This is a genomic window from Thermoanaerobacterium sp. PSU-2 (assembly GCF_002102475.1).
Taxonomy (GTDB): domain Bacteria; phylum Bacillota; class Thermoanaerobacteria; order Thermoanaerobacterales; family Thermoanaerobacteraceae; genus Thermoanaerobacterium.
Window position 1 is genome coordinate 115,344 of sequence record NZ_MSQD01000006.1, and the last position, 50,141, is coordinate 165,484.

Annotated in this window: 53 protein-coding genes, 1 tRNA gene, 1 pseudogene and 1 riboswitch (1 of these 56 only partly in view); of the genes and pseudogenes, 6 read left to right on the forward strand and 49 right to left on the reverse strand. The window is 36.1% G+C overall.

Annotated elements, in window-relative coordinates; genetic code table 11:
* The 15 genes from BVF91_RS06590 to BVF91_RS06660 form a co-directional block, all read right to left on the reverse strand.
* Positions 1-53, reverse strand: partial view of a rod shape-determining protein gene (locus BVF91_RS06590; RefSeq protein WP_038069099.1) — the start only. Its footprint begins 970 nt before the window's first position; only the first 53 of its 1,023 coding nucleotides appear in the window; it begins with the start codon at positions 51-53; the stop codon falls past the left edge of the window.
* Between the two features lie 19 nt (positions 54-72).
* Positions 73-777, reverse strand: a complete 705-nt coding sequence (radC, locus tag BVF91_RS06595) for a RadC family protein (protein ID WP_085112660.1) — start codon at positions 775-777, stop codon at positions 73-75.
* 11 nt (positions 778-788) lie between these two features.
* Entirely contained in the window at positions 789-1,364 is a 576-nt protein-coding gene (locus tag BVF91_RS06600; RefSeq protein WP_085112661.1) for a Maf family protein, read from the reverse strand.
* 30 nt (positions 1,365-1,394) lie between these two features.
* Positions 1,395-1,646, reverse strand: a complete 252-nt coding sequence (locus BVF91_RS06605) for a DUF4321 domain-containing protein (RefSeq protein ID WP_085112662.1) — start codon at positions 1,644-1,646, stop codon at positions 1,395-1,397.
* 151 nt (positions 1,647-1,797) lie between these two features.
* Positions 1,798-3,543 (reverse strand): NADH-dependent [FeFe] hydrogenase, group A6, encoded by a 1,746-nt coding sequence (locus BVF91_RS06610; protein WP_085112663.1) that lies wholly within the window; start codon positions 3,541-3,543, stop codon positions 1,798-1,800.
* A 20-nt stretch (positions 3,544-3,563) separates the two neighbouring features.
* Entirely contained in the window at positions 3,564-5,354 is a 1,791-nt protein-coding gene (gene nuoF, locus BVF91_RS06615) for an NADH-quinone oxidoreductase subunit NuoF (RefSeq protein WP_085112664.1), read from the reverse strand.
* Between the two features lie 13 nt (positions 5,355-5,367).
* On the reverse strand, positions 5,368-5,733 hold the full coding sequence (locus tag BVF91_RS06620; protein WP_014758971.1) for a (2Fe-2S) ferredoxin domain-containing protein: 366 nt from the start codon (positions 5,731-5,733) through the stop codon (positions 5,368-5,370).
* A gap of 2 nt (positions 5,734-5,735) precedes the next feature.
* Complete coding sequence (locus tag BVF91_RS06625; RefSeq protein WP_085112665.1) at positions 5,736-6,281, reverse strand: ATP-binding protein; 546 nt, start codon at positions 6,279-6,281, stop codon at positions 5,736-5,738.
* A gap of 2 nt (positions 6,282-6,283) precedes the next feature.
* Complete coding sequence (locus BVF91_RS06630) at positions 6,284-6,766, reverse strand: NADH-quinone oxidoreductase subunit NuoE family protein (protein ID WP_014758973.1); 483 nt, start codon at positions 6,764-6,766, stop codon at positions 6,284-6,286.
* Positions 6,767-6,908: 142 nt separating this feature from the next.
* On the reverse strand, positions 6,909-7,604 hold the full coding sequence (locus BVF91_RS06635) for a PHP domain-containing protein (RefSeq protein ID WP_085112666.1): 696 nt from the start codon (positions 7,602-7,604) through the stop codon (positions 6,909-6,911).
* Positions 7,601-7,930: a DRTGG domain-containing protein gene (locus tag BVF91_RS06640; protein ID WP_085112667.1), complete on the reverse strand. Its 330-nt coding sequence runs from the start codon at positions 7,928-7,930 to the stop codon at positions 7,601-7,603. Before BVF91_RS06640 ends, BVF91_RS06635 begins: the two co-directional genes overlap by 4 nt.
* Entirely contained in the window at positions 7,927-9,237 is a 1,311-nt protein-coding gene (locus tag BVF91_RS06645; RefSeq protein WP_085112668.1) for a [Fe-Fe] hydrogenase large subunit C-terminal domain-containing protein, read from the reverse strand. The genes BVF91_RS06640 and BVF91_RS06645 overlap by 4 nt, the downstream gene beginning before the upstream one ends.
* 21 nt (positions 9,238-9,258) lie before the next feature.
* Positions 9,259-9,678 carry an ATP-binding protein gene (locus tag BVF91_RS06650; RefSeq protein WP_085112669.1) on the reverse strand — a complete coding sequence of 140 codons (420 nt, stop codon included), beginning with the start codon at positions 9,676-9,678 and terminating at the stop codon, positions 9,259-9,261.
* A 2-nt stretch (positions 9,679-9,680) separates the two neighbouring features.
* On the reverse strand, positions 9,681-10,034 hold the full coding sequence (locus tag BVF91_RS06655) for a DRTGG domain-containing protein (RefSeq protein ID WP_085112670.1): 354 nt from the start codon (positions 10,032-10,034) through the stop codon (positions 9,681-9,683).
* A gap of 11 nt (positions 10,035-10,045) precedes the next feature.
* Complete coding sequence (locus tag BVF91_RS06660; RefSeq protein ID WP_085112671.1) at positions 10,046-10,837, reverse strand: SPOR domain-containing protein; 792 nt, start codon at positions 10,835-10,837, stop codon at positions 10,046-10,048.
* 150 nt (positions 10,838-10,987) lie between these two features.
* Here BVF91_RS06660 and BVF91_RS06665 point away from each other — a divergent pair, with 150 nt between their 5' ends.
* Positions 10,988-11,575, forward strand: a complete 588-nt coding sequence (locus BVF91_RS06665; protein WP_085112672.1) for a lytic transglycosylase domain-containing protein — start codon at positions 10,988-10,990, stop codon at positions 11,573-11,575.
* A gap of 20 nt (positions 11,576-11,595) precedes the next feature.
* On the opposite strand, the gene typA is transcribed toward BVF91_RS06665, so the two are convergent.
* Positions 11,596-13,419: a translational GTPase TypA gene (gene typA / locus BVF91_RS06670; RefSeq protein WP_085112673.1), complete on the reverse strand. Its 1,824-nt coding sequence runs from the start codon at positions 13,417-13,419 to the stop codon at positions 11,596-11,598.
* Between the two features lie 147 nt (positions 13,420-13,566).
* The gene (locus BVF91_RS06675; RefSeq protein ID WP_085112674.1) at positions 13,567-14,262 is read right to left on the reverse strand and encodes a C40 family peptidase; all 696 of its coding nucleotides are present in this window, start codon (positions 14,260-14,262) and stop codon (positions 13,567-13,569) included.
* 3 nt (positions 14,263-14,265) lie between these two features.
* Positions 14,266-14,396, reverse strand: a riboswitch (cyclic di-AMP (ydaO/yuaA leader).
* A 188-nt stretch (positions 14,397-14,584) separates the two neighbouring features.
* On the opposite strand from BVF91_RS06675, the gene BVF91_RS06680 reads away from it, so the two are divergent.
* Positions 14,585-15,505 carry an AEC family transporter gene (locus BVF91_RS06680; RefSeq protein WP_085112675.1) on the forward strand — a complete coding sequence of 307 codons (921 nt, stop codon included), beginning with the start codon at positions 14,585-14,587 and terminating at the stop codon, positions 15,503-15,505.
* Between the two features lie 48 nt (positions 15,506-15,553).
* Here BVF91_RS06680 and BVF91_RS06685 read toward each other — a convergent pair.
* The 10 genes from BVF91_RS06685 to BVF91_RS06730 form a co-directional block, all read right to left on the reverse strand.
* Positions 15,554-15,638, reverse strand: a tRNA-Leu gene (locus BVF91_RS06685).
* Positions 15,639-15,756: 118 nt separating this feature from the next.
* Positions 15,757-16,791 carry a nicotinate phosphoribosyltransferase gene (locus tag BVF91_RS06690; protein ID WP_085112676.1) on the reverse strand — a complete coding sequence of 345 codons (1,035 nt, stop codon included), beginning with the start codon at positions 16,789-16,791 and terminating at the stop codon, positions 15,757-15,759.
* An 18-nt stretch (positions 16,792-16,809) separates the two neighbouring features.
* Positions 16,810-17,259 (reverse strand): DUF441 domain-containing protein, encoded by a 450-nt coding sequence (locus BVF91_RS06695; protein ID WP_085112677.1) that lies wholly within the window; start codon positions 17,257-17,259, stop codon positions 16,810-16,812.
* Positions 17,260-17,299: 40 nt separating this feature from the next.
* Complete coding sequence (locus BVF91_RS06700) at positions 17,300-17,854, reverse strand: lytic transglycosylase domain-containing protein (protein ID WP_085112678.1); 555 nt, start codon at positions 17,852-17,854, stop codon at positions 17,300-17,302.
* Between the two features lie 19 nt (positions 17,855-17,873).
* On the reverse strand, positions 17,874-18,470 hold the full coding sequence (gene coaE, locus BVF91_RS06705) for a dephospho-CoA kinase (protein WP_085112679.1): 597 nt from the start codon (positions 18,468-18,470) through the stop codon (positions 17,874-17,876).
* Positions 18,471-18,517: 47 nt separating this feature from the next.
* A complete protein-coding gene (polA, locus tag BVF91_RS06710) occupies positions 18,518-21,121 on the reverse strand; it encodes a DNA polymerase I (protein ID WP_085112680.1) in 2,604 nt (867 codons plus the stop codon).
* 70 nt (positions 21,122-21,191) lie between these two features.
* On the reverse strand, positions 21,192-22,364 hold the full coding sequence (locus tag BVF91_RS06715) for a DUF4349 domain-containing protein (RefSeq protein ID WP_085112681.1): 1,173 nt from the start codon (positions 22,362-22,364) through the stop codon (positions 21,192-21,194).
* Positions 22,364-22,921 (reverse strand): RNA polymerase sigma factor, encoded by a 558-nt coding sequence (locus BVF91_RS06720; protein ID WP_085112682.1) that lies wholly within the window; start codon positions 22,919-22,921, stop codon positions 22,364-22,366. The genes BVF91_RS06715 and BVF91_RS06720 overlap by 1 nt, the downstream gene beginning before the upstream one ends.
* Before the next feature lie 106 nt (positions 22,922-23,027).
* Positions 23,028-24,191 (reverse strand): L,D-transpeptidase family protein, encoded by a 1,164-nt coding sequence (locus tag BVF91_RS06725; protein ID WP_085112683.1) that lies wholly within the window; start codon positions 24,189-24,191, stop codon positions 23,028-23,030.
* A 98-nt stretch (positions 24,192-24,289) separates the two neighbouring features.
* Positions 24,290-24,802: a hypothetical protein gene (locus BVF91_RS06730; RefSeq protein ID WP_085112684.1), complete on the reverse strand. Its 513-nt coding sequence runs from the start codon at positions 24,800-24,802 to the stop codon at positions 24,290-24,292.
* A gap of 136 nt (positions 24,803-24,938) precedes the next feature.
* Between BVF91_RS06730 and BVF91_RS06735 the strand changes: the two genes are divergently transcribed.
* Entirely contained in the window at positions 24,939-26,288 is a 1,350-nt protein-coding gene (locus tag BVF91_RS06735) for an amino acid permease (protein ID WP_085112685.1), read from the forward strand.
* A 27-nt stretch (positions 26,289-26,315) separates the two neighbouring features.
* Here BVF91_RS06735 and BVF91_RS06740 read toward each other — a convergent pair whose 3' ends face one another.
* Positions 26,316-26,723: a PspC domain-containing protein gene (locus BVF91_RS06740; RefSeq protein ID WP_085112686.1), complete on the reverse strand. Its 408-nt coding sequence runs from the start codon at positions 26,721-26,723 to the stop codon at positions 26,316-26,318.
* 286 nt (positions 26,724-27,009) lie between these two features.
* Between BVF91_RS06740 and BVF91_RS06745 the strand changes: the two genes are divergently transcribed.
* The gene (locus BVF91_RS06745) at positions 27,010-27,933 is read left to right on the forward strand and encodes a glycosyl hydrolase family 18 protein (protein ID WP_085112687.1); all 924 of its coding nucleotides are present in this window, start codon (positions 27,010-27,012) and stop codon (positions 27,931-27,933) included.
* A gap of 80 nt (positions 27,934-28,013) precedes the next feature.
* Positions 28,014-30,164, forward strand: coding sequence for an S-layer homology domain-containing protein (locus BVF91_RS06750; RefSeq protein WP_085112688.1), 2,151 nt, complete (start codon positions 28,014-28,016; stop codon positions 30,162-30,164).
* A 12-nt stretch (positions 30,165-30,176) separates the two neighbouring features.
* Here the strand turns inward: BVF91_RS06750 and BVF91_RS06755 are convergent, their stop codons facing one another.
* The 4 genes from BVF91_RS06755 to BVF91_RS06770 all read right to left on the reverse strand — a co-directional run bounded on the left by BVF91_RS06755 (position 30,177) and on the right by BVF91_RS06770 (position 33,691).
* A complete protein-coding gene (locus BVF91_RS06755) occupies positions 30,177-32,018 on the reverse strand; it encodes a heavy metal translocating P-type ATPase (RefSeq protein WP_085112689.1) in 1,842 nt (613 codons plus the stop codon).
* 56 nt (positions 32,019-32,074) lie between these two features.
* A complete protein-coding gene (locus BVF91_RS06760) occupies positions 32,075-32,281 on the reverse strand; it encodes a heavy-metal-associated domain-containing protein (RefSeq protein ID WP_085112690.1) in 207 nt (68 codons plus the stop codon).
* A gap of 73 nt (positions 32,282-32,354) precedes the next feature.
* Positions 32,355-33,032: a Crp/Fnr family transcriptional regulator gene (locus tag BVF91_RS06765; RefSeq protein ID WP_085112691.1), complete on the reverse strand. Its 678-nt coding sequence runs from the start codon at positions 33,030-33,032 to the stop codon at positions 32,355-32,357.
* A gap of 107 nt (positions 33,033-33,139) precedes the next feature.
* Positions 33,140-33,691, reverse strand: a complete 552-nt coding sequence (locus BVF91_RS06770; RefSeq protein WP_085112692.1) for a TIGR01440 family protein — start codon at positions 33,689-33,691, stop codon at positions 33,140-33,142.
* A 114-nt stretch (positions 33,692-33,805) separates the two neighbouring features.
* Here BVF91_RS06770 and BVF91_RS06775 point away from each other — a divergent pair, with 114 nt between their 5' ends.
* A complete protein-coding gene (locus BVF91_RS06775; protein ID WP_085112693.1) occupies positions 33,806-34,402 on the forward strand; it encodes a superoxide dismutase in 597 nt (198 codons plus the stop codon).
* A gap of 66 nt (positions 34,403-34,468) precedes the next feature.
* Here the strand turns inward: BVF91_RS06775 and BVF91_RS06780 are convergent, their stop codons facing one another.
* From BVF91_RS06780 to BVF91_RS13470, 17 genes and pseudogenes are all read right to left on the reverse strand, one after another.
* Entirely contained in the window at positions 34,469-35,017 is a 549-nt protein-coding gene (locus BVF91_RS06780; protein ID WP_085112694.1) for a 2-oxoacid:acceptor oxidoreductase family protein, read from the reverse strand.
* A complete protein-coding gene (locus BVF91_RS06785) occupies positions 35,007-35,837 on the reverse strand; it encodes a 2-oxoacid:ferredoxin oxidoreductase subunit beta (RefSeq protein ID WP_085112695.1) in 831 nt (276 codons plus the stop codon). The genes BVF91_RS06780 and BVF91_RS06785 overlap by 11 nt, the downstream gene beginning before the upstream one ends.
* A complete protein-coding gene (locus tag BVF91_RS06790; protein WP_085112696.1) occupies positions 35,837-36,961 on the reverse strand; it encodes a 2-oxoacid:acceptor oxidoreductase subunit alpha in 1,125 nt (374 codons plus the stop codon). The genes BVF91_RS06785 and BVF91_RS06790 overlap by 1 nt, the downstream gene beginning before the upstream one ends.
* The gene (locus tag BVF91_RS06795; protein ID WP_085112697.1) at positions 36,930-37,154 is read right to left on the reverse strand and encodes an ATP-binding protein; all 225 of its coding nucleotides are present in this window, start codon (positions 37,152-37,154) and stop codon (positions 36,930-36,932) included. Before BVF91_RS06795 ends, BVF91_RS06790 begins: the two co-directional genes overlap by 32 nt.
* 76 nt (positions 37,155-37,230) lie before the next feature.
* Positions 37,231-38,355 carry a sodium ion-translocating decarboxylase subunit beta gene (locus BVF91_RS06800; RefSeq protein ID WP_085112698.1) on the reverse strand — a complete coding sequence of 375 codons (1,125 nt, stop codon included), beginning with the start codon at positions 38,353-38,355 and terminating at the stop codon, positions 37,231-37,233.
* Between the two features lie 3 nt (positions 38,356-38,358).
* The gene (locus tag BVF91_RS13270) at positions 38,359-38,505 is read right to left on the reverse strand and encodes a hypothetical protein (protein WP_168170190.1); all 147 of its coding nucleotides are present in this window, start codon (positions 38,503-38,505) and stop codon (positions 38,359-38,361) included.
* A gap of 36 nt (positions 38,506-38,541) precedes the next feature.
* Positions 38,542-38,940: a methylmalonyl-CoA epimerase gene (gene mce / locus BVF91_RS06805; RefSeq protein ID WP_085112699.1), complete on the reverse strand. Its 399-nt coding sequence runs from the start codon at positions 38,938-38,940 to the stop codon at positions 38,542-38,544.
* The gene (gene meaB / locus BVF91_RS06810) at positions 38,937-39,887 is read right to left on the reverse strand and encodes a methylmalonyl Co-A mutase-associated GTPase MeaB (protein WP_085112700.1); all 951 of its coding nucleotides are present in this window, start codon (positions 39,885-39,887) and stop codon (positions 38,937-38,939) included. The genes mce and meaB overlap by 4 nt, the downstream gene beginning before the upstream one ends.
* A gap of 28 nt (positions 39,888-39,915) precedes the next feature.
* A complete protein-coding gene (locus tag BVF91_RS06815) occupies positions 39,916-40,314 on the reverse strand; it encodes a cobalamin B12-binding domain-containing protein (RefSeq protein WP_085112701.1) in 399 nt (132 codons plus the stop codon).
* A gap of 11 nt (positions 40,315-40,325) precedes the next feature.
* Positions 40,326-42,005, reverse strand: a complete 1,680-nt coding sequence (locus tag BVF91_RS06820; RefSeq protein WP_085112702.1) for an acyl-CoA mutase large subunit family protein — start codon at positions 42,003-42,005, stop codon at positions 40,326-40,328.
* A gap of 30 nt (positions 42,006-42,035) precedes the next feature.
* Positions 42,036-43,286: a Glu/Leu/Phe/Val family dehydrogenase gene (locus BVF91_RS06825; RefSeq protein WP_085112703.1), complete on the reverse strand. Its 1,251-nt coding sequence runs from the start codon at positions 43,284-43,286 to the stop codon at positions 42,036-42,038.
* A 159-nt stretch (positions 43,287-43,445) separates the two neighbouring features.
* Complete coding sequence (yjeM, locus tag BVF91_RS06830; RefSeq protein ID WP_085112704.1) at positions 43,446-44,966, reverse strand: glutamate/gamma-aminobutyrate family transporter YjeM; 1,521 nt, start codon at positions 44,964-44,966, stop codon at positions 43,446-43,448.
* A 320-nt stretch (positions 44,967-45,286) separates the two neighbouring features.
* The gene (gene ald, locus BVF91_RS06835; RefSeq protein ID WP_085112705.1) at positions 45,287-46,408 is read right to left on the reverse strand and encodes an alanine dehydrogenase; all 1,122 of its coding nucleotides are present in this window, start codon (positions 46,406-46,408) and stop codon (positions 45,287-45,289) included.
* A 94-nt stretch (positions 46,409-46,502) separates the two neighbouring features.
* The gene (locus tag BVF91_RS06840) at positions 46,503-48,452 is read right to left on the reverse strand and encodes an OPT family oligopeptide transporter (protein ID WP_085112706.1); all 1,950 of its coding nucleotides are present in this window, start codon (positions 48,450-48,452) and stop codon (positions 46,503-46,505) included.
* Between the two features lie 269 nt (positions 48,453-48,721).
* A complete protein-coding gene (locus tag BVF91_RS06845) occupies positions 48,722-49,273 on the reverse strand; it encodes a 2-oxoacid:ferredoxin oxidoreductase subunit gamma family protein (RefSeq protein ID WP_085112707.1) in 552 nt (183 codons plus the stop codon).
* 1 nt (position 49,274) lies between these two features.
* Positions 49,275-49,922: a thiamine pyrophosphate-dependent enzyme gene (locus BVF91_RS06850; protein WP_085112708.1), complete on the reverse strand. Its 648-nt coding sequence runs from the start codon at positions 49,920-49,922 to the stop codon at positions 49,275-49,277.
* A 16-nt stretch (positions 49,923-49,938) separates the two neighbouring features.
* Positions 49,939-50,141, reverse strand: a pseudogene (locus tag BVF91_RS13470) (hypothetical protein); the annotation flags it as partial.

Genomic DNA, 50,141 nt, shown 5'->3' on the forward strand with positions numbered 1-50,141 from the left:
AGTGTTGTTGCAGTTCCAAGATCAATACCTATATCCCTAGAAAATCCTTTCATCCTTTTTATAACTCCTTCCTTATTTATCAAAATCATAATAGCCTTTTTCTTTTAAACTTATACCTATTCCATCACCAATAATAATGTGATCTAATACTTTTATTCCTATTAAATTGCCACCTTTATAAATCCTATCTGATACTTCTACATCTTCTCTACTGGGAGTGGGATCACCGCTTGGATGATTGTGAACCATTATTATAGAAGACGCTGACCTTTCGATAGCAGCTTTAAATACCTCTCGCGGATGAACTATAGAAGTATTTAAACTCCCTATTGAAACAGTGTCAACAGCAATTACCTTATTTTTTACATTAAGCAAAACCACTTTAAAGTGCTCTTTATTTAAGTATCTCATTTCATCCATAAGCAAACTTATCACGTCGTCAGGTTTCTTTATGATATAACCGTCACTGTAACCTGCAAGGGCTATCCTGCGCCCCAGCTCAATAGCAGCCTTAATTTTTGCGGCTTTTGCCAATCCTATGCCTTTTATCTCTGAAAGCCTTTCGACACCTGTGTCTAACAGATATTTAAGCCCGTGGCCTTCGCTTAAAAGCCTTTGTGACAGCATTATAGCACTTTCATCTTTATTTCCCGTCCCTATAATTATAGCCATTAGTTCGGCGTTTGACAATACAGATGGCCCGTACTTTATAAGTCTTTCTCGTGGTCTATCATCTTCTGGCAAATCTTTAATCGTTACGCGAGATTCCTCTCCCATACATTACCCCCCTAAAGCAAATGCACGTTAAATTCTCTCGATAAAATATCATGTAACTTCGATATAGGAAGCCCTACTACATTGTAGTAGTCGCCATTTATCTTATCAACAATAAGCGAGCCATAACCTTGTATGGCATATGAACCTGCTTTATCAATGTACTCACCTTTTTCTATATAACTAAAGATCATTTCATCGCTTAAACTTTTGATGTAAACATCTGTCTTTTCATATTCTGTAACTATTTTATTCTGTTTCAATGATATGACTGTAACACCAGTATAGACTTGATGCCATCGCCCTGACAACACCTTTAGCATATTAAATGCATCACTTTTATCTTTAGGTTTACCAAGGACAATTCCATCAGCAAAAACTACTGTATCAGCTCCTATAATTAAAAAATCACCACTTAATTTTTCTGCGACGAATGATGCTTTTTTTCTGGATAAATCCATGACAATCTTCTCTGGTTCTTTTTCATCTGTCACTTCTTCTACGTCACTTATCATTACAGAAAAATCCACACCAATATTTGATAGTATTTCTTTTCTCCTGGGTGAACCAGATGCAAGTACAATTTCCATATCTGCATACTCCACTTTTGGTTTTATCTGTTATCTTATCTTGTAATACGAAAATATAGCAATTATAAGTCCTATTACAGTTCCCAAGTTGAACCTAAAAGCCAACAGGAACGATACTTTTATAAAATTTAGGTCGATATTTATTGGACTGTTCATTCCTATCATCTGTTGGTACGAAAAAGCATGAACGTACTTAGCAAGAAAGTCTCCAACAAATCCACCAAAAAGAAGACCTACTAAAAGCAAAAAGCACAACGTACCAATTCCCTTGCTTCTCTTCATCTTCCCACTCCTTCTGTTTATTTTCTCCCAAATCACTTATTTTAAAACTTTTCCTTTTAATTATAACATAAATATCTTGTATTTCGACATAATCTAATCTTTTTTTAATATGTTATTTATGGCAAAAAAAAATCTCCCTAAAGGGAGATTTTTAATCATTCATGGGATAAAGATCTTTCTTGCTATAGGTTGTATGAAGCAAATGATGCGATTTTTCCCCCAATGGGCTTATTAAGAATTCTTCGTACAACTTTGTTATCATTGGATTTTTGTGAGACTTTCTAATCGGCAAGTCTTTATCTGCTTCATATATAGCTTTTAATCTACTTTTCCTTACCAAATCTTTTTCATTTGGATTGTGTATAGGCTGTCCACCGCCCATTATGCAGCCGCCAGGACATCCCATGACTTCTATGAAATGATACTCTGCTTCGCCGCTCTTTATCTTATCTAAGAGTTTCTTAGCATTTCCTGTACCATTTGCTACAGCTATTTTTATTTCTTTTCCGCCTATATCAATTTTTGCTTCTTTTATTCCTTCCAATCCTCTTACTTCTTCGTACTCAAAATTCTCAATATCCTTGCCTTCAACTATATCTGCAACAGTTCTTAAAGCCGCTTCCATAACACCGCCTGTAGCGCCAAATATGACACCAGCACCAGATGATTCGCCAAGCGGATTGTCGTATTCGCTGTCAGGCAAATTGACAAAGTCTATACCTGACTGTTTTATCATGCGAGCAAGCTCTCTCGTCGTCAAAACAGCATCCACATCTTTCATGCCGTCTACTATCATTTGAGGTCTGTCTATCTCATACTTCTTGGCAGTGCACGGCATAATTGATACGACGAAGATATCCTTTGGATCTATACCTTCTTTTTCTGCAAAATAACTCTTTATTATTGCACCCATCATCATGTGAGGTGATTTGCAAGTGGAAAGATTGTCTATAAATTCAGGATAATACCTCTCACAATAGTTTATCCATCCAGGGCTACAGGATGTTATCATAGGAAGCTTGCCGCCTTCGTTAAGCCTCTTTAAAAGTTCATTGCCTTCTTCTATTATAGTTAAATCTGCAGCAAAGTCTGTGTCAAATACTTTGTCAAATCCAAGCCTTTTTAAAGCTGACACCATTTTACCTGTGACTATTGAACCATAAGGCATTCCAAACTCTTCGCCAAGTGCAACTCTCACAGCAGGCGCTGTCTGAACCACAACGTATTTCTTCTCATCCAAAAGCGCATCGTAAACCATCTTCGTATGGTCTTTTTCGTATATTGCTCCAACAGGGCATGCCTCTATACACTGTCCACAGCTAATACATGGTGATTCATTTAGACCTCTGCCAAATGACGGTGCAACGATAGTCTTAAATCCTCTGTTGACCATGCCTATGGCGAAAACATTCTGCACATTGTTGCAGGTAGCAACACACCTTCTGCACAATACGCATTTATTAGGATCTCTTACGATGGAAGGAGACGACTCATCTTTTTGATATTTTATATTTTCGCCCATAAACCTTATTTCATCTATGCCAAACTTTCTGCTTAAATCTTGCAACTCACAGTTTCCGCTTCTTACACATGTAAGACAGCTTCTGTCGTGTGCAGACAGTATAAGCTCTAAATTAGATCTCCTTGCCTCTCTTACACGAGGAGTATTCGTGTATATTTCCATTCCGTCGCTTACAGGATAGACACAAGATGCCTGTAAATTTCTAACGCCTTTTATCTCAACAACGCATAGCCTGCAAGCACCTATTTCGTTTATCTCTTCAAGGTAGCATAATGTCGGAATCTCGATGTTTGCGTATTTTGCAGCTTGCAATACTGTATAGTTAGCAGGTACTTCTGCAGGAATTCCATCAATAGTTATTCGAACTTTATCCATGTTTTGCACTCCTTTCATTACTATTTCTTGTATATAGCATCAAACGGACATTTATCCATACATGTTCCACATTTTATGCATTTATCTTGATCTATTACATGAGGCTGCTTTATTTTTCCAGATATAGCGTTTGTAGGACAATTCTTAGCGCATATGCCGCATCCTTTACATTTATCTGGATCAATTCTAAATTTCAGAAGTGCCTGGCAAACACCTGCAGGACATCTTTTCTCCTTTATATGTGCCTCATATTCATCTCTAAAATATCTTATAGTAGAAAGAACAGGGTTAGGAGCTGTTTGGCCTAATCCACACAAAGAAGACGCCTTAATGGAATTAGCAAGAGTTTCAAGTTTCTCAATATCTCCTTCTTCGCCTTTTCCTGATGTTATCTTATTAAGCAGTTCCAACATTCTTCTCGTACCTATGCGGCATGGTGAGCATTTGCCACATGACTCATCAACAGTAAATTCCAAGAAGAATTTTGCGATATCAACCATACAGTTGTCTTCGTCCATTACGATAAGTCCACCTGAACCCATCATGGAACCGATATTAAGAAGTGAATCATAGTCAATAGGTGTATCTAAATGCTCTGCAGGAATACATCCACCAGATGGTCCACCCGTCTGGGCTGCCTTAAATTTCTTGCCATTTGGTATACCGCCACCTATTTCAAATATGATCTCTCTTAGCGTTGTACCCATCGGTATTTCTACCAGACCAGTATTGTTGATCTTTCCACCAAGAGCAAATACCTTTGTGCCTTTAGACTTTTCAGTGCCTATACTTGCAAACCATTCAGCACCATTCAATATTATCGCAGGAATATTTGCATAAGTTTCAACGTTATTTATAATAGTCGGTTTTTCCCACACGCCTTTTACAGCAGGAAATGGAGGCCTTGGCCTTGGCTCACCGCGTTTTCCCATGACAGAATTTAAAAGTGCAGTCTCTTCACCGCAGACAAAAGCACCTGCTCCAAGCCTTATCTCTATATCAAAGTCAAACCCAGTATTGAAAATATTTTTACCTAAAAGTCCGTACTCTCTTGCTTGATCTATAGCAATTTGAAGCCTCTTTACTGCAAGAGGATATTCAGCCCTTACATAAATATAACCATGGTTAGCACCAATTGCATATCCTGCTATAGCCATAGCTTCCAAAACGCTGTGAGGATCTCCCTCTAATACGCTTCTATCCATGAAGGCACCAGGATCACCTTCGTCAGCATTGCAAACGACGTACTTAGGCGTCTCTTTTTGGTTGTAAGCAAATTCCCACTTTATACCTGTAGGGAAGCCACCGCCACCTCTACCTCTTAATCCTGACTTTTTGATTTCCGCTATAACTTGCTCTGGAGTCATCTCAGTCAACACTTTTGCCAATGCTTTATAGACATCAAATGCAATTGCCTCTTTTATATCCTCTGGGTTTATAAGTCCACAGTTTCTTAAAGCAACTCTCTGCTGTTTCTTGAAAAATGCTGTTTCCTCTAAAGGCTTAATTCCTTCCTCTGTGACGCTTTCTCCGTAAAGATACTTTTTAACAACTCTTCCTTTTAAAAGGTGTTCTTCCACGATTTCTGGAACATATTCTTCTTTGACGCGGCTGTAAAACACGCCTTCTGGATACACGACAACAACCGGGCCCAATTCGCACAGTCCAAAGCATCCAGTTCTTACAACCTGAACCTCTTTGTCTAAACCTTTATTTGCAATCTCTTCTTCAAAGCATTTTGCTATTCTATCTGAATTTGACGATGTACATCCAGTACCACCGCACACCATAACATGTGATCTATATAACATCTACAGCCCTCCTTTATTCAACACTACTAATAGTCCATTCTTTAATCGGATGTCCATTAACTACATGTTCCGCAACTATCTGCCTTGCCTTGTTTTCATCAACCTTTATATACGTAACTTTTTCTTGTCCTGGAACATAAACATCCACCATAGGTTCATATTTGCACATGCCAATACAACCAGTCTCAGCAACAACCACATCCGTAATATTTCTTTTGCCAAGCTCATCCAATATAGCCATCATAACAGGCCTTGCACCAGCGGCTATGCCGCATGTAGCCATGCCGACAGTGATCCTTATGCCATTCCGATCTTTACGAAGATTTACCTTTTCCAATGTCTCTTTTCTTATCTTTTCTAATTCCTCTATAGATTTCATATTTACACCTCCATGACACAATTTATGTTTTCTTCAAGATACTCAATTAACCACTGCAATACAGAAGGCTCTGTAATCTTTACGCCGTTTAGCAATTTTTTAATATCCAAAGTATTAAATGAAAATTTTCTACCATCTGATATAATTTCAAACAAAACGTCAACATCACTATCAGAGACTATAAGCGAAATTAAAGTAGAAGGTATATCGCCAATTGGAATCAAATCGATACTTGAAAGTTTAAAAGTCCCTTCCACATAAGTGCCAACGCCCTTTTGAGACTTTATTTTTGCATCTCCGCCGCATTGAAGGGCTAATTCTTTAAAAAATGGCAAACCTAATCCGACTTTTCGCTCTTTCCTCGTTGTTGTAAATGGATCAAAAGCTTTCTCTAAAAGTTCTTCGTCCATTCCACATCCGTCGTCTTCAATACTTAAACGCATAAAATCCTTTTTATGATCAATTTCTAACTTGATCGATATATTTTTTGCACCGGCTTTTATGCTATTTTGAGCAATATCTAAAATGTAAAGCGACAACTCTTTCATATCTAGTCAAATTTCTTCAATATATCTTCAACATCGTCAGGTGTCAATCTGCCAAAAACTTCTCCGTTTATCATCATTACAGGTGCAAGACCGCAAGCGCCTAAACAACGAGTGGCTTCAAGAGAAAACTTGCCATCACCTGTCACATCACCTACGCTTATGCCAAGCTTCTCTTTTAATTTGTCAAGAACCATCGCGGAACCTTTTACGTAACAAGCAGTACCAAGGCAAACACCGATTTTGTACTTCCCGGACGGTTTTAATGTGAAGCGGGAGTAAAAAGTCGCAATGCCAAATATCTCTGTCAACGGTACATTCATTTCTTCTGAAATAAATTGCTGAACCTCTATAGGCAAATAGCCAAATATTTCTTGAGCTTCATTCATGACAGCAATTAAAGAACCGTCTGTATCTTTCAACTGGTCTATAACTTTTTTTAACTTGTTTATATTTTCTTCACTGAATTTTTCGTAGATTGCCTGCATCTAATACCCTCCTTTTAAAAAAATCTTTAAAATTGCAAAATAGGACATAATTATTATACCATATGTTAATTATTTTTTTAACAGGTAAAAATAAAAATTTTTTTATTTTCTGATAAATCCCGACTAATTTGATATGTTTTCTTTACTTGCACATCCAGTCAACTACCATATCCAAGTCATCTAAATCAAAGCAATTTACCCTTTCGCTTATATGTCCTAAATGATGAGCATCAGAAGAAGTGAGCACTTTATACTTTTTTATACATTCATCTACAATGCGATTGTCAATCGATGTCGAAGACACTTCGACAGTTTTAAGATTTGGTATATCTGGTATAAAACCGAGATTTGAAATGATGCTGTAAGAAGTGCGATTTATGTGAGCAGGCACAACAGCACCAATGCCATCCATCATTCTAAAGATTTCATCAACAGAAAAGCTGCTGGAAGATAGAAGCAGCTTTTCTGCTTCATCCACAATATTGTCGTCTTTATCCATAATCAATTGATTTCCAAAAAGATATTTGTTATTTTTTACGCAGTCTAAGCTGTTATAAATCATTTCGCCAAAATTCAAACAGTCAAGAATATCAAAAAAATAACATAACACATGAACTTCTTCCTTTGTCTGAACTTCTATGCCTGGTATAAACTTTATTCCCTTTTGCCGGCATAATTCATGGACGGCTTCTACATTTTTAGTTGAATTGTGATCTGTCAAAGATATTACATCAAGCCCTTTTATTAAAGCCATATTGACGATATTATTAGGCGTCATATCATCGTCGGCACATGGCGATAATGATGAATGAATATGCAAGTCATAGTAAAACTTCATTTAATCATCTCGCTCAATTTAATCGCTGCTTCATATGAACTGCCATTAAACGCTATAACAGGTATGTTCTCATCATCAGCCTTTTCTTTAGCATTTTCATCAAGTTTTTCGCCTTCACAGATGATGATGCAGCTTATCTCTGTCATAACAGCAACCGCAATCACATTCACATGCGTCTGAATCGTCACCCATGCACTTCCACTTTTCACATGTGACATAACAAAGCTTAATAAATCACACACATAGACATTGCTTACTTCCTTTTCTATGCCTCCCTCACCCGCTACCAAGGTAAATTCATGGCTTAATATATCCTTTACTTTCAAGGTTTTACCTCCTTATCACTGCCTATTACAGGCGGAATTTTAATAGAAAGCTTGTTTATTTCTTCTGCCAGTATTTTTATCCTGTCTTTTAGTTTAAAGATACAATCATATTCGCTGGCAAATCCTTTTACTATATCTTCTGCAAGAGCTCTACACCCAGGAGAACCACAAGAACCGCAATCAAGTCCTGGCAAACTTTTGTAGATTTCATCAATTGAGTTCATCATGTCAATAGCTTTGTCTATGTCTTCATCTAAATTTAAGACATCGCTTTTTTTAAGTTTGACATTTAGCATAAACTCATTAAAATCAACTTCTATATATTTTTTTGTAGCTTCATCCTTGTTTAATTTTTCTTTCAATTTCATTATCCTGTTTCTAGCAACAAAATTATTTGCGACAGTCAAAGGTCCTCCTACACATCCACCAACACAAGCAAGACCTTCAAAAAAATCAATGTCGTCTAATTTTCCTAATTCAATATCCTCCAATACACCTATGACATTTTGAATTCCATCTACAAAAAGACAATTTTCCAATGATGTACCGTATGATTCACCGCCAGCATTTGCCCATCCGACGCCTATCATCGATGAAGTATGATCGATTTTCTTCTCAACAAATTTTCTTTTGTCTAATATCATGCTGTAGACATCCCTCATAGAGAAAACACCATTTATATACGACTTTTCAATGCCTATAGGATTTTTTACGCTAGTGACTTTTGCAGCACACGGCGATACGAAAAACACCCCTATTTCTTCATCTTTTAACCCTGTTTTCTTTTTAGCTTCATCTCTGGCAATCTTCCCAGCCACCTCAACAGGCGGCATTATGTCTAAAATGTTATCCATCAGCGAAGGAAATCTCTGTTGAATAAGCCGGACAATAGCAGGACATGCGGATGATATAATAGGTCTTTTGTAATCTTTCGTCTTTACTATATTCCTCGTTATATACGATACGATGTCAGCAGCATAAGCAACCTCAAAAACTTCGTCAAACCCGCATGACTGCAAAGATGTCAGTATGTCACCTATTGTCATGTCTTTAAATTGTCCGTAAAGAGAAGGCGCAGGAAGAGCGATTTTATACTTGTAATTTTCCATCATGCCTATATCATCTGTCACCACGACTTTAGCATGATAAGGACACACCCTTACGCACTCTCCACAGTCAATACATTTCTCTTTTATTATCTTTGCCTTTCCGTCTCTTACACGTATCGCCTCAGTAGGACATCTTTTTATACAATTGGTACAACCTTTGCATCTATCTCTATCAAGAGTCACAGAATGAAAATACATTGAAAACAACCACCTTAGAATTTAAAAATTAATCGTCATTACGATCTTCGTTCCGCTTTCATCGTGATTAACTATTTCCATAGTGTCGGCATTTCGCTTCATGTTTGGAAGACCCATTCCTGCGCCAAATCCCATCTCAATCACCTCTTTTGGCGCTGTGGAATATCCTTCTTTCATAGCCAGCTCTAAATCTTTTATGCCAGGGCCTGTATCCTCAGCAATTATCACAATCTTGTCAGAATATATTTCAAAATGCATCTTGCCTCCGTAAGAATGAATGACTATATTCATCTCGGCTTCATAAGCTGCAATTGATGCCCTTCTAACTATGTCAGATGGTATTGAAAGCATAAGCAGCGTCTTTCGGAACTTGCTTGACGATTCTCCTGCGGATGAAAAATCTCTTGCTTTGACATCAAAATCCATTGTATACGGCTTCACAATTAAAATTCACTCCCACAATTAAGTCCATTTTTATATAAAAGACCACAAGCGATAAAAAGCGGATAATCTGTCTTCATAATTACTATCGATGCGGAATCTGCCATTTTTAAGATCTCAGGTCCAGGCTTTTTACCTCTCACAAAGACGATGCACACTATATCGCCTAAGACCTCCGCTGTCCTAACAACTTGAACATTTGTAAGTCCTGTTAAAAGCAGAGATTTTTCATCTTTTGAAGCCAAAACATCGCTCATCAAGTCTGCACCACATGCCGTGTTTACTTCTTCAGATAATCTATCATGGCCGCAAAGCACTTCCGCATTTAATATTTCTTTCACTTCCTCAAGTTTCATGCTACACTCCCCTATTTTAAAGAACTCATGCTGTCATAATACTGTTTTATGGAATCCATAAGAAGCTTCTGAGTTAACCTGTAAGCATTTCCGTCATTTAATTCAAACGATGTCTTTATATCGCTAAAATTGTTTAAAATTTGACTATTAATCGCCTTTGTATCATCTAAAATCTTTTTTAAATTTTCATCTATATTTATATTATAAGTCATATTGCTATACTTTTTAAAGTACTTTTCTGTATCATCAATATCTTTTTCGCTGACAGTTCCAAAAGCTATTTTATACGAAAGCTGTGATAAATGTGACAAACTGTTTAAAAAAACATTTAACCTATCAATTACTTCCTTTACATTCTTTTCTGAATTTTTTTCATAATATACCTGATAAACAGGTCCATAGTACAAAGCCACAGATGAATTAATGCCACTTTTATTAAGCTTTAAGCTGAAATCATCGGCATCTTTTTTGTCCATAAATTGTCCCAAACACAAAATATAATTTTCACCATCTTTAAGGATTTCTCCGTAGATCCCTTTCATGGTAAGCAAATTCAAATTATATGAAGCATCTTTTTCATCGCTGTACTGGCCTATTTTTACAACGTAATAATTAAACTGTGGCACTTTCACAGAATAAGAATAAACATTTTTTTCAGACAGCTTAGCCAGATATGGCTTTATAGCATACTGAGAAATTGCAAATCCTATTCCGATAGATGCTACTATTGATAAAGCCAATAGCAATATAACCCTTTTAAAACCTAATCTTGCATTTTTCTTGTTTTCTTCATCTGTATACACATAAATCACCTAATTATATATTCTACACCGATCACTAAAATCCTTTTTACAAATCATTCATTATTTGAGACTATATTCTCATTTTTTAAAACGAAAAAGGATTTTTAAATTTTATGTCGAATTATAAAAAATATGAGGAGGTTTTTGAAAATGGACTATGTAGATTCGATCATCGAAAGCAGATTTAGCGATATACAATCGCGATTGCCTGTAAAAATAAACCTCGTGGATAAAAGCAATTCATTTCAGAACATCTTAAATGAATTGATAAGCGAAAGCACCACTTCAACTGAAGATATAAAATCAGAAACAATTGATTTTAATAATAAAACGCCAGATATGACTGGCGTATCAAAAGACAAAATAGAAAGCTATATAGATGAGGCTTCAAAAAAATACGGCGTCAGCAAGGATTTGATAGATGCTGTCATAAAAGCCGAATCAGACTACAATCCTTATGCTGTATCAAGTGCAGGCGCAATGGGCCTAATGCAGTTAATGCCGTCAACAGCTCAGTATTTAGGTGTGACAAATCCTTTTAACCCAGAAGAAAATATCGATGGTGGGACAAAACTGCTGAGCCAATTGCTTAATAAATACAACAATACCGCATTGGCTTTAGCAGCATACAACGCAGGAGAAGAATCCGTAAATAAATACAACGGCATACCACCCTATGAAGAAACCGTAAACTACATAAGCAAAATACTGAATGATACATCCGATGGTTCAAAATAAAAAAGGGGGTCATACCCCTTTTATTGTTTATATTTAGCATTTTTATACCTTTGTTGCGAGCTTAATATCTTTTTTCTAAGTCTTATACTTTTAGGCGTAACTTCCACAAGCTCATCATTAGCGATGAATTCCAAAGCCTCTTCAAGAGACATCTCTCTTATAGGTGAAAGTCTTAATGCCTCATCTGCAGTAGCAGAGCGCAAATTAGTAACATGCTTTTTCTTACATACATTGACATCTATATCGTCACTTCTGGAGTTTTCACCAACTATCATGCCTTCGTACACTTCGACGCCTGGACCTACAAAAAGAGTTCCTCTTTCTTGTGCATTGTAAAGTCCATAAGTCGTTGTAGTGCCAGCTTCAAAAGCCACTAAAGACCCTCTCGATCTTGTAGGTATATCCCCTTTGTACGGTTCATAGTCATAGATTATAGATGTCATTATCCCATTTCCCTTGGTATCAGTAAGAAATTCAGAGCGATATCCTATGAGGCCTCTTGTCGGTATCTTAAATTTCAGCCTTAATGTACCAGGTTTTAAAGTGTGCATATCCATAAGCTCTCCTTTTCTTGAGCCCATCTTTTCCATGACTACACCCATGTAATCTTCTGGTATGTCAATAGTAACAAGCTCAATAGGTTCGTGCTTGACACCATTTATCTCCTTTATAATCACAGATGGCTTAGATACCTGAAGCTCATATCCTTCACGCCTCATAGTCTCTATCAAAATGGATAAATGCAGCTCGCCACGTCCAGACACCTTAAATGCTTCTGTCGTTTCTGTCTCCTCAACCCTTAATGCTACATTCGTTTCAAGCTCTTTAAAAAGCCTTTCTCTTAAATGCCTTGATGTTACGTATTTGCCTTCTCTACCTGCAAACGGACTCGTATTTACGCCAAATGTCATGGAAATGGTTGGCTCTTCTATTTCAACAAAATCTACAGCCTCTGGCTTTTCTGGGTCGGCTATCGTCTCTCCAATCTCAATGTCGCTTATACCTGATACAGCTACTATATCACCTAATTTAGCATCATCAACCTGCACCCTTTTCAAACCTTCATATTGATACAGATTGCTTAATTTAACATTTTGCAAAGACCCATCTCTCTTGCATATTGCCACATTTTCACCTGATACGATTTTACCTCTAACCACTTTTCCAATGGCGATTCTTCCAATGTAATCATCATAGTCAAGTGTGGTAACAATAAGCTGCAGTGGATCATCTATATTACCTTCTGGCGCCGGAATCTCTTTTAAGATAGTATCAAAAAGAGGACGCAAATCTACTGATTCATCCTTTAAACTTAACTTAGCAATGCCTTCTCTGGCAGAAGCATATACTACAGGAAAATCAATCTGATCATCATCAGCACCCAATTCAATAAAAAGATCAAGGACTTCATCGATGACTTCCTCTGGCCTTGCATCAGGTCTATCGATTTTGTTCACAACTACTATAGGTTTTAAATTAAGCTCTAAAGCCTTGCTTAATACAAATCTGGTCTGAGGCATTGGTCCTTCGAAAGCATCTACAAGCAATAATACACCATCAACCATTTTTAGTACCCGTTCTACCTCGCCGCCAAAATCAGCATGTCCAGGCGTATCGACTATGTTTATCTTTACACCATTGTACCTTATGGCAGTATTCTTCGAAAGAATAGTTATTCCTCTTTCTCTTTCCAATTCATTTGAATCCATTACTCTTTCTTCGACTTTCTCATTCTGTCTAAAAATGCCACTTTGCTTAAGCATTCCATCTACTAAAGTTGTTTTCCCATGATCAACATGCGCTATTATAGCTACATTCCTTATATCGTCCCTTACAAACCCCATTTAGGTTAACTCCTTCCATACAAATGCAAATTTTATACAATATATAATGATATATTAATATGCTTAAATAGTCAACAAACTATAAATATCACCTAAAAATGCATCAAAAAAAGACACATGAAAGTGCCTTTTTGTCTTTATGCATATTTACTGTATAACTCTTCTGGCTGTAGCATAATGAGCGCTGTAGTAGTCTTCATACAAAGAGCTTATCATGACTTTTCCAGCACCAGATGAAGCGTGCATAAACTGTCCATTTCCTATGTATATCCCAGCATGGTTTATTATGCTGCTCCCTAATGTCTTAAAAAACACCAAATCTCCAGGCTGCAAATTAGCTCTGTCAACGTACGTACCTACTGTAGCTTGATCATCAGCTACCCTCGGCAAAGTAATTCCGACGCTTTTAAAGACGTATTGAGTAAAACCGGAACAATCAAAACCCGATGGAGATTCACCACCGTAAACATACCTCGTTCCTAAAAACTCTTTTCCAAAGTCAATAAGCCTCGAGGCAATGCTTCTATCAACATCACCCCTTGACACCGTACTTGAAGACCTTAATGAAAGGTACTTGCCGTATATCCAGCCCACAGTTCCATCTGAAAGTTTTATGTTGTACCAGCCATTATCCTGTCCAATCACTGTAACCACATCGCTATAGTTTAACTGTGTAATAACCTTTGACGACAAGCTTCCGCCATTTCTGACATTTACACCGTTTCCAATGACAACGCCACTTCCCAGATCTGCTGCATAAATATGTGTAAGCATCGAAGAACCCACCATCGTCATACCGAAAACGGATACACCAAAAATAAATTTACCTAATTTGCTATTCATAGCTAATCTCCTTCCTTTTGCCTCCGGAGTTAGTTGACGGGTGCGGGATAGAAGGTACCCCTACTGCATATGGCAGATTAACCCCAAACATGAAAAATCCTCCGTACCTAAATAGGATTCGGCAAGATTGCTAATATGTACAAGTTTCTTTTATTTTATCAAAAACGACTAATAAAGTCAATGTTTTCATAATAATTTTTTAAGATTTTTTTAATAAACTCTTAATATATTTTATAAAAAATTTATAAATTTGTTACAATCTCTATAAACAAGCGGCTTATTGTAGTATAATTTTACTTGATGTACGAAAAGGAGGATATAAATGAGCCAAATAGTCATACTTCAAAAAATCGCAATAAGCATCATCATAATATTTTTTGGTTACGCAGTAAAGAAAATGAAATTTTTACCTGCGGAAACAGGAAAAGTCCTGAATAGTTTTATAATCTACATAACATTGCCTGCCAGCATCGCAAAAGTTTTCTTGACTACAAAAGTAAATACAAACTTATTCGTTTTGACATTATCAGGCTTTGCTTTTGGTTTCATCACTTTTATTATAGGCTTTTTAGCCTTTAGAAACGCAAATTTAAAAAGAGAAACAAAAGGTACTTTGATCATATCTCTCTGCGGATACAACATAGGTCTTTTTGCTTTCCCGTTTGTCCAACAAATCTATGGCAACAATGGTCTTTTGCACATCGCAATGTTTGACATGGGAAATTCATTTAATGTCTTTGGAATCGCATATATCGCTGCATACGCATTTTCTCAGAGTGATAAATTAGATCTGAAAAAAGTATTTAAAAAGATCTTGTACTTTGTACCTTTTGACACTTATATAATAGCCTTCCTTTTGAATATCATGGGTGTTAAATTCCCAAGTTTAATCGTCAACCTGGCAGAGCAAATTTCGATGCCGAATACAACATTAGCTTTGTTTGTAATAGGGTATTTTCTTGATTTTAATTTAGAAAAGGATGAAATTTTATCACTAGTTAAAGGACTTGCCATAAAATATGCGCCAGGCATAGCACTGTTTTTTGTCTTGCCTATGTTTTTCAATACTGCATCGATGACAATTAAAGCTATAATGTTAGGGACCATCATGCCGACAGCGCTTGTAGCAGTCATATATTCTGATGAGAGAAATCTAAACACCAAACTGGCATCGATCTTTATAACGACAACGACGATTGTTGCGATTGTATTCATGTCAATTATAATGGTAAAATGGCATTAAAAAAAGCCTTTTGAAAGGCTTTTTTATGTAAAATATTTATTTTCATTTTGGTGCGGAGGGCGGGACTTGAACCCGCACGGAAAACTCCATACGCCCCTCAAACGTACGCGTCTGCCTATTCCGCCACCCCCGCGTCACAATATCGTCAGCACATTAGTCATTATATAATGTTTTTTTGTTTGTGTCAATACCTTTTTGCATAAATTGCGATTCAGTAAATATTATATAGACAAGTATGAATTCATGCCTGTCTATATTATCCTTTTTAATTTTGCATTCTCTATCCTTCCAGGAATTCGGCCTCTTTTTGCAATAGGTTCTCCTTCTACTTCTTTAATATCCATCGTCATGTCTATAGGAGATGCATCTGATATATAGCTGCCAACGCCAAATGCATCTGCACCGCTTAATGCAAGCTCTTTTATCCTTTCTGGTGTAAGCCCACCAGACACAATGATCTTGACATTGTCAAATCCTTTTTGATTAAGCCTCTGCCTAAGCTCATACACAAGGCTTGCCGTTACGCCTCCTCTCTCAGACGGCGTATCCAATCTTATGCCATACAACCTATCTCCTAAAAATTCAGCCACCCTCAATGATTCTTCAATTTCATCTTTAAATGTATCTACTAAAATAGTTATTTTCTCATCTTTAGGCGTTATCTCACTGTAAGCTTTAGCTATAGTAAGAGTGTCGCCAGCTATCAGAAAAGCCGCATGTGGTACTGTCCCCTTTGGCTCGCGTCCTAAAAGCTTCGCGCCTAATATGCAACTGGCATCATCAGCGCCACCTATTAGTGCTGCCCTTTCCATGACAGGAGCCACTGCAGGATGCACATGTCTTGCACCAAAACAAAGTAAAGGCTTGTCTGGAATAACTTCTTTAAGCTCTCTTGCTGCAGTAGCCCATCCGCATGAACTTGCCAACATACCCAATATCACAGTTTCATACGTACCAAACTCGCTGTACGGTCCAATGATTCTCATAACAGTCTCTTTTGGTTCAAAAGTCTCTCCTTCATCTATAGACCACACTTCAATGTTTTTATCTTTTAAGACATTTTTTACTTCAGGCAACCCTGCAAAAACACCACTTTTTCTTGCAAATATCTCTGCCGTAACGACTTTCCCGTCTATTCCTAAATGCTTTAAAATATCTTGCGTCCTTAGAAAATAAACGTCTGTAGTCGCGCCATTTTTTATTTCGTCATGTGTGGCAGAAAAAAATTCCCTATCGCTACTCACCTTAACTTCCCTTAAGTCTTCAAGATGCTTTATAATTTTCATATGTATTCTTCTCCCTCTCTATAATCTAAATATCCTAAGTAAGATTGTCGTAATGCCAAGGGCTATCATTGGTCCAACCGGTGCTCCCTTAAAGAAGCTTACACCAATCACAGTACCCAGCAAAACACCTACAACACCATTTGTATCTACTTTCATGGCATTAAGGCCTATAGATGCCAATACAGCTACAATTATCCCAGCAATAACTGTAATAACCCCTTCCATGCTTTTTGCAGCATTTAAAAAATCATCAACTGATACTTTGCTCATTGCAAGAGGTGACAAGGCTCCCATAGTCAATACTATTATACCAAGATTCATGCCATTTTTCGATACAAATTGATTAATTATTTCCAAGTTCATAAGTTTAATAAAAAGAAGCATTAGAATAGCAGCCGCAACATTGTTGTTTTTTCCTATAATGCTGAAAAACAACATGATGGATAGAATCAAAACCCCAAAATCCATTTATGATCCCTCGCAACATAATGTTGTGCAATGTTTCAAACTATCTGTATAAATTTGTGTAAATCTTATAATACTTAAGCACCTTTTTAATGTACTTATCCGTCTCTGAAAAAGGCACTTTCTTGAGATTGCTGCCATTTTCCGAGTACCTCTTGTCTTTTAACCAATTTGAAACATTGCCACTTCCTCCATTATATGCGGCTACTGCCAAAGTGACATCATTATTAAATTGTTTTAAAAGGTATTTTAGATACCATGTTCCTATATTTATATTGTAATCTGGATTAAAAAGCATATTAACGCTAAAATTTTTAATGCCTATGTAATTAGCAACCCAAGTTCCTGTCTCAGGTATCACTTGCATAAGGCCTATAGCCCCTTTGCTTGAAACGCTGTCAGGATTAAAATTGCTTTCTGCCTTTATCATGGCAAAAATTAAATTAGGATCTACTCCATACTGATTTGAATAGAAGTACACCTGTTGACTGTATTTTTTAGGATATAATTGCTTTAGAAACCACTTTGTCTTAACTCCATATACCGTCAAGACAGTAATCGCTGCTACTATCACCAATATGACTTTTTTAAACTTCAATATAATACCTCCAGATGTTCTATTTTGAAAAGCGCCCCCACAACAGCTCAACTTGTCTTTTTATGGCATTAAAATCCTTGCAGTTATTAATTATAAAATCTGCGTACTTCATTTTGTCCTCTATAGACATCTGGCTTTTAATACGGTTCAGTGCGTCTTTATAGCTTAAATTGTCTCTTTTCATAAGCCTTCTAATCTGTGTCTTTTTATCAACAACCACAAGCCATACTTCATCTACCATATTAAAAAGCTTCATCTCAATTAACAATGCTGCATCAAGCACGATGGCTTTCTCTTTGCCTTTTTTTCTCTCTTCCTCTATTATATCTTTTATCCTTTTTATTATTTCCGGATGCGTAATTTCATTTAATTTATTCAATTTTTCTTTATCAGCAAAAACAAGGTTACCCAGTTTTCTCCGGTCTATCTCGCCATCTTTTCGCAAAATTTCTCTTCCAAACACACTTACTAATATATTATATGTGTCAGTACCCTTTATCATAATCTCTCTTGAAACTACATCCGCATCAATTATTACTGCTCCAAGGCTTTTTAATATGGATGAAACGGTGCTTTTCCCTGACGCTATTCCGCCTGTCAATCCGATTACCTTCACCATCGCACCTCCAATCTATATAATTTAAAAGTGTCCAAAAGACACTTTTATTTTGCATCATACCAATTTTTCCCTTGCCCTATATCTACGACCAAAGGAACTCTTAACTTTATGACATTTTCCATTATCGATTTTAAAAGCTCCTTGACTATTTCAATTTCATCAGGATGTGTGTCAATTATAAGCTCATCGTGCACCTGAAGAATGAGTCGCGATTTCAATCCTCTTTCCTTTAATTCATTGTACACTTTAACCATCGACATCTTTATTATATCCGCAGCACTGCCTTGAATAGGTGTATTCATCGCCATTCTCTCACCAAAAGACCTTTGGTTAAAATTTTTTGAATTGATTTCCGGTATGTATCTTCTCCTATTTAAGATTGTCGTAACATACCCATTTTCCTTTGCAAATTTGACTATTGAGTCGATGTAATTTTTGACGCCCTTGTACCTATCAAAATAATTATCTATGTATTCTTTCGCTTCTTTTCGCGATATCTTTAAGTCTTTAGACAAGCCGTAATCGCTTATACCATATACAATACCAAAATTGACAGCTTTTGCTCGCCTTCTCATTTCATTTGTCACTTCTTCTTTTGAAACCTTAAAAACTTCCGATGCCGTCCTCAAATGTATATCCTCATTGTTCAAAAATGACTCAATAAGTTTTTCGTCCTCAGAAAGGTGTGCAAGAACCCTAAGCTCAATTTGAGAATAATCAGCAGATATTATAAGCCCATCTTCATGGCTCGATACAAATGCCTTTCTTATTCTTCTGCCAAACTCTTCTCTTACAGGTATGTTCTGCAAATTAGGCTCTGTTGAACTAATTCTCCCTGTCGCAGCAACAGTTTGTTTGAACGTAGAATGAACCCTGTTATTTTCATCCATGATAGGAATGAAGCCATCTATGTACGTAGATTTAAGCTTCATAAGCTGTCTATATTCTATTATTTCTCCTACTATTTCGCTATATGGTATAAGCTCTGCAAGAACTTCCATATCAGTTGAATACCCTGTTTTAGTCTTTTTTATTGCTGGCAAATTTAATTTGTCAAACAAAAATTCTGACAACTGCTTTGTAGAATTAATATTAAATTCGTATCCAGCAACATCGTAAATATCTTTTACAATTTTATCTGTCTTTTCATCTATTTCTTTAGAAATACTTCTAAGTACATCCTTATCTAAAGTAAAGCCGTATACCTCCATAGATTTTAACACTTCAATAAGCGGAATTTCAACATTATTTAAAAGATCTTCCATATCCATCTCTCTTATAAACAACATGAGCTTATCTTTCAACTTGGATAAGTTTGCTGCGATTGAACACATATAATCAATTAAAAGCCTTTTATCAATATCGTCATAGTTCTTTTTATTTCTGCCCTTACCCACTATGTCATCTATGCTTTGCAAATCCTCTTTCAAGTATTTTTTCAATACCCGACTTATGTCATAATTTGACTCAGACGGATTTAAAAGATATGTCATTATGGCCGTATCGTAAATCTTGCAATTAATTTCAATGCCGCAGTATGAAATGTTCACCAAAAAATCTTTTAGATCGTGTCCTATCAAAGTAAGTTTCTCGTTATTAAGCAATTTAAAATTGTCATAATCATCAATCTCTACAAAAAATGATTCATCACCACAAGCAAACGATACTGCTTTTATCTTTCCCTCATATATGAACGGATACAGTGACAAAACATCAAACTTTTCCAAAACATTTTTAACGTATGTAAAATCTCTTACAGGCCATTCTCTAATATCCTTTGCATCACGACTATCGTCCTTTAAATCTGCAATGAGACTTGAAAATTCCAACTTTTCAAATAACTCTTTAAGCTTATTAACATCGTAATTTTTTACCACATATTCATTCAAATCAATATCAATAGGAACATTTCTTTCAATCGTAGCAAGCCGTTTGCTTAAAACAGCTAATTCTGCATTATTTTCTATATTTTCCTTTACTTTCCCTTTTAACTTATCTGTATTCATTAGTAAATTTTCAATTGATCCAAATTCCTTAATAAGCTTTATGGCCGTCTTTTCCCCTATATTTGGTACACCGGGAATATTGTCTGATTTATCTCCCATAAGCCCTTTTAGATCTATGAATTGAAGTGGCGTTACTTCGTACTTTTCAAAAACTGCCTTCTCATCATACTCGTCCATCTGTGTTATGCCTTTTTTGCATATTTTTACTTTTACGTTTGTCGATACAAGCTGAAGCGCATCTCTATCGCCTGTGACGATAAGCACATCCATCCCACTCTCCGATGCAATGTTTGATACTGTCCCGATGATGTCATCTGCTTCAAATCCCTCTATCTCGATGGTTTTTATATTAAACGCACTTATCACATCTTTCAGAGTATCCACCTGTTCTACAAGTTCCTCTGGCATCGACTGCCGAGTTCCTTTATAAGCACTGTACTCCTTGTGCCTAAATGTAGGGGCCTTTTTATCAAAAGCTATTGCTATGTAGTCCGGCTTCTCCTCATCCAGCAATTTAAGAAGCATCATTGAAAAACCGTATATTGCATTTGTATGCATTCCTTCACTATTCATCAAATCAGGCAGAGCAAAATATGCCCTGTACATCAAGCTATTACCATCTATGATCAAAAATTTCGACATACACTCACTCCTATTTAACTTCTTGTAATCTAATATACCGCAAAAAAAAGAGGATGTAAATTGTCCATGATTATTTTTTGAACAATCTATATCCTTTATATGCAAGATATATAAGCATTGCAAATGGCAATAGGTATATAATAATCACAATTACATACTTTATAAATTCGAAAAATACATTGAGGCTTTTTGCTCCTGCATTTAAAACATCTTTAAAAAAACTTTCATCAAAGATTTTACCTATCGCAGATTGAGGGACAACTGACAGGAAAGTTAAATTAATAGTGCTCATGTTTGTCATGCTATCCCACAGCTTTATCTGACTTTTGTACGAATCAATCTGGGTCTGCACATCATTTAATTTGTCTTCAATCTGCAGTATGTCTGAAATATTTGAAGCTTTTTTCATCAAGCTTTGTAGGCTTTCCTCTTGTATCTCTAAATTTTTTATTCGTGCTTGAACATCGTAATATTGCTCTGTAATATCGCTGCCGTTTATCCTTATTGTCTTGACATGGCCTAAAGACTTAATGTTTGATACGGCATACTCAAAATCATCAGCAGGAATCTTTAGCACGATGTTGATTGTCTTTTGTCCATTTTCTGAAGTATTTTCACTTGTACTTTCAATATACCCGTTGTACTGTTTGCTTATGTTTAAAATCTTGTCATAACCTTCATCTACTGAATTCGTCTCAATGGATATCACAGCATCTTTTGTTATTTTTCTCTCGTAGCCTGAGTCTAAGCCCCTATTTATCTGATTTAAACCATTGTAAACATCATTTTTCAGATTTGGCGCAGCTTCCTTTCCGCCTGTAGACGCCTCCGTTGAATAATTTGCAGCACTTTTCGTGTTTAAAAATGTCTCAGATGATCCTTTAAAAGCTCTATCATTTATATTATTCATCAAAAAATTAAATCCAAATGACAATACAAATATTGAAGTGATAACGGCAGCAGCAATTGCAAAAATCCCTTTCGGAGACCTTCGACGGTTATGCATGATATCCAATTTTTTCTTTTCTTCAACCAATTTACTATGCAATGTTTCGCCAAAATTATCTGGCAACTCTAAAGGAGGCATATTTTCCAAAAGCCTTTTTGTATATAGAAGCTCGTTGTACTCCAATCTGCATTCTTCGCATGAATCTAAATGTACCTGTATACTATTCATCGACTTTTCCTTTAGTTCTTCATCTATATATAGATTTAATAGCTTTTTGACTGTATAGCATTGCATCACACTTGCCTCCTTTCCTCAAAAACATTTATAAAGCCCGGAATCTTTTTGAGATTTTCTTTCAGGGCGCTTCTGGCTCTTGATATCCTGGACTTTACCGTGCCAATGTTTGAATTTGTTATCTTTGCTATTTCGTTATATGTAAGCCCTTCTATATCTCTAAGTATTATTGCGATCTTGTGATCATTTTTAAGCTTATTCAATTCATTCATGATTATTTCTCTGGTCATCTTGTCATCGAAAATATCTTCAGGCGTTTTAAAATCACCTATGTCATCCAATTGCTCTTCAACACTCTTTCTCTTCCTAATAAAATCAAGAGAAGTATTTACAGCGATCCTGTATAGCCACGTCTTAAACTCGCTTTTTCCTTTAAACTTTTTTATGTTTACAAACGCTTTGATAAACGTCTCCTGTGTTAAATCTAACGCATCTTCCTTGCTTCCAACGATCCTGTATATGACATTGTAAATGTAATTCTGATAAGATACTATAACATTTTCAAATGATTCAATATCTCCTTCCTGCGCTTTAAAAAGGAGCTGTCTTTCATCCAACAATAAAACCTCCCCTCGATATGATTTGACGAAAAAAGCAGTGATAAGTTCCAAACGATCTGTCATTTTTATTCTAACAGATTTATTAATAAGCACAAAAAAAGCGCTAATCGCGCTTAATGTATATTTTATTTGATGATGAATCTATAATGATATTTAACCCATATAAACTTTTCAAATCTTTTTGGTTTATGTACGATTTGCTTTCGTATATTTTGTATTTAATACTTTTGCCATCTACAATAACTCCCTTTTGCGAATCCCATTCCACTGTATGTCCTGCTGCAGTAAAAAATTCTTTGATTGGAATGTAAATATCTCTATTTTGATAATCTACATAATTAGTAGTGGACAAAAACTTGCCATCATAGTAAATCACATTGCCAATCATTTTAATCGTATTTGTATCATTGTCTACAACGAACTTTAAACCCGTCAAGTTTGCTATATCATCAATGTTTACATAGCTTACATTGTCTACTGAAACAGATTTTAAATCCTTAATTTTCTCGTCATCAATGTTTAAATAACCTTTTAGATCACCCACATCCATATAAAACTGGCCATCCTGGGATCTGTACACATCGCTACTGACAAGCTCGTTGCTTTTGACAACTTTATATCCTTCCGAAAACACCAATGGGTCTTTCACATTTATGTATTTGTACAATTTCTCAAATGTATCATAGCTTACTTTTATACCGTAATTTTGCAATTGGCTTTTAATGGATTGTCTCGTATTTAAGCCTTTCTTATAAAAGTCTGGATACACAAATAACGCTTTGCCACCAGTTGGAGAAGTCTTTATAAACATCGTTTGATATACGATATTTACAATGTCGCCGTAGTTTACCATGTCAAAAAGTTCTTCAACATCTGCCTCATACATCCTTATACATCCCGATGATGCCAAAGTACCTATAGATGAAGGCATGTTATTTCCATGTATTCCATAATCACTGTAAAAGCCCATCCACCTGTATCCCAAAGGATTGTCAGGTCCTGATGGTATCACTTCACCAGTCCACGGCGATATCCATTTAGGATTGACTTGCTTATTTATGATTCTGTATGTTCCCAATGGTGATGTAGAAACGATTTTGCCAACTGCTATTGGATAAAGTTTTGACATCATTTGTGATACAAAATAAATAGTCCTTGACGGTATATTGACTGTTATATTATTTGTAAAACCGTAAGATGTTGTTGTATTAAAAGCCAAAACACTAAAAATTACAAATACTATGACAAATCTGTTTTTTGCTTGCAATGGTTGCACCTCTTTTCACAAATTTTATCGATATAAAGCACATGCTCTTAAAGGCGCGCTTAATACTTTATCTATGATAAAATTTGTGAAAATATGAATCACATTTTTTTGTCTATTTCTTTCTTTAATATCTTCAAATTTGGTGCTGAAAAGACAACGTTACTTGCATATCTGTCAAACAACAAAAAGTAATAAATTTTAATGGGTGATTTTAATTTCACTTCTAATAAATCTTTTTTCGAAATGATCAAACTGCAAACATCGTTCTTTACGCTAATACCTCTTTTATAATTGGTTATTTTCTCTACCTCATTTATTTCAGCAATGTTGTCGTATCTTATTCTGGTAAACCCCATGATGCCCAATGATACGACAAAATAATCTTCAAGTAAAATGACTTGAGAAATCCCTATAGAAAATAGTGCAACTGATAATGCCACAGACAAGACTATGTAAAGTATCCACCACAATACAGACAGCTCTACATTGATACCTTTCATGTTGACATCTACAAAGACGAGGACAAACAATATAGCTACACTTAATAAAGTGATAAATGTAACAAAATACAAAAACAATCTTTCAAATCTATTTAAAATGTAATACTTCATGGCTTTCCTCCAGAATAATTTTTGATAAATGAAATTTTACATCATGTATAACCAAAATTCAAGTTTATAAAACGCATGATAATTACAAATAATAAAAAGTAAGTCATAGAATGAATTGTATAATGGAGGTATTGCTTTGGAAAAAGGAAATCTATCTGTTAACGAACTTGTATTAGTAGGAGTAGGTGGAATACTGGGAGCGGGATTCTTTTTGGCAAGCGGCATAGCGATTCATACGGCAGGGCCAATAGTCCTCTTGGATTATCTGATTTCAGCTTTTATAATGTCTGAAGTCTTTTGCGCCCTTTCTGAAATGATCGTCGCAAACCCTGTTGACGGCTCTTTCAGGGTATATGCTGAAGAAGCCTTAGGCGACATAGGCGGATTTTTAAGTGGATGGGTCTACTGGACAGCAGGTGTATTCATCATGTCCAGCGAAGTTACGGCATCAGCAATCTTTACTAAGTTTTGGTTCCCCAAAGTTCCACTGTGGATATTCGCACTAATTTATTCCATCATGGTAATCTGTGTAAACGCATTAGGCACAAAAAATTTTGGCACTGTAGAAGCTTGGTTTTCAACTATAAAAATATCTGCTTTATTCATAATTACTATCATCGGCGTATTCGCACTTTTCGGAGCATTTGGCAATAAAGGCAATATTGGCTTTAAAAACTACTACATCAATGGAGGCATCTTGCCAAATGGCATTAAAGGATTTTTAGGTGCGATGCTTATGTCTTTAATACCATTTGGTGGTATAGAAGTCACCGCCATGACAGCATCAAAAACGAAAAAGCCAAAAAAATATGTGCCTATAGCGAGAAGGTACATCGTGCTTTTCTTATCGATATTGTATCTATCATCTATCGCCGTGCTTTTAGGGGTAATTCCATGGTATGAAGTATCCACAAAAGAAAGCCCCTTTATCAAGCTACTTTCATTTACAAAGATACCATATATCGATTCAATTATGAATTTCATCATCCTTACGGCAGCACTGACTACTATGAATGGAGCTATGTACGGAGTAACGCAAGTCATGTATTCTTTAGGAAAAGGAAGATTTGCGCCGACTTTTTTAAGCAAGCTAAGTAAAAGAGATGTACCTATCTACGCCCTCTTGATAAGCAGTTTCGGACTTCTCATTGCCGTCGTGCTTTCATACATCCTTCCTAAAGATGTTTACGAATATATAACGAGCGCAACAGGATTCATACAATTTTTTAACTGGATCATCATCTTGTACACTTTTATCAAATACAGGCCTATGCTTAAAAAGAAAAACCCGGATTACTTTGAATGCCAAAGGCGCGGGTTTCCATTAAGACCATGGCTCACCATAATTTTATTGGCAGCCGTCCTATTATCGACGCTAACCGTTCCAAAACAGGCAATAGGTTTTTTCGGCGGGCTTATACTGCTTATTGCCATATTTATCTTTTACTTAATAGCAAAAAAGCTGAATTTATTTGATAAATGGTAAAATATCGGAAATCCGATAGTTTTACCATTATTTTTTAAATATAAATAAAAGTCCAAATGCTATAAGAAGCACCGGCCAAAAAATCCTCAAATCAAACCATGGCATAAATATCCTGATGAGAAGAAATAATCCCAAAGCGATCAAAATCCATCCAAATACTTCACTGCTTTTCCTGCCTGAAGAAATCTTTGGCCTTTCAACTTCATGGTCATTATTGTTTCCAACATTATAATCATCATCTTTTGGCTGATATGGATTTTCCGGAACGACGATCCAGGCAATTATATAAAGTAAAACGCCAGAACCTCCCACCAAGGCAATCAAAGCCCATATAAGCCTCACTATCGTCACATCTATATCGAAATACTCTGCTATGCCACCACACACGCCTCCCAAGATAACCTGGTTTCTCGAGCGGTACAATCTTTTATCCATGCTGAGACCTCCTTAAATATCTTAAATTAATTTACTTTGTCAACATTAGGTGAACTTACTCCATCCTGTAAATGATTGTAAATCTTTCAAATCTTCGTTAAAAATCTAGCACCCCCTATTTGATATATTTGACGATTTATTAATCATTGTTAATTAAATACAAACACTTACTATAAATTATACTCAATGCAATGTCTTTTTGGAAGCAAAATTTTGCAAATCGTCATAAATCACAAAGGATATATAATAGCGTATTATGAAATATAATATTTCGGGAGGTATTGTTATGGATAACAAATGGTATTTTGATATAGCAGCAGGCGCTATAGATGATTTAAGAGAACACATATCTCAAATCACGACGCTTATACCTTTCTGGTACGGCGTTAAGCCAGACGGCACACTGGCAGATATGTCATCGCAAGACGTCAAAAGCATAGCATCTCAGAATAATTTACCTATCTTTCCTATTGTACACAATTATTCTGATCCGAAAAAATCACAGCTTATACATGACTTAATATCCAATGCTTCTTTAAGAAACATACTAGTAAACAATATAGCAAACATGGCATTATTAAATAACTATCCAGGAATAAATATAGATTTTGAGTTTGTGCCACCAGAAGACAGAAGCAATCTTAACGCATTTATGGAAGAGCTTTATAATGCCTTAAAAAGTATTGGCAAAATTGTCACGATTTCATTGCCGGCAGAAACAGAGGACAACCCAAGGCATCCTTTCTCAGGCGCATTTCAATACACTGTCTTAAGCCAATTTACAGATCAAGCATACGTATTAGCATACGATGAACACTTCTCGAAGCCTGGACCTATTGCATCAATAGGGTTTGTCCGCAGTGTATTAGATTACGCTGCAAAATCTATTGAAACTAAAAAAATTTGGCTTGGCATGGCAGTCTACGGCTACGACTGGGCAGAAGGCTCAAACTACCCAAGGACATTATCTTACTTTCAAGCCATAGAGACAGCTAAAAATCTCGGCGTCAAAATCGAATACGACGAGACGGCTCAAGAATCCACGTATACTTATACAGTGGACTCCATAAAACACACCGTATGGTTTGAAGATGCCAGAAGTTTTCAGGCAAAACTGCCATTAGTAACTCAATACGGCATATCAGGTATAGCTGTCTGGAGGCTTGGTCAAGAAGACCCTAACGTTTGGAATATTTTAAGCAGAATTTAATATTTTTGGGGAACTTTTTTTGCGGATAAAACGTCTAATAAGTTGATATAGAATACTAAGAATAAAGAGGAGGTTTATTCATGAAAAGGCTCTTTGCTATTTTAATTGCTGCTGTGTTTATCTTAATAACAGCTGTTCCTCATGCCGTATTGGCCCAGACAAACAGCAAAATTGAGCTTAAGCAGGCCATTGAAATTGCCAAAGAAAAGTTAAATTTACCAACAGATGGGTACAGCTTTAACTCCAATTACTATGAAGGCGATGGCAACAAAACATGGTATTTAACATGGACATCCAGCACAAATGGCAACATCACTGTAAATATAAACGCAGACACGGGAGAGATAACAGGTTACAGCTTTTATAAGCCTGGCAACAGTCCAAATAGCGTCATACCTAAATACTCAAGGGATGATGCCAAAAAAGTGGCAGTCGACTTTTTAAACAAAGTTATCCCAGAAAAATTTAAGGAAACGAAAGAGCAGGAAAGCGACGATTACCTGGGCATAAGCCCAAAAATCGCCTACAGTAACGCGTATTCTTTCAATTTTGCACAGGTGGTAAATGGAATCACTTTTCAAGGAAATCACATAGTAATAGAAGTAAACAAAAACACTTTAGAAGTTCAGTCTTACTACTTGACGTGGAATGACAATTACAACTTCCCCGATCCTAAATTAGCTATTTCAAAAGATAAAGCAATAGAAATATACAAAAGCAACAACAGCCTTAGATTGCAGTACAATGTGGTCTACAAAGATGTTTACGGAAACAATGATCCAAAACCACAAGCAATATTAGTTTACGCACTTGTAAACAATCAGCCTATTGATGCCATTAGCGGAGCAATCTTACCACAAAATTATTACGGTCCCTTAGCCGATGGAACAGGTGGTATGGCTACAAAATCGGCTAATTCGCAACAAGTCTTGTCTCCTGAAGAACAAAAAGCCGTAGACGACATTTCAAAATACATCTCAAAAGACAAGGCCATTCAAATGGCAAAAGAAAAACTTCCATTTACAATAGGATCTCAGTACAGCCTTACATCTTCCAATCTTTTTAAAAATAGCTCAAACTCTGACAGCGCAATTTGGGATTTTGCTTGGTCATACTCTGATGGAAGCAACTACAACTATATAACGGCTTCAGTTGATGCTACAACAGGTGAATTAATGACATTTACAAGAAGCGACAGCAGTGAAAATAACATTCAAGGTAAAACACCGAAATACACGAAAGATCAGTTAAAAGACATAGCCGAGGAATACTTAAACAAGATACAGCCAGATAAATTTAAACAAATGGAATATCAAGACGTTCCAACATCTCCTTATGATAATTCTCCGTATATGTCATTCAGTTACGTGTATACGGCAAATGGAATACAATGTCCTTTTGATTCCATATATATAGGCGTCAATAAGTACACTGGCGACATAGTATCATACAATTATAGCTGGATAAATGTAAATTTGCCAGACAGTAAAAACATAATAAGCCTTGATGACGCATACGACTCTTTGTTTAAAAATAGCGACTTACAGCTTACCTACATCATCTACTACGCACCAGACAAAGTATATGATACACCTCCACAAGATGTAAAACTTGTATATCAACTGAGCAACTTCAATGGATTAATAGACGCAAAGACGGGAGATTATGTCGATTTCTCAGGAAATCCAATTAAAAAGGATAAAAGCAATCAATTTACAGATATAGCTGGAAATTGGGCAGAGAAAGACATACTACTTCTATTACAGTACGGCATAGTGGATGGAAAAGATGGCAAGTACATGCCAAATGACTATATACTGCAAAAAGATTTTATAAAAATGCTGGTAAAATCCTATCAGCCAAATAGCATAATAATACCTCTTAGCTCCAACGATGATGAAAACTACGATAATTACTACAACGTAGCAATTAACAACAAAATCATCACAGAAAGCGAGATAAAACCTGATTCTAAAGTGACTCGGCAAGAAGCAGCAAAATTCATCGTAAGAAGTCTTGGCTTAAAATATGTTGCTGACATAAATAGCATCTACACATTAGACTTCTTAAAAGATGCCAATAGCGTAGACAGTTCTTTAAAAGGATACGTGGCAATCGCTTATGGACTGGATTTGATGAAGGGCAATAATGGATACTTTAATCCAAACGGCGATCTTACAAGAGCTGAAACAGCGTCAATATTAGTCAGATATTTGAAAATAGAAAAATAGTATAAAGGGCGCTTATCTGAGGCGCCCTTTATACTTCATAAGTCTCATGGCATTTAACGTGACTATAAATACACTTGCTTCATGTACAAACATCCCAGATGCCAAAAATACATCACCATAAATAACACCTAATAGAAGTGATAATACTACAAATACCGAAAAGTATATATTTTGCTTCATATTTCTTAACGCAGCCCTGCTTAAACCTACGGCAAAAGCTAATTTCTTTAGATTGTCATCTGTAAGTGTAATGTTTGAAACATCGTTGGCCACATCCGTTCCACCTAACCCCATTGATATGCCTACATCGGCGTATGCCAGCGATGGAGCATCATTTACACCATCGCCTACCATTGCAACAATTCCTTCTTTTTTCAAGGATTTTAATATCTTTAACTTTTCATCAGGCAAAAGTTCAGAAAAATACTCGTCCAAATCAAGTTGTTCTTTCACTTGCCTTGCAGTCCTTTCGTTGTCTCCTGTAAGCATGACAGTCTTTTTAATCCCCAATTTTTTAAGCTCTTTTATAGCATCAATAGAAGAACCTTTCACTTTATCAGAGATAGAAATTATGCCGATAGCACCGCCATTCTTAGCCACAACAATAGGTGTTCTGCCCAAACTCTCTTCTCTTTCCATGTGATCTTTGATGCCATCAATGTTTACTCCATTATTTAACATCAATTTTCGATTTCCTGCATAATGCATATCACCATTTATCTTGCCTTTTACTCCCTCACCAGTGACTGAAACAAAATCATCCACGTCAAAAATTTCCTCATCGGTAACATACGATGTAATAGCTTTTGCAATCGGATGTTCCGACCTTATCTCCAAGCTTTTAGCGATCTTTAAAAGTTCATCCCTATTTGCTCCTGCCGATATGACATTTACAACGAAAGGCTTTCCTTCCGTCAATGTACCTGTCTTATCAAAAGCCATTATATTTACTTTACCAAGGTTTTCAAGATATTCTCCACCTTTAATTATGACACCGTGCTTAGCTGCATTTCCTATAGCAGATACTACGGATATAGGTGTGGATATGACCAAAGCGCCGGGGCAAGCTATCACAAGAAATGTAAGCGCCATCATCAGATCCCTTTTTACCAAAAAAGTAATGATCGATGCTAATATGACTGAAGGAGTATAATATTTTGAAAATTTTTCGATGAATTTTTGAGTAGGCGCTTTTTCTCCTTGCGCTTCTTCAACGAGATATAAAATTTTAGAGAAAGTCGTATCCTCGCCAGAATTAACTGTTTCTACTTCAATATAACCATTTTCATTTATAGTGCCACTGTACACAAAACTTCCAACATTTACATCTACCGGCATAGATTCACCTGTTATAGCAGACTGATTTACCGATGCATTCCCTTTTACGACAAAGCCATCTACAGGTATTTTCTCTCCAGATTTTACAGCTACTATATCTTTAATTTTTACATCTTCCGCAGGCACATCTTCCACAATACCATCTTTCACAACATGGGCCATCTTTGGTGCCATATCGATCAAATATTTAAGAGCATTTCTCGTCTTTTGAAGGGTATATGATTCTAAAAAGCCTCCAAGCGAAAACAGAAATGTCACTGCTGCAACTTCCCAGTATTCACCAATTGTTATTGCTCCAACTGCCGCAATAGATACAAGCAAATTTATGCTTATGGTCTTGTACTTTAGAGATAATAAAGCGCTTTTTAAAACCTTGTATCCAGAAACAACCGCTGAAGTTAACATCAATATATTTGACACAATTTTATAATCAAAAAGTTTAAATCCCCAGCTTAAGATTATCAAAATTGCAGCTAACAAAAGTGGAAATAGTTTCTTATCCTTCATATACATCATTTCGCACCTCCTTCTTAAAAATAAGTCGAGCATAAGCCCGACATCATGGTTAAATCTTAGATATTGTATCCAAAATCTTTTATAACCTTCTTTATATCGTCAAGTGTTATGACTTCATCGTCAAACTTCACCTTAATAGAGCCTGTTGTAAAAATCACTTTGGCTTCTTCAACACCTTTTTGTGCGGCTAAAGCCTGTTCAATTTTTTTGCTGCAATCAGGGCAGCTAAGCCCTTCAACGGTAAATTTTACTTCTTTCATCATTAAAATCATCTCCTCTTAATTTTTATTACACATTAATAATAAAACTTTTCCTCAAAATTTTATGTGATCCTGATCAAATTTCTTTGAAATCATCAATATCTTTAATTAGTATTTCCCTATTTGACAAAAATTCTATTAAACCATCATGTTCTAATTCTCTTAATTTTCTGCTGACAGTCTCCCTGGTGGTACCGGCTAAATTCGCCAGATCTTCTCTGCTTAAATAAAGTCTTAGTTTAATACCGTTTATATCTTTCATTCCATCTTTTTCGGCAAGCCTATAAATGATTGACATAAGGCGCTTTTTAACATCTTCTGTGGTCAGATCTTTAAGAAGCAACTCAAGGCTTTTAATTCTTTCATTCAAATAATTCATGATTTTAAAGGCGATAGCCGGATTCTTTGATATTATATTCACAAAGTCATTTTTTGACAAAATGCACATACTTACATTTTCCATGGCTTCAGCGTAAAATGTGGACTTTTGCTCTTTAAATATACTATTTTCTCCAAAAGTATCACCATCTTTTAAAATATACAATATCTGTTCTTTGCCATCTGAATTTATCTTGTAAATTTTTATCTTCCCACTGTGAATTATGTATATTTGTTCTAAGATGTCACCTTCATTCAGTATGATGTCTCCCTTTTTATAAAAACATTCCTTTGTCAGATCGGATATGACTTTTAATTCTTCGTCATTTAGTTCATTAAAAATATGTACCACCTGAGCACAATATTTACATTCCATACCAACACCTCCACATTTAGTATAACAAAATCAAGATAAAATTCTGTGATTATAATCAATTTTTATAAAAAAATCGCTCTTAAATTCCAGAGCGACTTAATAAATTATTACTTTTTATATATTGCCCGTTCTCCGCCGATTAACTTAGGCCGCGTCTTAGCAGCCACTATCGTAGCATCGCCTATTTTACTGTGCTTTAACCTAACTGGAACAACCACAGGCCTTAAGTGCATGCCAATTAATACAAGTCCTATGTCAAGCCCCGCATGTCCTAATCCTTTCAAGCTCTCCACCATAACTGGTTTTTCAAATACGCTGTAAGAATAAGTCTGCAATGAACCTCCTGCATGTACTTGAGGGATCACAGATACTTCATCAAGATTGTATTTTATCATAGCTTCTTCTTCCACAAGAAGGGCCCTGTTTAAATGTTCGCATCCTTGTACAGCCAAATACAAATTTCTCTTTTTTACAGATTCCAATATCGGGTCAACAATTGCTTTCGCTATATCAAGGCTTCCAGACGTTCCAACTTTTCTACCTATGACCTCACTCGTGCTGCCACCTAGTACAAAAAGACCACCGCTTTTTACATCGGCTATATCTAAAAGCTCTTCAATGACTTCCTTCGTCTCAATCTTTATTTCATTTATGTCCAAGTAAAACACCTCCAACTCATATCATGCTTTAATTTATTGTATCACAGTATACATCAAAATCATATAATATTTCAGAAAAAGTCTAGTGGGAGAATATAGAGGGAGGTAAAATAATTGAAAAGGTTAATACCTAAAAAGTATAACTTGGTGTTAAGCGGCATATCGCAAAAGGCGTTGCAAGAGCATTATAAATTGTATGAAGGATACGTGTCGAAGACAAATGAAATTTGGGAGAAACTAACCACATCTGATAGAGAAAAAGCAAATGCAACATACAGTGAATACAGAGAACTTAAGTTGGAAGAAACGTATGCATTAAATGGCGTAAAACTTCACGAACTTTACTTTGAAAATCTTGGTGGAACTGGTGGTCCTGCAACAGGAATAATCGCATCTATGATAACATGCGATTTCGGTTCTTATGAAAACTGGCTTAACGACTTTAAAGCATGTGCACTATCGTCAAGGGGCTGGACAGTTCTTTGCTTTGACCCAATTGACTTAAAGCTTCACAATTATTTGCAGGATCTTCACAATCATGGCATCATTTCAAGGTCGATTCCACTTTTAATAATCGATACTTATGAACATGCATATTTCATAGATTATGGAACAGACAAAAAAGGATACATTGACGCTTTCATGAACAATGTCAAATGGGATGAAGTAAATAAACGTGTATACAATTGGATCGATACAAAGAAAATTTAGCAGGATTCAAAATTTCATCCTGCTAAATTTTCCTTAGGCAGTATTATCGTACTAGAACTATATTCATCAAATTTTAATCAAAACATTGTCAGCTATGCTATATCCTGCTTCAAGAGCCTTTTCATTTAATTTCACTGTGTCTTTTGGGACTTTTTGAATAATAGCCTTTATAAGCGATTCTCTTGACACGATATTGGTCAGCTTAGCAACAACCCCAAGCAAAACTATGTTTGCCGTAAAAAGGCTCCCCACTCTGTTTTTTGCAGTTTCTATTATAGGAAGTGAAAAAACTTTATTTACTGCATTATCATCTACAACAACCGAATTATCGGCTATTACAATTCCATCGCTTTTTAAATCTTTTTTGTACATATTGTATGCTTTCTGAGACATCGCTGCCAATATATCTGGTCTTTGCACTTTTGGGTAATCTATAGTATCATCGCTTATTATTACCTCAGACTTGCTTGCACCACCTCTTGCTTCAGGGCCATACGACTGCGTCTCTACACTGTTCTTTCCATCTAATAATGCAGCTTCTGCCAATATTATGCCTGCCAAAATTATTCCTTGTCCTCCTGTACCTGCAAATCTCATCTCGAATCTATTTATCATCACTATTCACCTTCAATGAATTAATCATTTTATCATATTTTTCAGTAAATTCCGGCTCATCTATGTTTAAAAATTCTCCTATCAAGAATTTATCTGAAAGCTCTTCTTTGGAAAATTTTTTCATATTGTCGACTGAAACAGCGTGCTCTTTTTGCCACTTTAACATCTCTTTACCATCGCCTTTCTTGTTTTTTCTTCCATAATACGTAGGGCACATGGTAATCGCCTCAATAAATGAAAAACCTCTATGCATAATTCCTTTTTCTATTAATTTGATTAATTGCTGCACATGGTACGAAGTGCTTCTGGCGACATATGTGGCTCCTGCGGCCATTGCAAGCTTACACATATCGAAATTTCTATCTATGTTTCCATAAGGCGTAGTTGTAGATTTATCCATAGATGGTGTAGATGGAGAATACTGCCCACCTGTCATTCCATAAATGCTATTATTAAACATTATGGTAGTCAAATCTATATTTCGCCTACATGCGTGGATGAAATGATTACCACCTATCGCAGCACAATCTCCATCGCCAGTAATGACTATAACTGTGAGAGATGGATTAGCCACCTTTATGCCAGTAGCAAATGCCAATGCTCTACCATGTGTAGTATGAAGCGTATTAAAATTAAGATATCCCGAAGCTCTCGATGAACATCCAATGCCTGATACAATACAGACTTTATCGCGATCTAAGTTTAAATTGTCAATTGCTCTTACAATTGCTGATGTTATTATTCCATTGCCACATCCTGGACACCATATAGTAGGCAATGTATCGGTCCTATAATATTTTTTAATGAGTTCAGATGCCATCATAAAGACTCCTTTACCTTTTCATATATATATTGTGGCGTTAGATATTCTCCATTAAATTTATTTACTTTAATCACTTTTCCAAAGCCTTTGACTAAGCGGTCGATCTCCAAATATAGTTGTCCATTATTCATTTCAACTACAAAAATATATTTGAATTTTTCACTTATTTCTTTGAAATGTGCTTCAGGAAAAGGCCAAATCGTTATTGGTTTAAAAAAAGATGCATTAATCCCTGCTTCGCCAAGCATTTTCATTGATTCCTTGCACGCTCTTGCAGAAGAACCGTAAGATACAATAAGCACATCACTATCTTTTCTTATTTTCTCATCGTAAACGCAGATATCATCCCTGTTATTTTCAATCTTGCCTAAAAGCCTCCTCATTAATCTTTCGTTTACATCAGTACTATTTGTAGGATATCCTTTTTCATCATGGGCAAGCCCTGTCACATGATATTTATACCCCAACCCAAATGGTATAAAAGGTGAAACACCATTTAATACATTTTTATAAGGTATATATTCATTTACATCAGGTAAATTAAATTTCTCATTTGTGACATTTGGGTCGTCCTCGATTTCGATTCTTTCCCTCACATGGCCTATGACTTCGTCTAACAACAAAATAACAGGTGTCCTGTATTTATATGTAAGATTAAATGCTTTAATCGTTATTTCGTACGCCTCTTTTACTGATGAAGGCGACATGACTATTATGGGATGGTCTCCATGGGTCCCCCATCTCGACTGCATCACATCGCCTTGTGATGGCATTGTTGGCATTCCTGTGCTAGGTCCGCACCTCTGCACATCGACAATGACACATGGGATCTCCGCCATAGACGCAAACCCAATATTTTCCTGTTTCAACGAAAATCCAGGACCTGACGTTGCTGTCATGGCTTTTGCTCCTGCTAACGATGCACCAATGACAGCAGCCATGCTGCTTAATTCATCTTCCATTTGTATAAACTTGCCACCGATTAACGGAAGCTTTTCTGAGCAAAGTTCTGCGATTTCTGTAGAGGGAGTAATTGGATAACCCGCAAAAAAATTTAAACCTGCCTTTATAGCAGCATCTACTACTGCTTCATTTCCTTGCATCAATTTTACCGTCATCATCTATCACCTCTAAATAAATTGCATAATCTGGGCATCTTAGCTCACAAAGGCCACAGGATGTACACTTTTCTGGATTAATTAGTGAAACTTTATTATCCTTCATGGTTAAAGCATTTGTAGGGCAAAATTCTACGCAAATTCCGCACCCTTTGCACCAGCTTTCGTTTATACATATTTTTTTATTTTTCACAATATCACCTTCGAAAATCTAATGAATTTACCCTTGCTTAACTTATCAAAATGCAATTTATTGTCAGTCTGAATAAAATTTAATGAACTCCCAGTATTGTTAACATCATTCCACCTGCTATGGCAGTGCCAAAAACACCTGCTAAGTTAGGACCCATGGCAAACATGATTAAAAAATTATATGGATTTTCTTTAATAGCAACATAGTGTGAAACGCGAGCTGCTATTGGTACAGATGCAATACCTGCCGACCCTATTAGAGGATTTATCTTTCCTCCAGATAATTTATTTAAAAGTTTTGCGCCTAAAATGCCTCCAGCCGTTCCTGTCATAAACGCAACAAGCCCTAAAACTATTATTTCTAAAGTCTTAATTGTGAGAAAAGTGTCAGCTTTCATTGTTGAACCGATAGATATGCCTAATAGTATTGTTATGACATTCATCAATTCTCCGCTGGCAGTTTTAGCCAATCTATCCACGACACCCGACTCTTTTAATAAGTTCCCCAGCATCATCATCGTAATAAGCGGTGCTATTGGCGGCAATAGCATATCTATCAATACGGTAATAACAATAGGAAAAACAATCTTTTCCGTCTTCGAAACTTCTCTCGGTTGTTTCATAATAATTTTTCTTTCTTCTTTTGTAGTTAAAAGCTTCATAATAGGCGGTTGAATAAGCGGCATCAATGCCATATATGAATATGCTGCAACAGATATTTGTGCCATCAGATTAGGGGCAAGTTTTTGTGTGACGTAAATTGCCATAGGCCCATCTGCCCCACCTATTATTCCTATTGCCGCTGATTGATGTATGGAAAACCCTAAAATTTTCGCCCCTATCAATGCGATAAAAATTCCTATATGAGCAAATGCACCCAGGATCACAAGGCTGGGATTTGCAATCATTGGTCCAAAGTCAGTCATGGCTCCGACACCTAAAAATATAAGTGGCGGATATATGATCTTTTTAACACCAAGGTAAAATATTCCAATAAGCCCATTTGGCAAAAGCAAATTAGTAGATGGTATGTTTGCTACAATGCATCCAAACCCTATCGGAAGCAATAGATATGGCTCGTACTTCTTAGCAATAGAAAGAGAAATAAAAGCTATTCCTAAAGCTATCAATATTGCATTTCCTAACGTCAAATGAACTAAACCTGTTGATTTAAACATTTCCTTTATAATGTCTAAAATAATCATGTTTTATCTCCTACTTTTTAAGTATTTAGATATTTTATTTAAAAAAGGAAATAGCCTTAATATGCCATCAATCAAAAATAGAAATACTATTAATAAAATCATATCAAGCAAAGACAAGTAAATTGCACCTACTACTGTATTTCCTACCAATTGACTATCCCCCTTAGCTTACAAATTTAAGTCATGTCACCTCTGACATAACTCTAATAACACGCCGTTAGTGCTTTTAGGGTGTACAAACGCTATCTTTGAACCTCCTGCACCAGTCTTAGGTGCCTCATCAATTAATCTAATGCCTTTAGATTTTAATTTTTCTAAGGACGCCTCAATATCATCCACTTCCAAAGCTATATGCTGGATTCCTTCTCCTTTTTTCTCAATAAATTTTGCTACAGGGCTATCAGACGATGTAGCCTCTAATAGTTCTATATCAATATCTCCAATTTTTATAAAAGCGGTCCTTAGATTTTCAGAACTTAAAGTTTCAATTCCAACAACTTTTTGTCCTAAAACGTCCTCATAAAACTTGGATGCCTCTTCTATGCTTTTTACTGCTATACCTATATGATCAATTTTTTTTATCATTTGAAGCCCCCCTTGAGATTTTTGTATATACCTTCTGCGATCATGTATGGATTTGTCAATCCAGCATATTCCGCATTAATCAATTCTTTGATGCTTTCCTGACTTATTTTCTCGTTTAAAGCTTTCATAAAATTGTCCATTAATATCTCTAAAACTTCCCATCTTAAATTTTTAAGCCGCCTTTCTTCAAGACCACCTGTTTTTTCGAGATAATATCGATGCTCCATTATTTTAGAAAGAAGCGTACTACAACCTTTGCCATACAATGCAGAAACCTCTAATACAGGCGGTCTCCAATCGGATTTATCATTTAAATCGAGCATGAAATTAATTTCTGCTGCCGTTTTATCGGCTCCTTCTCTATCTGATTTATTGACTACAAATATATCGCCAATCTCCATTATCCCAGATTTAATAGCTTGTATATCATCACCCATACCTGGAGATAAAACCATCACATTTGTATCTGAAGTTTTCACGATGTCAATTTCTGATTGACCCACTCCAGATGTCTCCACAATAATATAATTCATACCGACAATATCCAATATGTGAATTGCTGCTCTTGTTGCTTTCGCCAATCCACCAAGCTTGCCTCTCGTTCCCATGCTCCTCATATATACATTTTTATTAAGCGCTATATCGCTCATTCTAACCCTATCCCCAAGTATAGCTCCACCAGAGAAAAAGCTGGTAGGATCTACTGCAAGAATTCCAACTGAATAATTATCTTTTAGAAGAAATTTTGCTATTTCATTTGTAAGAGTGCTTTTTCCTACACCTGGAGGTCCGGTTATACCGATTACATAAGCTTTTCCAGCCTTGTTGTAGAGATTTTTGATTATCTCATAGACTTTTTCATCGCCATTTTCTGCCATAGTTATAGCTTTGGCTATGGCTCTCTTGTCTTTCTTTAATAGCAAATCTTCTAAATCTATATCTCTCATTTTTAAGCCTCTTTTCATCAAGCTTAAATTATTGGACTTTTACATTTTTCATAATATATTCAACAGCCTTTGATGTTGGTGTGCCTGGTGTAAATATTTCCTTTATACCTAAAGACTTTAGAAATGGTATGTCCTCATCAGGAATTATGCCGCCAGCAATTACCATAATTTCCTCTACTCCCCTATCCTTTAGCAAATTCATTATTTTAGGAAACAATGTGTTGTGAGCACCAGATAAAATGCTTAATGCGATGACATCAACATCTTCTTGAATTGCTGCTTCTACAATCTGTTCGGGTGTCTGCCTCAATCCTGTATATATGACTTCCATGCCAGCATCTTTAAATGCCCTTGCAATCACTTTTGCACCTCTGTCATGTCCATCAAGACCTGGCTTAGCCACTAGAACTCTAATTGGCCTTTTCATTTTCTCACCCCTCATAAGACTATGTTCTCTCTGTATTCTCCAAACACAGATCGTAACACATCGCATATCTCGCCAAGTGTTGCATACGCTCTAACTGCATCTATTATTTGAGGCATAATGTTTTCTTGACTACAAGCCGCCTCTTTAAGGTCTGATAATCTTCTCTTTACTTCTTCATTATCTCTTTCAGCCCTAAGTTTTTTTAGCCTTTCTTTTTGCATCTCCCCAACTTGAGGATCAACTTTAAGCAAGTTGCCATAGTATTTTTCTTCAGTTTTAAACTTGTTCAAGCCTACTATAATCCTCTCACCTTTTTCAATCTCTTTTTGATACCTGTACGCGCTATCTTGTATTTCCTTTTGAATAAATCCACTCTTTATTGCACAGGCAGCACCGCCAAGTTCATCAATTTTTTTTATGTATTGTAAGGCTTTCTCCTCTATTTGATTCGTTAAATACTCTACGTAGTAACTGCCTGCCAGCGGATCAGGTGTATCACATACGCCGCTTTCGTATGCTATTATCTGCTGAGTCCTTAATGCAATCTTCACCGAATCTTCTGATGGCAGCGCCAATGCTTCATCGCGGCTATTCGTGTGAAGTGATTGAGTTCCTCCTAACACTGCAGCCAATGCCTGCAGCGCAACTCTTACAATATTATTATCAGGTTGCTGAGCAGTTAACGTAGAACCGCCAGTCTGTGTATGAAATCTAAGCATCATTGATTTTGGATTTTTAGCATTGAATCTTTCTTTCATTATCCTTGCCCACATCCTTCTGGCAGCTCTGAATTTCGCCACCTCTTCTAATAAATCATTGTGAGCGCTAAAGAAAAATGAAAGCCTCGGTGCAAAGTCATCAACATCAAGTCCCGCTTTTAATGCGGCATTTACGTATTCTATCCCGTTTGCCAATGTAAAAGCTACCTCTTGCACAGCTGTAGCTCCAGCTTCCCTTATGTGATAACCACTTATGCTTATCGTGTTCCACTTTGGAATGTATTTGGAACAATATTTGAATATGTCTGTTGTAATCCTTAATGAAGGTTCAATTGGAAAAATGTATGTTCCACGAGCAATGTATTCTTTCAATATGTCGTTTTGAATAGTTCCTTCCAATTTGTCTAAAGAAACTCCTTGCTTTTCTGCGACAGCGATGTACATTGCTAAAAGAACTGCTGCAGGGGCATTTATCGTCATGGATGTACTGACTCTATCGAGAGGTATCCCATCAAACAAAATTTCCATATCTAAAAGAGAATCTACAGCAACACCAACTTTCCCTACTTCACCTTCAGCCATCGGATGATCCGAATCATATCCTATCTGTGTTGGTAAATCGAATGCTATGCTTAACCCTGTCTGTCCCTGCGAAAGTAAGTATTTATACCTTGCATTTGATTCCTCAGCATTACCAAATCCAGCATACTGCCTCATAGTCCAGAACCTTCCTCGGTACATGGTTGGCTGAACACCACGCGTAAATGGATATTGGCCCGGAAAGCCTAAATCATTTAAATAGTCCAAATCAACTACATCATCAGGCGTATATATGCTTTTTATTTCTACACCTGATGAAGTCATAAACTTCTCTTTTCGTACTGGATATTTTTCTTTGGCTTTGTTGGCACATTGGTATAACCATTTGTTGCTTTCCTCTTTTATCTTATCGATATACTCTTCATCTTTCATTTGAAAATTCCCCCATCGATACCGCAATCATCATACCCAACCACGCATTTCCATAGCTTCATATATTCTATTTAGAGATGTAATATATGCACCTGTGCGCATGTCTACTTTGTAGGCATTTGAAGTTTCGTAAACTTTTTTAAATGCCTCTATCATAATCTTTCGCTGCCTATCTTCAACTTCCTCCAATGTCCAATAGTAATTGTCCAGATTTTGAACCCATTCAAAATATGAAACCGTCACACCACCCGCATTTGCTAAAATATCTGGCACCACAAATATACCTCTTTCATATAAAATTTTATCTGCTTCAGGTGTTGTGGGACCATTCGCTCCTTCGCATATTATCTTCGTCTTTATTGATCTTGCAATATCTGTAGTTATCTGATTCTCCAAAGCTGCCGGCACAAATATATCTGTTTTAAGTTCAAACAATTTATCTTTTGTTATTTGTTCAGCATCGTCAAATCCTGCCACACTTCCATTTTCTTTTACATATTCAATTAATTCGTTGACGTCTATTCCCTCTTCTTTGTATATGCCGCCCCTTGAATCAGACACCGCTATAATCTTCGCACCCAGTTTTTGAAGGTTAATTGCTGAATAGCTGCCCACATTTCCAAAACCTTGAATGCTTACAGTACAATTTTTTATATTCAAACCTAAATATTTAGTTGCTTCATAAGCCATCAGCGCAACTCCATAGCCAGTAGCCTGTGTTCTTCCAAGAGAACCTCCACATATAATCGGTTTTCCAGTAATAATTCCAGGGCTATTTTTCCCTGACAATTTGCTGTATTCGTCCATCATCCATGCCATAATTTGCTCATTTGTATTTACATCTGGTGCTGGTATGTCTTTATCAGGTCCAATGATGCTGTATATTTCTCTTATATAGCCTCTGCTTAATCTTTCTAACTCACTTTTAGACAATGTGCTTGGATCTACTATTACTCCTCCTTTGGCCCCTCCAAATGGGATACCTACAACACTGCATTTAAAGCTCATCCAAATTGAAAGTGCCTTTACCTCATCAATATTTACATCTGGATGAAATCTAATTCCTCCCTTTGTTGGGCCAACAGCATCATTATGCTGTGCTCTATAGCCTTTGAAGATCCTTATCGTACCATCATCCATCCTTACTGGTATAGAGACTTCCAAAAATCTTATAGGCTCTTTTAATATTTGATAAGCAGAATCGCTGACTTTTAATAGCTTACAGGCATTTTCTATCTCTTTCTGAGCATTTGTCAATGGATTTAAACATTCGCTTTTCATATTGTTAGATCTCCTTTCATAAGAAAAAAGTTATTATGTTGTAATTTATCCATCAAATTTTTAAATACTGTAATTTTTGCATCATATATTTGCATAAAACATATCATAAATCCTGTAATTACAGGTTTATGATATGTTTTATATACTATTTTAATATTCTTAAGTTTCTTTTACAGGATTGTCTTTAACTACATTCTTACTTTTCTCATATCTTCTAAACATTAGTAAAGCTACAACTGTGAAAAACAATGGTCCAGCAATCATCCAAAGTGTTGAAGCTATATCTTTTGAAAATGCTGGTTCGATTATAGTGAAAATATTTGCAAATCCTACTGTGACTGACGTTAATACAGTCGCAATTATTACAGATGTTCTGCTTTTAAAGATTTCAAACGGTCTATTGATCTTTTTGTTATTTTTAAATGACGGATATGCTAAGCACAAAAATACATACGGCAATGTCATTGCTACATTCGTCATTAGCACTATGCGAGCAAAGAAAACTTTTGCTATGTCTCCTCCAAATGATATGAGGAACAACATAACAGCAACTAACAAACATTGTATCCACATTGCATATTTCGGAACACCTTTATCATCTATTTCTGCTGTCTTTACAGGCCATAATTCAGCAGGTGTGCCTTCAATCAGTTGTCTTAATGGCGCATAGCTAAGTGTAAAGAATGCACCCATTAATGATAAGAATACAGATAGCGCTACTATTCTAGCAGACCAATTTCCAATGATTATTGCTGTGCTTTTGCTTGCGCCTAGGCTTAATCCAATTTGATATCCAAAATTATTCATGATTACATACTGGGCATTTGCCATATTGACATTGTTAGACGCTAAAACACTATTCCACTTTGTAAATATTCCAACCAGGAATATTCCTAAAGAATACCCGATTGCGATTATTATAGCTGAAAACAATACGCCTTTAGGAAATGTCTTCTCTGCATTTTCCGTTTGATCTACGACACCGCCAACTACCTCTGTTCCTCCATACGCAAATATTGCAAATACTATGAATGACAAAACTGCAATCGGTGATAAATATGACGGATTCGGTGAAACTATAAACGATTTTAAAGATGTAATGGGCTCAGCTAATTTTCCTCCATTTGCTATCAATACAACAATTGAACCAAGTAAGAATATGACGTTTATAGCTAATACTGATGTTCCACCGATTGAAGCAATTTTCGATACCCAATTTAAACCTTTACTTGCTACATAAGTAATCAATATGATAAGCAATATTCCCATTAATCCAATAACTTGAGTAGAATTTAGCCCAAACAATCTAAGAGAAGAAGTTCTATCAGTTCCAAAAATTATATTTGAGATATTTATAAAAATCGTTGAACAAATGCTGACCATCCATACAACATATGATGCATACCACATGAAAGTACCTACAAAAGCGTATTTAGGGCCAACCGATCTTTCCATCCACGTGTATATCCCGCCGCTTTCTTCTTTAAAAGCCGCGCCAAATTCCGCCATCATAAAAGCATAAGGCAAGAAAAATGTTATACCTGATAAAATGTACCACGGTATCGCGCTGTATCCCATCAAATAAAATGCTCTTGGCATATTGTTGAAACCAAAAACAGATGTGAAAATCATCAAGATTAGTGGCACCAGTGTCAGCTTTTTCTTTGATTCATCGTTCATAATAACACTCCTTTCCTTTTGATTAAACTTTTATTTTATTTATTAAAAATTTTTAATTCAACTAAATTATAATACCTTCCCCGACTAATTGCAATACTATTTTGAATTGAATTATTAATTTTAATTTATGCAATTTTCTGTCTAAACTATCTAACCTTAATGGAATTTTTGTGATATGAAAAATATCTTCCTTGATTGCTTGAATAAGTTGTAATAGAAAATTTCAATAAATTTTTAGATAAAGAGAAGATAAATAAAAATAAATTGTTAGGAAAGGATATATAACGTTCATCATATATCCTTTCCAGAATATTTACCATCTATTCTGACAATATTTCTATTGGATCCACATATTCAAGTCCATGAGCTTCTGCTACTGCCTTATACGTCACATTACCATTTATAACATTAAGTCCTCTCATAAGCGATTTATTCTCTAATAGCGCTTTCTTATAACCTTTATCTGCAATCTGCAATGCGTATGGCAAAGTAACATTTGTCAATGCAAATGTAGATGTCCTCGGAACTACACCGGGTATATTTGGAACAGAATAATGCACCACATCGTATTTTATAAAGTATGGATTGTCATGAGATGTTATTCTGTCCATCGTTTCGACAGAACCACCTTGGTCTATAGCTACATCGACGATTACAGATCCTTTTCTCATGTTCTTTACCATTTCTTCTGTTATTATTTTTGGTGTCTTAGCCCCCGGAATAAGCACTGCTCCTATTACTAAATCAGCTTCTTCAGTACATTTAGCTATATTATAACTGTTTGACATAAGAGTCGTTACTTTTCCTCCAAAAACGTCATCTAAGTATGCAAGCCTTGAAGCATTTACATCAAGTATTGTAACATTAGCTCCCATTCCAACTGCAATCTTTGCTGCATTTAGTCCTACCGTTCCACCACCGACTATGACAACATTCGCCTTTTCAACACCTGGAACACCGCTTAGTAGAACTCCTCTGCCATTATTTTTGCTAAGCAACAAATAAGCACCTATCGTAACTGATAGTCTGCCTGCCACTTCACTCATAGGACTTAATAGCGGTAGCATTCCATCATCTGTCTGAACTGTTTCATATGCTATACCTACTACTTTTTTCTTTAAAAGCGCTTCTGTTTGCTGTCTATCTGGAGCTAAATGTAAATAGGTAAACAAAATCTGTCCTTCTTTAAAATAATCATACTCGGAAGGTTGTGGTTCCTTGACCTTTAATATCATATCAGATTCATTAAAAACGTCTTCAGCCGTGTTAATGATTTCAGCTCCAGCCTTTTTATATTCTTCGTTAGTTATCCCACTGATTAAACCAGCATTATTTTCAATTAATACTCTATGTCCTTTACTGCAAAATGCATGAACACCGGCAGGTGTAATAGCAACTCTTCCTTCTTCTTCTTTTATTTCTTTTGGTACTCCGATTATCATTGTGATCGCTCCTTTGTAATATATTTTATTAAAATCATTCTAATCCGACAGCTTTTAAACCATCGGATTAGAATGATTTTTTACCCATTCACAGCTAATTAGTCTTTTTGCTATCTCTCACTGTATATCCGTATAGGTAAATTCCTAACAAGACAAACATCAAAAGTGAAATCCATGAAGCAAATGCTCCACTATTTGTAAACCAATTAGCACCAAAACCTATATTTATTTTAAGGCCTGCAAATATGGCTATTACTAATCCCATCAAAGCATCTCCAGCGACTAATCCTGAAGAAATCAATATACCTTTTTCAGTCTTTTCTTTATACATCTTTTCATCATTCTTGTATTTCCTGTCAATTATCCATCTGATGATTCCTCCAACCATAACAGCCGCACTTAACTCAAATGGCAAATAAAGTCCAAGTGCAAATGGCAATACCGGAATATGCATCATCTCTATCATTATTCCCATAAAGACACCAGCAATGATTAATATCCATGGAAGGTGTCCTGTCATTATTCCTTTTACAACCATTGACATTATAGTTGCTTGTGGCGCAGCAACATATTTTGAACCAATTCCATAAGAATTATTAAGCATAATAAGCACTAATCCCGCGAAAATTGATGATGCAACTATTCCTGTGTAAAGGTATGACTCTACCTTTTTAGGCGATCCACCTATAATGTAGCACGTTTTTAAAGACTGTGCATTGCAGCCTGCCGTTGCTGCTGCAATACAAACTATGCCTCCAATCGTAATTGCCAATATCATACCACTGTCTCCGACAATGCCTGTAAGCTTTAAAATAGACGTAACAACAAGCAATGTAGCTATTGTCATACCTGACACTGGGTTATTGGATTCACCAACAATTCCTGTCATTCTCGCTGAGACAACAGCGAAGAAGAAAGAAAATAATATCGTTAAAAGACTTCCTATAAATGTCATCTTAAACATAGGCAGAAGCCATGTTAAAAGGAATAGAAAAATCGAACCAATAATCACTATATTTATCGATATATCGCTGTCAGTTCTTTTTTGACCTTTTGCACTCGTTCCAAACCCAGATAATGAGTCTTTAAACGCCTTTATAAGTGTAGGGAATGTCTTGAATAAAGTAATAAATCCTCCTGCCAATACTCCACCAGCACCTATATACCTTATATAGCTGCCCCATATTTGAGAAGCTGACATATCTTTTATAAGAGTTGTAGCTGGATATATTGGACTTGTAAGACCATCTCCAAAAAATTTTATCAATGGTATAAGACCAAGCCATGCCAATATACCACCTGCCAGCATGTATGAAGAAATCTCTATTCCAACTATGAAGCCAACTCCTAATAACGATGCTAACACATTTATCCCAACTTGAGTCCCTTTAAACCAATTTAGATTCCATGCAGGCTCTTCTGACCATATAGAAAAACCGCCTGATAGAAGTTTGTATATGCCACCTGTAAGCATACCGGACAAAACCGTCATAAATCCCGAACCGCCTTGATTGCTTGTTACAAGGACTTCAGAAGCTGCCATTCCTTCTGGATACAGAAGTTTCCCGTGTTCTTCAACCGTTAAATACCTTCTTAAAGGTACGACGAATAATACGCCAAACAATCCACCGATTAATACCGCAAATATTATTCTTTCAAGCGTAAACTCATTTTTAAAGCCCCAAATAGCTATAGCTGGAAAAGAAAACAAAAGTCCAGCAGCAACACTTTCACCCGTTGCAGCTATTGCTGTAGCCATATTAGCTTCTAATATGCTATTTCTTCTAAAAATCGTCTTTAATATACCAGTAGACAAAACAGCAGCAGGAATCGCTGCACTTATAGTCATTCCAGTTTTAAGACCTAAATAAGTATTAGCTGCCGCGAAAACAATCGCAAATATCACACCTATAACTAAACTTAAAAACGTAGATTCTGGAAGAACCTCTTCCGCTGGAACAAATGGCACATACTTGTCGCCACTTATACCGCCATAAGCGCCATCTGATAACTTTCTTCCATGTTCAGCTTTTCCACTTGCCATATCTCTTCTCCTTTCGTCCTATAGTTTAAATGACATTTAATTTAAGCTTTTTATCGCTTTAATCACCTCCTCCAACATTTTAACTAATATTAAAATATTTTAATAGTATAAAGTAATAAAATGTTTTGGCATTGTTTTAAACTCTTTGTAAAACGATACATCGTTTTCCACTTTTATTATATTCGACGCACATTTCAAAAATCCTTCAAAAATGCAAAATATGCTTCATGAATATTTTCACTGCATTTCTTTCATTCATAATATAGTGTTTATTTCTTACTTAAAACATCTATAAGTTCTGCTCCTTTTTCTAAGGCTTTTTCATTTATTGACACAAGATGCTCTTTACTTGGTCCTAAAACTTCTACAAGTGCCTTTAATGTAGATTCAATTTTTGTAATATTCGTTGCTTTTATTAGAGCTCCTAAAATCACCATATTCGCAATTTTTAAATTTCCTATTTCATTTGCAATGTCATTTGCCGCGATTTCGTAAACTTCTATATCATTTCTTTTCGCTTTCTCTTTAATCAGCGATGTATTTATAAAAAGCTTTCCACCAGGCACAACATATTTTTCATACTTCTCTAAAGAAGGCCTATTCATAGCAATAACTACAGTTGCCTCGTTTATTATGGGTGAGCCTACTGGTTCATCAGATATGGTAACATGGCAGTTGGCTGTGCCTCCTCTCATCTCTGGTCCATACGACGGCAGCCACGATACGTTTTTTCCATCCATCATTCCTGCGTATGACATTATAAGCCCCATCGACATGATGCCCTGTCCGCCAAATCCTGCAAATATTATCTTTTCATTCATTTTATTTTTCCTCCTCTAAGGTGTTTTTGTATACACCTAATGGATAGTATTGCTCCATCTTGTCTTTTATCCATTTTAATGATTCGTTTGGTGACATGCCCCAATTTGTTGGACAGCTTGACAGGACTTCTATCATTGAAAATCCTTTTTTGTCTATTTGGGCTTTAAATGCGTTTTTGATTGCTTTTTTGGCATTTAATACGTGTTTTACGTCATACACTGATACTCTTTCGATGTATGCTGCTCCTTCTAATGTTGACAGCATTTCACACATTTTTATTGGGTATCCGTTTGTTTCTGGTTTTCTTCCGTATGGGGTTGTGAGGGTTTCTTGCCCTATCAGTGATGTTGGTGCCATTTGGCCTCCTGTCATGCCGTATATGGCGTTGTTTATGAATATTACTGTTATGTTTTCTCCTCTTGCTGCTGCATGTACTGTTTCTGCTGTTCCTATTGCTGCTAAGTCTCCATCTCCTTGGTATGTGAATACTATTTTGTCGGGGTGTACTCTTTTTATGCCTGTTGCTACTGCTGGTGCTCTTCCATGGGCTGCTTCTTGCATGTCGCAGTTGAAGTATTCGTAGGCGAATACGGCGCATCCTACTGGTGCTACGCCTATTGCTTTGTCTAATACTCCTAATTCTTCCATTGCTTCTGCTACAAGTCTATGGACTATGCCGTGCGTGCAGCCTGGACAGTAGTGAAATGGTGCGTCTGTTAGTCCTTTTGTTTTTTTGAAATACTACTGCCATTATTTTTTCCCCCCTTATTTTTTTGATTTCTTCTAATATGGCCATGGGTTCTGGTACCATTCCTCCTGCTCTTCCGTAGAAGTGGACTTCTTTTTGCCCGTTGACTGCTAATTTTT

Bases quoted from the DNA above. Each gene is read 5' to 3' on its own strand.
- BVF91_RS06750 (WP_085112688.1), top strand. From the start codon at position 28,014: ATGAAAAGGCTCTTTGCTATTTTAATTGCTGCTGTGTTTATCTTAATA.
- mce (WP_085112699.1), bottom strand. From the start codon at position 38,940: ATGATAAAAAAAATTGATCATATAGGTATAGCAGTAAAAAGCATAGAA.
- BVF91_RS06635 (WP_085112666.1), bottom strand. From the start codon at position 7,604: ATGAAGTTTTACTATGACTTGCATATTCATTCATCATTATCGCCATGT.
- BVF91_RS06815 (WP_085112701.1), bottom strand. From the start codon at position 40,314: ATGAAAAGGCCAATTAGAGTTCTAGTGGCTAAGCCAGGTCTTGATGGA.
- BVF91_RS06675 (WP_085112674.1), bottom strand. From the start codon at position 14,262: ATGAATAGCAAATTAGGTAAATTTATTTTTGGTGTATCCGTTTTCGGT.
- meaB (WP_085112700.1), bottom strand. From the start codon at position 39,887: ATGAGAGATATAGATTTAGAAGATTTGCTATTAAAGAAAGACAAGAGA.
- BVF91_RS06850 (WP_085112708.1), bottom strand. From the start codon at position 49,922: ATGGAAGAATTAGGAGTATTAGACAAAGCAATAGGCGTAGCACCAGTA.
- BVF91_RS06610 (WP_085112663.1), bottom strand. From the start codon at position 3,543: ATGGATAAAGTTCGAATAACTATTGATGGAATTCCTGCAGAAGTACCT.
- BVF91_RS06800 (WP_085112698.1), bottom strand. From the start codon at position 38,355: ATGATTATTTTAGACATTATAAAGGAAATGTTTAAATCAACAGGTTTA.
- BVF91_RS06600 (WP_085112661.1), bottom strand. From the start codon at position 1,364: ATGGAAATTGTACTTGCATCTGGTTCACCCAGGAGAAAAGAAATACTA.
- nuoF (WP_085112664.1), bottom strand. From the start codon at position 5,354: ATGTTATATAGATCACATGTTATGGTGTGCGGTGGTACTGGATGTACA.
- BVF91_RS06785 (WP_085112695.1), bottom strand. From the start codon at position 35,837: ATGGCATCTGAACTCATTAAAAAATATTATAGGACCGATACATTGCCT.
- BVF91_RS06840 (WP_085112706.1), bottom strand. From the start codon at position 48,452: ATGGCAAGTGGAAAAGCTGAACATGGAAGAAAGTTATCAGATGGCGCT.
- BVF91_RS06645 (WP_085112668.1), bottom strand. From the start codon at position 9,237: ATGTATTTTCATTCTGTGACTCTTGATAGAGATAGATGCAAAGGTTGT.
- BVF91_RS06845 (WP_085112707.1), bottom strand. From the start codon at position 49,273: ATGAATGAAAAGATAATATTTGCAGGATTTGGCGGACAGGGCATCATG.
- BVF91_RS06680 (WP_085112675.1), top strand. From the start codon at position 14,585: ATGAGCCAAATAGTCATACTTCAAAAAATCGCAATAAGCATCATCATA.
- BVF91_RS06625 (WP_085112665.1), bottom strand. From the start codon at position 6,281: ATGAAAGAGTTGTCGCTTTACATTTTAGATATTGCTCAAAATAGCATA.
- polA (WP_085112680.1), bottom strand. From the start codon at position 21,121: ATGTCGAAATTTTTGATCATAGATGGTAATAGCTTGATGTACAGGGCA.
- BVF91_RS06665 (WP_085112672.1), top strand. From the start codon at position 10,988: ATGGACTATGTAGATTCGATCATCGAAAGCAGATTTAGCGATATACAA.
- BVF91_RS06620 (WP_014758971.1), bottom strand. From the start codon at position 5,733: ATGAAATCTATAGAGGAATTAGAAAAGATAAGAAAAGAGACATTGGAA.
- BVF91_RS06695 (WP_085112677.1), bottom strand. From the start codon at position 17,259: ATGGATTTTGGGGTTTTGATTCTATCCATCATGTTGTTTTTCAGCATT.
- BVF91_RS06655 (WP_085112670.1), bottom strand. From the start codon at position 10,034: ATGAAACTTGAGGAAGTGAAAGAAATATTAAATGCGGAAGTGCTTTGC.
- ald (WP_085112705.1), bottom strand. From the start codon at position 46,408: ATGATAATCGGAGTACCAAAAGAAATAAAAGAAGAAGAAGGAAGAGTT.
- BVF91_RS06780 (WP_085112694.1), bottom strand. From the start codon at position 35,017: ATGATAAATAGATTCGAGATGAGATTTGCAGGTACAGGAGGACAAGGA.
- BVF91_RS06730 (WP_085112684.1), bottom strand. From the start codon at position 24,802: ATGAAGTATTACATTTTAAATAGATTTGAAAGATTGTTTTTGTATTTT.
- BVF91_RS06760 (WP_085112690.1), bottom strand. From the start codon at position 32,281: ATGATGAAAGAAGTAAAATTTACCGTTGAAGGGCTTAGCTGCCCTGAT.
- BVF91_RS06715 (WP_085112681.1), bottom strand. From the start codon at position 22,364: ATGCAATGCTATACAGTCAAAAAGCTATTAAATCTATATATAGATGAA.
- BVF91_RS06825 (WP_085112703.1), bottom strand. From the start codon at position 43,286: ATGAAAAGCGAATGTTTAAATCCATTGACAAATGCTCAGAAAGAGATA.
- BVF91_RS06755 (WP_085112689.1), bottom strand. From the start codon at position 32,018: ATGATGTATATGAAGGATAAGAAACTATTTCCACTTTTGTTAGCTGCA.
- BVF91_RS06740 (WP_085112686.1), bottom strand. From the start codon at position 26,723: ATGGATAAAAGATTGTACCGCTCGAGAAACCAGGTTATCTTGGGAGGC.
- BVF91_RS06745 (WP_085112687.1), top strand. From the start codon at position 27,010: ATGGATAACAAATGGTATTTTGATATAGCAGCAGGCGCTATAGATGAT.
- radC (WP_085112660.1), bottom strand. From the start codon at position 777: ATGGGAGAGGAATCTCGCGTAACGATTAAAGATTTGCCAGAAGATGAT.
- typA (WP_085112673.1), bottom strand. From the start codon at position 13,419: ATGGGGTTTGTAAGGGACGATATAAGGAATGTAGCTATAATAGCGCAT.
- BVF91_RS06690 (WP_085112676.1), bottom strand. From the start codon at position 16,791: ATGAAAATTATAAAGCATCTTGAAGACTTAAGGGAAGTTAAGGTGAGT.
- BVF91_RS06765 (WP_085112691.1), bottom strand. From the start codon at position 33,032: ATGGAATGTAAATATTGTGCTCAGGTGGTACATATTTTTAATGAACTA.
- BVF91_RS06820 (WP_085112702.1), bottom strand. From the start codon at position 42,005: ATGAAAGATGAAGAGTATATCGATAAGATAAAAGAGGAAAGCAACAAA.
- yjeM (WP_085112704.1), bottom strand. From the start codon at position 44,966: ATGAACGATGAATCAAAGAAAAAGCTGACACTGGTGCCACTAATCTTG.
- BVF91_RS06790 (WP_085112696.1), bottom strand. From the start codon at position 36,961: ATGATGACGGTAAAATTGATGCAAGGAAATGAAGCAGTAGTAGATGCT.
- BVF91_RS06630 (WP_014758973.1), bottom strand. From the start codon at position 6,766: ATGCAGGCAATCTACGAAAAATTCAGTGAAGAAAATATAAACAAGTTA.
- BVF91_RS06605 (WP_085112662.1), bottom strand. From the start codon at position 1,646: ATGAAGAGAAGCAAGGGAATTGGTACGTTGTGCTTTTTGCTTTTAGTA.